The 54,705-nt window shown below is 69.0% G+C and carries 54 protein-coding genes and 1 pseudogene (2 of these 55 cut by a window edge); 22 read left to right on the top strand and 33 right to left on the bottom strand.

The window, feature by feature from the left end; genetic code table 11:
* On the top strand, nucleotides 1–240 hold the 3' portion of the coding sequence (locus ACW174_RS15500) for a cupin domain-containing protein (RefSeq protein WP_492015313.1). It extends 156 nt beyond the left edge of the window; only the last 240 of its 396 coding nucleotides appear in the window; its start codon lies beyond the left edge, outside the window; it ends in the stop codon at nucleotides 238–240.
* A gap of 3 nt (nucleotides 241–243) precedes the next feature.
* Here ACW174_RS15500 and ACW174_RS15495 read toward each other — a convergent pair whose 3' ends face one another.
* The 10 genes from ACW174_RS15495 to dsbD all read right to left on the bottom strand — a co-directional run bounded on the left by ACW174_RS15495 (nucleotide 244) and on the right by dsbD (nucleotide 10,259).
* The gene (locus ACW174_RS15495; protein ID WP_219354425.1) at nucleotides 244–1,737 is read right to left on the bottom strand and encodes a L,D-transpeptidase family protein; all 1,494 of its coding nucleotides are present in this window, start codon (nucleotides 1,735–1,737) and stop codon (nucleotides 244–246) included.
* 35 nt (nucleotides 1,738–1,772) lie between these two features.
* Nucleotides 1,773–2,546: a substrate-binding domain-containing protein gene (locus ACW174_RS15490; protein ID WP_219354424.1), complete on the bottom strand. Its 774-nt coding sequence runs from the start codon at nucleotides 2,544–2,546 to the stop codon at nucleotides 1,773–1,775.
* A complete protein-coding gene (locus ACW174_RS15485) occupies nucleotides 2,546–3,445 on the bottom strand; it encodes an MBL fold metallo-hydrolase (protein WP_219354423.1) in 900 nt (299 codons plus the stop codon). Before ACW174_RS15485 ends, ACW174_RS15490 begins: the two co-directional genes overlap by 1 nt.
* Nucleotides 3,446–3,509: 64 nt before the next feature.
* Nucleotides 3,510–4,160: a peroxiredoxin gene (locus ACW174_RS15480; protein WP_492015312.1), complete on the bottom strand. Its 651-nt coding sequence runs from the start codon at nucleotides 4,158–4,160 to the stop codon at nucleotides 3,510–3,512.
* A 99-nt stretch (nucleotides 4,161–4,259) separates the two neighbouring features.
* Nucleotides 4,260–4,784 (bottom strand): DsrE family protein, encoded by a 525-nt coding sequence (locus tag ACW174_RS15475; RefSeq protein WP_219354421.1) that lies wholly within the window; start codon nucleotides 4,782–4,784, stop codon nucleotides 4,260–4,262.
* 29 nt (nucleotides 4,785–4,813) lie between these two features.
* Entirely contained in the window at nucleotides 4,814–5,431 is a 618-nt protein-coding gene (locus tag ACW174_RS15470; protein ID WP_244999703.1) for a class I SAM-dependent methyltransferase, read from the bottom strand.
* 11 nt (nucleotides 5,432–5,442) lie between these two features.
* Nucleotides 5,443–6,870, bottom strand: coding sequence for a bifunctional metallophosphatase/5'-nucleotidase (locus ACW174_RS15465; RefSeq protein WP_372695197.1), 1,428 nt, complete (start codon nucleotides 6,868–6,870; stop codon nucleotides 5,443–5,445).
* 8 nt (nucleotides 6,871–6,878) lie between these two features.
* The gene (locus tag ACW174_RS15460) at nucleotides 6,879–7,553 is read right to left on the bottom strand and encodes a DsbA family protein (protein ID WP_421731890.1); all 675 of its coding nucleotides are present in this window, start codon (nucleotides 7,551–7,553) and stop codon (nucleotides 6,879–6,881) included.
* A 22-nt stretch (nucleotides 7,554–7,575) separates the two neighbouring features.
* The gene (locus ACW174_RS15455) at nucleotides 7,576–8,370 is read right to left on the bottom strand and encodes a prolipoprotein diacylglyceryl transferase family protein (RefSeq protein ID WP_372694309.1); all 795 of its coding nucleotides are present in this window, start codon (nucleotides 8,368–8,370) and stop codon (nucleotides 7,576–7,578) included.
* Nucleotides 8,367–10,259 carry a protein-disulfide reductase DsbD gene (dsbD, locus tag ACW174_RS15450; protein ID WP_372694311.1) on the bottom strand — a complete coding sequence of 631 codons (1,893 nt, stop codon included), beginning with the start codon at nucleotides 10,257–10,259 and terminating at the stop codon, nucleotides 8,367–8,369. The genes ACW174_RS15455 and dsbD overlap by 4 nt, the downstream gene beginning before the upstream one ends.
* A 62-nt stretch (nucleotides 10,260–10,321) precedes the next feature.
* Here dsbD and ACW174_RS15445 point away from each other — a divergent pair, with 62 nt between their 5' ends.
* Both ACW174_RS15445 and ACW174_RS15440 read left to right on the top strand, forming a co-directional pair.
* Nucleotides 10,322–10,975 carry a response regulator gene (locus ACW174_RS15445; RefSeq protein WP_008264155.1) on the top strand — a complete coding sequence of 218 codons (654 nt, stop codon included), beginning with the start codon at nucleotides 10,322–10,324 and terminating at the stop codon, nucleotides 10,973–10,975.
* Complete coding sequence (locus ACW174_RS15440) at nucleotides 10,972–12,300, top strand: ATP-binding protein (RefSeq protein WP_372694313.1); 1,329 nt, start codon at nucleotides 10,972–10,974, stop codon at nucleotides 12,298–12,300. The genes ACW174_RS15445 and ACW174_RS15440 overlap by 4 nt, the downstream gene beginning before the upstream one ends.
* Nucleotides 12,301–12,700: 400 nt before the next feature.
* Here ACW174_RS15440 and ACW174_RS15435 read toward each other — a convergent pair whose 3' ends face one another.
* The 4 genes from ACW174_RS15435 to ACW174_RS15420 form a co-directional block, all read right to left on the bottom strand.
* On the bottom strand, nucleotides 12,701–12,952 hold the full coding sequence (locus ACW174_RS15435; RefSeq protein ID WP_492015311.1) for a hypothetical protein: 252 nt from the start codon (nucleotides 12,950–12,952) through the stop codon (nucleotides 12,701–12,703).
* Nucleotides 12,953–13,063: 111 nt separating this feature from the next.
* Complete coding sequence (locus ACW174_RS15430) at nucleotides 13,064–15,241, bottom strand: porin family protein (RefSeq protein WP_492015310.1); 2,178 nt, start codon at nucleotides 15,239–15,241, stop codon at nucleotides 13,064–13,066.
* A 171-nt stretch (nucleotides 15,242–15,412) separates the two neighbouring features.
* Nucleotides 15,413–15,880 carry a PraA/PraB family alkane oxidation protein activator gene (locus ACW174_RS15425; RefSeq protein ID WP_492015309.1) on the bottom strand — a complete coding sequence of 156 codons (468 nt, stop codon included), beginning with the start codon at nucleotides 15,878–15,880 and terminating at the stop codon, nucleotides 15,413–15,415.
* 197 nt (nucleotides 15,881–16,077) lie between these two features.
* Entirely contained in the window at nucleotides 16,078–19,062 is a 2,985-nt protein-coding gene (locus ACW174_RS15420; RefSeq protein WP_492015308.1) for a TonB-dependent receptor, read from the bottom strand.
* Between the two features lie 224 nt (nucleotides 19,063–19,286).
* Here ACW174_RS15420 and ACW174_RS15415 point away from each other — a divergent pair, with 224 nt between their 5' ends.
* Nucleotides 19,287–20,963: an FAD-binding dehydrogenase gene (locus ACW174_RS15415; RefSeq protein WP_492015307.1), complete on the top strand. Its 1,677-nt coding sequence runs from the start codon at nucleotides 19,287–19,289 to the stop codon at nucleotides 20,961–20,963.
* 100 nt (nucleotides 20,964–21,063) lie between these two features.
* On the opposite strand, the gene ACW174_RS15410 is transcribed toward ACW174_RS15415, so the two are convergent.
* Nucleotides 21,064–21,501, bottom strand: coding sequence for a DUF2147 domain-containing protein (locus tag ACW174_RS15410; protein ID WP_492015306.1), 438 nt, complete (start codon nucleotides 21,499–21,501; stop codon nucleotides 21,064–21,066).
* Entirely contained in the window at nucleotides 21,498–22,223 is a 726-nt protein-coding gene (locus ACW174_RS15405) for a Coq4 family protein (protein WP_492015305.1), read from the bottom strand. Before ACW174_RS15405 ends, ACW174_RS15410 begins: the two co-directional genes overlap by 4 nt.
* A 124-nt stretch (nucleotides 22,224–22,347) precedes the next feature.
* Here ACW174_RS15405 and ACW174_RS15400 point away from each other — a divergent pair, with 124 nt between their 5' ends.
* Nucleotides 22,348–22,956 carry a TetR/AcrR family transcriptional regulator gene (locus ACW174_RS15400; RefSeq protein WP_492015304.1) on the top strand — a complete coding sequence of 203 codons (609 nt, stop codon included), beginning with the start codon at nucleotides 22,348–22,350 and terminating at the stop codon, nucleotides 22,954–22,956.
* 105 nt (nucleotides 22,957–23,061) lie between these two features.
* Here ACW174_RS15400 and ACW174_RS15395 read toward each other — a convergent pair whose 3' ends face one another.
* Entirely contained in the window at nucleotides 23,062–23,265 is a 204-nt protein-coding gene (locus ACW174_RS15395; RefSeq protein WP_492015303.1) for a YgaP family membrane protein, read from the bottom strand.
* Nucleotides 23,262–24,575, bottom strand: coding sequence for an NAD(P)/FAD-dependent oxidoreductase (locus ACW174_RS15390; protein ID WP_492015302.1), 1,314 nt, complete (start codon nucleotides 24,573–24,575; stop codon nucleotides 23,262–23,264). The genes ACW174_RS15395 and ACW174_RS15390 overlap by 4 nt, the downstream gene beginning before the upstream one ends.
* 163 nt (nucleotides 24,576–24,738) lie before the next feature.
* Between ACW174_RS15390 and ACW174_RS15385 the strand changes: the two genes are divergently transcribed.
* From ACW174_RS15385 to ACW174_RS15370, 4 genes are read left to right on the top strand one after another with little or no spacing between them, the layout of a single operon-like run.
* Nucleotides 24,739–25,770, top strand: coding sequence for an efflux RND transporter periplasmic adaptor subunit (locus tag ACW174_RS15385; RefSeq protein WP_492015301.1), 1,032 nt, complete (start codon nucleotides 24,739–24,741; stop codon nucleotides 25,768–25,770).
* Nucleotides 25,767–28,997 (top strand): efflux RND transporter permease subunit, encoded by a 3,231-nt coding sequence (locus ACW174_RS15380; protein WP_492015300.1) that lies wholly within the window; start codon nucleotides 25,767–25,769, stop codon nucleotides 28,995–28,997. Before ACW174_RS15385 ends, ACW174_RS15380 begins: the two co-directional genes overlap by 4 nt.
* Nucleotides 28,994–29,338: an ArsR/SmtB family transcription factor gene (locus ACW174_RS15375; RefSeq protein WP_492015299.1), complete on the top strand. Its 345-nt coding sequence runs from the start codon at nucleotides 28,994–28,996 to the stop codon at nucleotides 29,336–29,338. Before ACW174_RS15380 ends, ACW174_RS15375 begins: the two co-directional genes overlap by 4 nt.
* Complete coding sequence (locus ACW174_RS15370) at nucleotides 29,335–29,718, top strand: DUF302 domain-containing protein (RefSeq protein ID WP_492015298.1); 384 nt, start codon at nucleotides 29,335–29,337, stop codon at nucleotides 29,716–29,718. Before ACW174_RS15375 ends, ACW174_RS15370 begins: the two co-directional genes overlap by 4 nt.
* 128 nt (nucleotides 29,719–29,846) lie before the next feature.
* Here ACW174_RS15370 and ACW174_RS15365 read toward each other — a convergent pair whose 3' ends face one another.
* From ACW174_RS15365 to ACW174_RS15355, 3 genes are read right to left on the bottom strand one after another with little or no spacing between them, the layout of a single operon-like run.
* The gene (locus tag ACW174_RS15365) at nucleotides 29,847–30,431 is read right to left on the bottom strand and encodes an NAD(P)H-dependent oxidoreductase (protein WP_492015297.1); all 585 of its coding nucleotides are present in this window, start codon (nucleotides 30,429–30,431) and stop codon (nucleotides 29,847–29,849) included.
* Between the two features lie 4 nt (nucleotides 30,432–30,435).
* Nucleotides 30,436–30,813, bottom strand: coding sequence for a hypothetical protein (locus ACW174_RS15360; RefSeq protein WP_492015296.1), 378 nt, complete (start codon nucleotides 30,811–30,813; stop codon nucleotides 30,436–30,438).
* A gap of 16 nt (nucleotides 30,814–30,829) precedes the next feature.
* Entirely contained in the window at nucleotides 30,830–31,660 is an 831-nt protein-coding gene (locus ACW174_RS15355) for a hypothetical protein (protein WP_492015295.1), read from the bottom strand.
* A 139-nt stretch (nucleotides 31,661–31,799) separates the two neighbouring features.
* Between ACW174_RS15355 and ACW174_RS15350 the strand changes: the two genes are divergently transcribed.
* Nucleotides 31,800–32,315 (top strand): pyridoxamine 5'-phosphate oxidase family protein, encoded by a 516-nt coding sequence (locus ACW174_RS15350; protein ID WP_492015294.1) that lies wholly within the window; start codon nucleotides 31,800–31,802, stop codon nucleotides 32,313–32,315.
* 47 nt (nucleotides 32,316–32,362) lie between these two features.
* The gene (locus ACW174_RS15345) at nucleotides 32,363–33,220 is read left to right on the top strand and encodes a hypothetical protein (protein ID WP_492015293.1); all 858 of its coding nucleotides are present in this window, start codon (nucleotides 32,363–32,365) and stop codon (nucleotides 33,218–33,220) included.
* A 92-nt stretch (nucleotides 33,221–33,312) separates the two neighbouring features.
* On the opposite strand, the gene ACW174_RS15340 is transcribed toward ACW174_RS15345, so the two are convergent.
* Complete coding sequence (locus ACW174_RS15340; protein WP_492015292.1) at nucleotides 33,313–33,927, bottom strand: hypothetical protein; 615 nt, start codon at nucleotides 33,925–33,927, stop codon at nucleotides 33,313–33,315.
* Nucleotides 33,928–34,227: 300 nt separating this feature from the next.
* Between ACW174_RS15340 and ACW174_RS15335 the strand changes: the two genes are divergently transcribed.
* A complete protein-coding gene (locus ACW174_RS15335; RefSeq protein WP_492015291.1) occupies nucleotides 34,228–34,866 on the top strand; it encodes an NAD(P)H-dependent oxidoreductase in 639 nt (212 codons plus the stop codon).
* Between the two features lie 13 nt (nucleotides 34,867–34,879).
* Here ACW174_RS15335 and ACW174_RS15330 read toward each other — a convergent pair whose 3' ends face one another.
* The 5 genes from ACW174_RS15330 to ACW174_RS15310 form a co-directional block, all read right to left on the bottom strand.
* The gene (locus ACW174_RS15330; protein ID WP_492015290.1) at nucleotides 34,880–35,647 is read right to left on the bottom strand and encodes an SDR family NAD(P)-dependent oxidoreductase; all 768 of its coding nucleotides are present in this window, start codon (nucleotides 35,645–35,647) and stop codon (nucleotides 34,880–34,882) included.
* A 93-nt stretch (nucleotides 35,648–35,740) separates the two neighbouring features.
* Nucleotides 35,741–36,202, bottom strand: coding sequence for a response regulator (locus ACW174_RS15325; RefSeq protein WP_492015289.1), 462 nt, complete (start codon nucleotides 36,200–36,202; stop codon nucleotides 35,741–35,743).
* 3 nt (nucleotides 36,203–36,205) lie between these two features.
* Nucleotides 36,206–36,808 (bottom strand): response regulator FixJ, encoded by a 603-nt coding sequence (fixJ, locus tag ACW174_RS15320; RefSeq protein WP_492015288.1) that lies wholly within the window; start codon nucleotides 36,806–36,808, stop codon nucleotides 36,206–36,208.
* The gene (locus ACW174_RS15315; protein WP_492015287.1) at nucleotides 36,801–38,255 is read right to left on the bottom strand and encodes a PAS domain S-box protein; all 1,455 of its coding nucleotides are present in this window, start codon (nucleotides 38,253–38,255) and stop codon (nucleotides 36,801–36,803) included. The genes fixJ and ACW174_RS15315 overlap by 8 nt, the downstream gene beginning before the upstream one ends.
* A gap of 136 nt (nucleotides 38,256–38,391) precedes the next feature.
* Nucleotides 38,392–39,051, bottom strand: coding sequence for a helix-turn-helix domain-containing protein (locus tag ACW174_RS15310; RefSeq protein WP_492015286.1), 660 nt, complete (start codon nucleotides 39,049–39,051; stop codon nucleotides 38,392–38,394).
* A gap of 184 nt (nucleotides 39,052–39,235) precedes the next feature.
* On the opposite strand from ACW174_RS15310, the gene ACW174_RS15305 reads away from it, so the two are divergent.
* The 6 genes from ACW174_RS15305 to ACW174_RS15280 all read left to right on the top strand — a co-directional run bounded on the left by ACW174_RS15305 (nucleotide 39,236) and on the right by ACW174_RS15280 (nucleotide 44,728).
* The gene (locus ACW174_RS15305; protein ID WP_492015285.1) at nucleotides 39,236–39,628 is read left to right on the top strand and encodes a c-type cytochrome; all 393 of its coding nucleotides are present in this window, start codon (nucleotides 39,236–39,238) and stop codon (nucleotides 39,626–39,628) included.
* A gap of 14 nt (nucleotides 39,629–39,642) precedes the next feature.
* Nucleotides 39,643–40,743, top strand: coding sequence for a patatin-like phospholipase family protein (locus ACW174_RS15300; protein ID WP_492015284.1), 1,101 nt, complete (start codon nucleotides 39,643–39,645; stop codon nucleotides 40,741–40,743).
* 86 nt (nucleotides 40,744–40,829) lie between these two features.
* Nucleotides 40,830–41,690, top strand: coding sequence for a hypothetical protein (locus ACW174_RS15295; protein WP_492015283.1), 861 nt, complete (start codon nucleotides 40,830–40,832; stop codon nucleotides 41,688–41,690).
* Nucleotide 41,691: 1 nt separating this feature from the next.
* A complete protein-coding gene (locus ACW174_RS15290) occupies nucleotides 41,692–42,501 on the top strand; it encodes a universal stress protein (RefSeq protein ID WP_492015282.1) in 810 nt (269 codons plus the stop codon).
* A 2-nt stretch (nucleotides 42,502–42,503) separates the two neighbouring features.
* Nucleotides 42,504–43,139 carry a LysE family translocator gene (locus ACW174_RS15285; RefSeq protein ID WP_492015281.1) on the top strand — a complete coding sequence of 212 codons (636 nt, stop codon included), beginning with the start codon at nucleotides 42,504–42,506 and terminating at the stop codon, nucleotides 43,137–43,139.
* A gap of 50 nt (nucleotides 43,140–43,189) precedes the next feature.
* Nucleotides 43,190–44,728 carry an MBL fold metallo-hydrolase gene (locus ACW174_RS15280; protein WP_492015280.1) on the top strand — a complete coding sequence of 513 codons (1,539 nt, stop codon included), beginning with the start codon at nucleotides 43,190–43,192 and terminating at the stop codon, nucleotides 44,726–44,728.
* Between the two features lie 168 nt (nucleotides 44,729–44,896).
* Here the strand turns inward: ACW174_RS15280 and ACW174_RS15275 are convergent, their stop codons facing one another.
* From ACW174_RS15275 to ACW174_RS15260, 4 genes are read right to left on the bottom strand one after another with little or no spacing between them, the layout of a single operon-like run.
* Nucleotides 44,897–45,193 carry a hypothetical protein gene (locus tag ACW174_RS15275; RefSeq protein WP_492015279.1) on the bottom strand — a complete coding sequence of 99 codons (297 nt, stop codon included), beginning with the start codon at nucleotides 45,191–45,193 and terminating at the stop codon, nucleotides 44,897–44,899.
* Entirely contained in the window at nucleotides 45,190–47,742 is a 2,553-nt protein-coding gene (locus tag ACW174_RS15270; protein WP_492015278.1) for a cbb3-type cytochrome c oxidase subunit I, read from the bottom strand. The genes ACW174_RS15275 and ACW174_RS15270 overlap by 4 nt, the downstream gene beginning before the upstream one ends.
* A complete protein-coding gene (coxB, locus tag ACW174_RS15265) occupies nucleotides 47,739–48,695 on the bottom strand; it encodes a cytochrome c oxidase subunit II (protein WP_492015277.1) in 957 nt (318 codons plus the stop codon). Before coxB ends, ACW174_RS15270 begins: the two co-directional genes overlap by 4 nt.
* Nucleotides 48,688–49,038: a c-type cytochrome gene (locus ACW174_RS15260; RefSeq protein WP_492015276.1), complete on the bottom strand. Its 351-nt coding sequence runs from the start codon at nucleotides 49,036–49,038 to the stop codon at nucleotides 48,688–48,690. The genes coxB and ACW174_RS15260 overlap by 8 nt, the downstream gene beginning before the upstream one ends.
* A gap of 80 nt (nucleotides 49,039–49,118) precedes the next feature.
* Between ACW174_RS15260 and ACW174_RS15255 the strand changes: the two are divergent.
* Nucleotides 49,119–49,733: pseudogene (locus ACW174_RS15255) on the top strand (c-type cytochrome); the annotation flags it as partial.
* A 19-nt stretch (nucleotides 49,734–49,752) separates the two neighbouring features.
* Here the strand turns inward: ACW174_RS15255 and ACW174_RS15250 are convergent.
* Entirely contained in the window at nucleotides 49,753–50,463 is a 711-nt protein-coding gene (locus tag ACW174_RS15250) for a cytochrome b (protein ID WP_492015275.1), read from the bottom strand.
* Nucleotides 50,460–51,194, bottom strand: coding sequence for a cytochrome c oxidase assembly protein (locus ACW174_RS15245; RefSeq protein ID WP_492015274.1), 735 nt, complete (start codon nucleotides 51,192–51,194; stop codon nucleotides 50,460–50,462). The genes ACW174_RS15250 and ACW174_RS15245 overlap by 4 nt, the downstream gene beginning before the upstream one ends.
* 156 nt (nucleotides 51,195–51,350) lie before the next feature.
* Here ACW174_RS15245 and ACW174_RS15240 point away from each other — a divergent pair, with 156 nt between their 5' ends.
* The 3 genes from ACW174_RS15240 to ACW174_RS15230 form a co-directional block, all read left to right on the top strand.
* A complete protein-coding gene (locus tag ACW174_RS15240) occupies nucleotides 51,351–51,782 on the top strand; it encodes a DUF2231 domain-containing protein (protein ID WP_492015273.1) in 432 nt (143 codons plus the stop codon).
* Nucleotides 51,779–53,077 carry a PQQ-dependent sugar dehydrogenase gene (locus ACW174_RS15235; RefSeq protein ID WP_492015272.1) on the top strand — a complete coding sequence of 433 codons (1,299 nt, stop codon included), beginning with the start codon at nucleotides 51,779–51,781 and terminating at the stop codon, nucleotides 53,075–53,077. The genes ACW174_RS15240 and ACW174_RS15235 overlap by 4 nt, the downstream gene beginning before the upstream one ends.
* A gap of 126 nt (nucleotides 53,078–53,203) precedes the next feature.
* Nucleotides 53,204–54,705 carry the 5' portion of an FAD/NAD(P)-binding protein gene (locus ACW174_RS15230; protein ID WP_492015271.1) on the top strand. Its footprint extends 160 nt past the window's final position, so only the first 1,502 of its 1,662 coding nucleotides appear in the window; the start codon lies at nucleotides 53,204–53,206; its stop codon lies beyond the right edge, outside the window.

The raw sequence follows: 54,705 nt of genomic DNA, 5'->3' as shown, positions 1-54,705 counted from the left end.
TTCCGCATCGAGGCGGGCGAGGGCGAAATCTGGATCGACGGCGTTCGTCACGCCGTGAAGGCGGACGACGGGGTCATCGTCCCTCAGGGCGCCCGGCACAATGTGGTCAGCACGGGGTCCGAGCCGCTTCGGCTCTACACCCTCTATGGCCCGCCGGAGCATCTCGACGGGACGGTTCAAGCCACGGTGGAAGAGGCCTCCGCCGACCACGAGCATTTCGACGGCCGCACGACCGAATAACCGTCAGGGGCCGACGTCGTCAGCATCGGCGCGCCGGTCGTCGGGCCGCGGCAGGTGCAGGGCGATACCCAACGCCTCCGCCAGACGGGTGTCGCGACGATAGATGTCATCGCGAAAGGCGACGCGGCCCTGGCCGTCCAGGAAGGCGGTCCAATACAGCAGACGTACGTCGATCGGCCGACCGGTCGCCACACGGACGGTCTGGCCGCTGTCCAGCGCGGCATCGAAGCGGGCGAGCCTCTCGGGGTCGGGCGCCAGCAGAAGGCGGGCGAAGCCGACGGCGTCCTGCACCCGCACGCAGCCGTGACTGAGATGGCGGAAGCTCTGGTCGAACGCACCCCGCGACGGGGTGTCGTGCAGGAAGATGGCGTAGCTGTCCTGAAGTTCGAACTTGACCTGGCCCAGGGCGGCGTTCGGGCCGGCGCGCTGAACCACCATGCCGTTCTGGATCGTCATGTTGTTCGCCCGCATATAGGCGGCGCCGCGCGGCAGGATCTCGCGCTGGGCGATGGAGGTCGGGACCGTCCAGGGCGGATTGGCGACGACCGAGGCGAAGGGCCGTTCGAGGCTGGGCGTCGCATTGTCGGCGTCACCTGTCACGACCCGCATCGAATGCACGGGCCGACCATCCTTCCAGTAGACCATGATGGAGGCGGCGGTGTTCACCTCGATCCGCTCCGGGGCGACGTCTCTCTTTAGCCAACGGCGGCGTTCCAGATTGAGCGCGATCTGGCGAGCACGGGCCTCGGCCGAAATCGACAGCGCCCGCTGGGTCGCCGGGCCGATGCGGGCGTCCGCCTCCAGACCGTGGCGCACCTGGAACACCCGAACGGCCTCTTGCAGCACCGACCCGTAGTCACCGCCAGACGGGCCGACCATCGCGGCGGCGGCGTCGGTGAGATCGCCTTCCACCCGAAGGCGCGGCAGGAGGGCGGGAAGGCGGGGGTCGGACGCAAACGGTTCGATCGTCGCGCCCAGGGCAAAGGGCGGCCAACCGCCGCGGTCGGCGATGGCGCGATAGCGAAGGAAGCCGTCGCACAAGCCCTGATAGCCGCGGTCCTGGGGAGCGAGGCCCGCCATCGTCTCGGCCAACGTTCCGTCGTCGACCGCCGTCGCCAGCAGCGGCGGCGTATCGACCTGGTTGCGACCCATCTCCCAAAGGGTCTCGACGGATGCCGGGTCGACCCGGCCATGGGCGAGCGCCTCGGCCAGGGTCAGGACGGCCTGGGTCAGTTCGGCTTCACTTAGGGCCAGACCGTCGGGCGCTGATAGACCGTGGCGGTCCGCCAGGGCCAGGGCGTCCATGGCTTGCCGGCGCGCTGGCCCCGCCCAGGCCGGGCGTCCGCCGCGGGCGGCGTAGAAGGCTGCGGTCAGGGCGCTGATGTTCAAGGCGGCGGGCGCCGATGCGGCTCGCGCGGTTGTCGAGAGCCAGAGCGGCGCCGCGGCCGCCGCGAGCAGGTGTCGGCGGTTCAGGGTGAAGGAGCGACGGTTGGCCATGCCGCCGACACCGCGGGGTTCACCTTAAGGCAGGCTTAAGGTTGGCCGGTCCGCCAGCCCCAGCGCGCGAAGATGGCGGCTCCCTCGTCGGACTTCAAAAATTCAAGGAACGGCTGGGCGTCGGCGTCCTGGCGGCCGGTCTCGGTCACAACGGCGCCGGCGTCGCGGTAGATGCGATAGGGCTCTTCGACCTCGACCACATCAGCGAGGTCCGGATTGGCGACCTGCCAGATGCCCCAGATGATCCAGGCGTCGAGCGTCGGGCCGTCGATCCAGGCTTGTCGGGCCTCGGCGCTGTTGCGGGCGTAGACGACGATGTTGCGACGCAGGGCGCGCACCTTGGCGATGTCGCCGGTGCGACCGGCCATATCTTCCCACAGGCCGTTCTGGCCCGCGCCGTTGACGACCAGGACTCGGCGACCCGGCTGGAAGAGATCTTCCAGGCCGCCGATGCCGTTCGGATTTCCCGGGCGAACGAGAATGGAGGCGGTGCGCAGATAGAGCGGCTCGACCGCCTCGGCGCGGATGCGGCCCTCCAGAGCGCTGACGAAGTCGGTCATCATCGTCTCGGAGCCGGAGAAGATCAGGTCGCCGTCCGCCTTGGCCTGGTCCAGCCATTGGGGCGTGGGTCCGGCGACGACGGCCACGGCGCGACCGGTGCGCGCTTCATAGGCCTTCGCCGCTTCGCGCATGGCGGGGGCGGGGCCGCCCGGACCGTAGACATGAAGAGGATCGGCGGGCGTCTGGGCGTGGGCGGCCAGGGCCGTCGTGCTCAAAAGGGCGGCCAGGGCCAGGGTGGAAGGACGCATCAAGAGTTCTCCTGGGGTGGGGCGAAGTGATTGGCGGGGATCTTGAAATAGATGCGGCCGTCCTCGGCGGGTGGCGGCAGCACCCCGCCGCGGATGTTCACCTGAAGCGCGTAGAGCATCAGGTTCGGCAGGGGAAGGGTGGCATCCCGGCCGTCGCGAAGCCGCACGAAATCCGCCTCTCCGCGTCCGCCGCCGACATGGATGTTGTCCGCCTTCTGCTCTCTCACGGTGCTGAAGCAGGCGGGCTCGCGGCCATCGGGACCGTAGTCGTGGCCGACGAAGATGCCGGTCTCATCGGGCAGGGCCAGGATGTCCTGGATGCTTCGGTAGAGGGCCTTGGAATCGCCGCCCGGAAAGTCGGCGCGCGAGGTGCCGGCATAGGGCATCATCAAGGTGTCGTGGACGAAGGCGTTGCCGCCGATCACATAGGTGATGGACGCCAGGGTGTGGCCTGGGGAGAAGATGACCCGCCCCTGCAGGTCGCCGACAGCAAACGTATCTCCGGCCTGGAAGAGACGGTCCCACTGGCGACCGTCGGTCGGGAAGTCGTCGTCCAGGCCGTAGATGTCCTTCCACAGCCTCTGGACGCCGATGACCTTCTCGCCGATGGCGGTCGGCGCACCCAGTCTCTCTTTGAGGTAGGGCGCGGCGGAGAAGTGGTCGGCGTGGGGATGGGTGTCCAGCAGCCATTCGACGGTTAGGCCTTCAGCCTTCACGTAGTCCAGGATGGCGTCGGCGTTGCGGGTCGAGGTCGCCGCCGCCTTCTCGTCGAAATCCCAGACCGGATCGATGATCGCGCATTTGCGGCTGACCGGGTCGGAGACGACATATTGCCAACTGCCGGTCTTCTTGTCGTGGAGCGCCGCGATGCGGGCTCCGCCGTGGTCGATGATCTGCATGAAGGCTCCGTTTGGTTTGCGAAGAACAGGGCCGGACCGCTTGCGCGGTCCGGCCAGCGTCCGATCAGGCGGCTTTCGGGACGTCGGGGAGGTCGCGCGTCGAGAAATACCAGTCGGTGTAGACGTAACCCTCGGAAGCGCGAGCCTCGGCCGCCTCGGCGGTCTTGGGCGGAGGGACGATAGCCGGTTGGCCAGGGCGCCAGTTCTCAGGCGTCGCGACCCCGTTGGCGTCGGACGCCTGGAGCGCGGTGAGCAGCCGAACGAACTCTTCGATGCTGCGGCCATTGCTCATGGGATAGTAGACCATGGCGCGCAGCTTGCCTTCCGGATCGATCAGGAAGGTGGCGCGGACAGCCGAGGTGTCGGCCGCCCCGGGGTGGATCATCCCGTAGGCCTGGGCCACCTCCATCTTCAGATCCTCGATGATGGGGAAGGGGATTTCGACGCCGAACTTCTCCTTGATGTTCCGGGTCCAGGCCAGGTGCGAGAAGATGCTGTCGATCGAGAGCCCCAGGAGCTCGCAGTTCATAGCGGCGAACTCATCCGCGTGCTTGGCGAAGCCGATGAACTCGGTCGTGCATACCGGGGTGAAGTCCGACGGGTGGGAGAAGAGGATCAGCCAATTGCCGCGGTAATCGGCCAGGCTGCGATCCCCGTGCGTGGTGCGGGCGTGAAAGTCGGGGGCGGGTTCGTTGAGGCGGGGCAGTCCGGTCATGTCGATGTCTCCTTCAGACGCCCCATTGAACACTTACATACACACTTACCCAAACTAATAGTTCTTATGGCCAGTGAAGGTTCCGCCTATGCCGAGACGTCAGTTCACAACCAGGGCATATCCGGCCTGTTGAAGGTGGATGACCGTCATCAGGGCGGCGAGATCAACGCTCACGCCCGGTTCGAGGTCGGCTTGCGCGATGCCGTTCCCGGCCATGGCCTGGCCGCACAGCCGAACCTGGACGCCGGCGGCGATGAGGCTGCGGATCAGGGCGCTGTTGGGGTTGGCGTCGCCCTTGCCGCGCGCGGCCCAGGCGGCGTCGGAGAGGACCGCAGGGGTGGCGGCGCCGTGTAGCACAACGACGATCTGACGATGGTCGGCGTCCACGCCGCCCGCCGCCAGCATATTCGCCAGCCGCGCAACGCGATCCAGTCCCTTCAGCGGCCTGTCGTCCGGACCGCCCTGGGACACGTCGAAGATGACCCGATAGACGCGCGACGGATCCGGCTGTTCGCCGGCCTCGGGCAGGGGCTTGAAGCCGCCGAAGCCTGAAACAGCTTGAGCGAAGCTCGGGGAGGCCGCCAGGGAGGCGGCCAGGGACAGGGCGAGGAGGAGGGTTTTCATGGCCGGTTCCGGTGTGCGGGCGCTGGGGGTCAGGGACGGCGGGCGACGAGATCGATCAGGGCGGACCGGCCGCTGTGGCCGGCGCCTTCGGAGACGTCGCTGTCGTGGCTTTTCAGATGCAGGATGTCGAAGTCGGCGAAGGCGTCGCGGAGCAGCGCCTCGGTGTAGAGGTTCTCGACCTGGCCCGGACCGCCCGTTCCATAGGCGATCTGTTCCGGCCGATAGCCCTGCAGCAGGAACAGGCCGCCAGGCTTCACGGCCGCCTTCATACGCTCGAAAAGTCGGTCGCGCAGGGGAGGCGGGGCGAACTGAATGAAGACGGCGACCACGACGTCGAACGCATCCTGCGGCCAGGCCCAGGTCTCGAGGTCCGCCACCTGGGCGTCCAGTGTGACCCTGCGTCGCTCGGCCAGGGCGAGGGCCTTCTCGATCGCGCGCGGGGCGATGTCCGTGGTCGTGACGGTCAGGCCCTGTTCGGCGAGCCAAACGCCGTTTCGTCCCTCGCCGTCGGCGACCGCCAGAGCGGTCATGCCGGGCTGGAGCCGCGCGATCTGAGCGGCCAGGAAGGCGTTGGGCGTCTTGCCGAACAGATAGTCCTGGCGGTCATAGCGGCTATTCCAGAAGTCGCGGGCGGCGACGGAGTCCATAAGGTGTTCCTTCATATGATGAGGACGCTGGCGGGCAGATCGGTCTCGCCGGGCGTATGGTCGGCGAACCAGGATTCAAGCGCGCCCACAGTGTCGATGTCGAGCGTCCGGCGGTCCCGCCCGTAATGTTCGGGCACGCCCTGGGCGGTGACGAAGGCCACCGGATAGTCCGCCTCCGGCTCGAAAGGTCGGTCCCCGACCAGCAGGCGATCAAGGCGCTGCCCCTTGGGATTCTCCAGCTTCACAAAGGCCGTGAGGCCCCGGCAGCGTTTGATGTAGCCGCCCATCTGCTCATACGGGTCGGCGGCGAAGGTGCGCTCAAGATTCTCTTCCAGCATCGCCTTCAACTCGGCTCCGGTCAGCGTCGTGCGCGAGATGGGCGGGTTCATCGGCGCGATATTGTAGAGGTCGCCCAGAGTGACCGGACCCGGCGCGACGGGCGCGCCATACCGCCAGCCGTTCGAGAAGGCGATGTCCACGCCCGCTGCCTGCGCCGCCGCCGCCAGCAGGACGTCGTCCATCGGCGCGCTCGCCATGGCGTAGCGGTGAAGGGGAATGGCCGTGCGGCCGACGACGCGCGCCAGACGCTCCCGCTCGGGCGCCAGGGCCGTCTCCACCAAGCCGGCGACTTGATCGTCTTGGGGGCCAGCGTCCACGGCTATGAGCCGATGGCGGCGCAGGGACACGCGGCCCTCTGCAATCTCGAGGTCCAGCCGGCCGATATAGGCGCCGTGGCAGCCGGACTGGATGATCAGGGTGTCGCCGACGCGGGCCGGCTCGTGCAGGCGGTTATGGGTATGGCCGCTCAGGATCACGTCGATGCCCGGTGTTTCCGCGGCCAACTTCAGATCCTGCGGAAAGCCGAGGTGCGACAGCAGGACGACCAGATCGACCTTCTCCTCGCGGAGCTGGTGCAGTTGCTCGCGGGCTTCGGCCACACCCATTTCAAACCGCACGCCTTCGGAGAAGGCGGGGGGCATGGTCTTGTCGACGATGGGGCAGGCCAGGCCCATCACGCCGATCCTCAGACCGCCGCGCTCGAACACCCATCGCCCGTCGAACACCGGCGCGCCGTCATCCTTGCGAAAGACATTGGCGGCCAGGACGGGATAATCCAGTCGCGCCGCCAACGCCTTGAACCCCGCGGGGCCATAGGCGAACTCCCAGTGCGCCGTCATGGCGTCGATCTTCAGGGCGTTCATGATCGGGACCAAGGCCTCGCCCCGGCTGGCGACGGCGACCCGCGTGCCATGGAAGGTGTCGCCATTGTCCAGGGTCAGGCACGGACCTTCGGCGCGCGCCTCTTCAAAGATGCGGGCGATGCGGGCGACCCCGCCCAGCCGTTCGAACCGCCAGCCGCCTTCGGTGCGCACCAGTTCGGGATGCGGCTCGAGATAGCCGTGCAGGTCGTTCAGCTGGAGCAGGGTCAAGGTGGTCATGGCCGGTCTCAGCGCAGCGGTTGTCCGGAGCGGATACGACCGATCACCGCTTCGAGTTGCGCCTGGGGCATGCCGCCGGGGATCAGATTGCCGTTGATGATAAAGGCGGGCGTGCCCTGCAGGGCCAGGGCCGCCGCTTCTCGGCCGTTTCGGTCGAGCACCGCGTCGATGTCTGCGCGGTGATCGGCCAGGTCCTGATTCAGGCGCGCCATGTCCACGCCGGCCGACTGGACCAGACGCGTGATGTCCGCCTGGTCGCCGATGCGCGACGGCGACAGCATGAAGGCGTTATGGACGGCCTCGTACTTGCCTTGGTAACTGGCGGCGAGGGCGGTCCGGGCGGCGGTCTCCGAGACGTCGCCGAAGATCGGCCAGTCCTTGTACAGGACGCGCACCTTGGGGTCCGCCTTCAGCAGGCCGTCGATCTCCGGCTGCATCTTCTTGCAGTAGGGGCAGTTGTAATCGACGAAGCCGATAATGGTCACATCGGCGTTCTCGGCGCCGATGAAGGGCGCGGCCGGATCCCGAAGCAGGTCGTTGAAACCCACCTGGGCGATGGCGGGCATGTCCTGTCCAGCCGCTGCGGGAGGGCTGGCGGGCGCCGCGCCGTTGTCGGCGTCGGCGGGGCCGCAGGCGGCGAGCGCGAGGACGGCGGCGAGGGCAGGGGCGAAGGTGCGGTTCATGGAAGCTCCGTGAGGCGAGGGGTCAATGCAGACGCGCGATTTCGGTCGCGATCTGTTCGGGGGCGATTTCCCCCATGTGGGCCTTGGCCAGGCGGCCGTCGGCGTGGAGGAACAGGGTCACCGGAATGCCGGCCGTGCCGTAGTGGCGCGGCACCGCCATGGCCTCGTCAAACAGGACATGGTCGAGGGCCAGCCCCTGGCTCTGCAGAAAGGCGCGAACGCCGGCTTCGCCCTCGCCCTGGTTGACGAAGAGGAAGCGCACATTCGGATGGGCTTTTTCGGCCTGGGCCAAAGCCGGCATCTCGCGCCGGCAAGGCGGGCACCAGGTGGCCCAGAGATTGATCACCGTGGGCCGGTCGCCCGGAGCGGAGAGGTTGATGGGCGGGGCGTCCATCGCGGCCAGCGTCAGGGCGGGCGGCGCCATGTGCTGCGTCGCCGAGGCCAACTGATGGGCGGTGGTCCAAACCAGGGCGCTGGCCAGCACAGGCGCAATGGCCCAAGCGCGTTCGCGCGGGGTGCGCAGCAGCAGGAAGGTGGCCAGGATCACGACCGGCGCGACCCAGATCCAGCTGAACCCGCCCTGCCAGACCGCGAACGCCCGCCACGGGTCGGCGCCGAAATACTCCCAATGCGTCGCCACGTGACCGAGGCGGGCGGCTGCCAGACCGCCGAAGACTAGGACGGTGCTCCACAGGTTGAAGCGCGGGCTGACACGGCTGGCCAGCAGTCCGGCGCCGATCATGAAGACGAATATGCCTGCGATGATGGCGAACCGTTCGCCCGACAGGACGAGCGGACCCAGGGTGATGGCGTTCATGCGGCGGCTCCGGCGCTCTGCAGGGCGGAGGCGACGTCTTCGGCCGACATCTCTCCGATCAACCGGCTACCCGGCGCTTCAGTCGCCGAAGGCGACAGGAAAATCATCGTCGGCGGCCCGACCACCCCGTGCCGCTCAAGAAGCGCGCGCGCCTCGGGGGTGCTGCGCGTGACGTCGACCTTGATCAGGTCGGTGTTCGAAAGGCCGGCGATCACGGCGGGGTCCTCGAACACCGTCCGCTCGATCACCTTGCAGCTGACGCACCAGTCGGCGGTGAAATAGACCAGGGCGGGACGTTCGCGGGCGCCGGCATCGGCGACGGCGCGGTCCAGCGCGGCCTGATCGAGCACGACCGCCGCGGTCTCCACCGGCGCGTCGGCTGTGACTCCGGCGGGACGCGCCAGGGGTTCGAGCGGGCGCCACGGGTCGTCCGCCCCGAGACTAAGTCCGACGAGCAGCAACAGGCCCCAGGTCGCGGCCGCCAGGCCGGCGACGCGGGCGACGCCGTTTCTCAGGTTCGGGCTCAGCGGCTGGAACAGGCCGAGGGCCGCCGCCAGACCGAGCGCCAGCGCCGCGCCGAGAGCCAGCGTCGCGTTCGGCGGCAGGATGCGGCTGGCCAGCCACCAGGCCATGCCCAGGAAGATGAAGCCGAACAGCATCTTCACCCGGTCCATCCACGGCCCGGCCTTGGGCAGGAAGCGCGCGCCGACCGTGCCGAACACGATCAAGGGCACCCCCTTGCCCAGGCCCAGGAAGAACAGGGCCGCCGCGCCCAGCCCAACGTCGCCGGTCTGGGCGATGTAGAGCAGGGCGCCCGCCAGGGGCGCGGTGACGCAAGGCCCCACGATGAGGGCCGAGACGAAGCCCAGACCTGCGGCTGAGGGCAGGGAGCGCCGCCCATCGCCGCCGTCGCGGGAGAGGCGGCTGGTCCAGGCCGAGGGCAGCTGCAGCTCGAAGCCGCCGAACATGGACGCGGCGAGGATGACGAAGACGACAGCCAGCGCGCCCACGGCCCAAACCGACTGGAGCGCCATCTGCAGGTTCTGTCCAGACCAGGCGGCCGCGACCCCCAGGAGGGCGAAGGCGATGGAAAGGCCCAGCACATAGGCGACGGAGAGCGTCAGGCCTCGGCGCGTGCCGCGCCCGTCCACGCCGCGTCCGATGACGCCGGCCAGGATCGGGTACATGGGAAAGACGCAGGGCGTGAAGGCCAGCAGCACGCCGAAACCGAAGAAGGCGAGCAGGACCCAGGTCGCCCCGCCCTGCAGCGCCAGGCGATCGACGAAGCCCGGATTGGCGTCCAGAGTGACCGCCGGCGATGACGCGACCGGCGAAGGCGCCGCCGCTCCCTCGTCGTTCTCGGGCGCGGGTGCAGCGCCCGGCGCCTGGATCGCCAGCATAGCCGCGGCCTGTGCGGTCTGCGCATCGGCCTCCCGCGCGGCCACGTCGGACTGCGGCCGGGTCGGCACGTCGATGGTGCGCGTCATCGGCGGGTAGCAGATCGAGTCTTCGAGGCAGCCCTGATAGGTGATGTTGACCGACGTCGGCTCGCCCGCCTGCGTCAACGTCTGCGCCGACAGGGTCGCGCGACCCGCGTCATGCCAGACGTCGACGACGCCGAAGCCCGGATCGTCTTTGGTTTCGCCGGCAGCCAGTTCCAGCGGCAGAGACTCCTTCCCGCCCGGCGTGCTGGCGACGGTGTGGTCACGATAGAGATAATGGCCAGGCGCAATATCCCAGGCAAAGGCTAGGTTGCCGTCAGCCTCACGCGTCACCGTCAGGGCGAAGGCCTTGTCAGGCGAAAGCGGAGCCTGACCCAAGGCCGAACCCGGCAGGGCGAAGGACAGAAGAGCGAGAGCGGCGGGCAGCAGTCGGCGGAAAAACCTCATGGCCATCTCGTGGGCAAGCGAGCTTAAGTCAGGCTTAAGCCGGAGCTTGCACGTCACAACGCATGAGATTGCTCGCCATAGAAGACGATCCCGTTCTCGCTGACGGCCTCCAGGTCGGGCTCAGCGCCTGTGGCTGGACGGTCGAGGTCGTCGGGCGGGTCGAGGACGCCCTCGCGGCGCTGGAAAGCTCGGCGTTCGATGCGGTCGTGCTGGACCTGGGTCTTCCTGACGGCGACGGCCTTTCGGTGCTGCGTTTCGTTCGAGAGCGCGACATGGATGTCGGCGTGGTGGTCTTGTCGGCGCGCGATGACAGTCGGGACCGCATAGTGGGTCTGGACGCCGGCGCGGACGATTATGTCGGCAAACCGTTCGATCTCGACGAGCTGGCCGCGCGATTGCGCGCGGTGCGGCGTCGCCTGCTCGGACGTTCGACCCCCGCCTTGCGCCACGGCGGGGTGACCATCGATCCCAAGTCGCGTCTGGCTTGGCGTGAAGAGGGGGACCTGCCCCTTTCGAGACGTGAGTTCGCTATCCTGGAGGCCCTGATGGAACGGCCCGCACAGGTCCTCTCGCGCAGTCAGCTGGAAGAACGCCTGTACGGCTGGCAGGAGGAGATCGGCTCCAACGCCGTGGAAGTGCACATCCACTATCTGCGGGCCAAGTTGGGAGCCGGCTTCATCCGCACCGTCCGCGGCGTGGGATACACCCTGCAATGAGCTCGATCCGCTTGCGTCTGTTCGTCACTCTCGCGCTCGTGACCGCCCTGGTCTGGGGCGGCGCGGTCGTCTGGGTTGAAATCCAAACCCGAGCCGAAGTGCAACGGGTGCTGGACCGGCGCCTGATGGAGTCGGCCCGCATGGTTTCGTCCCTGATGCAGGCCGGCAGCGTGCGCCCGGCGATCCAGGCTCCGGACACCGGGGCCGCGGATGTCTATGACCGTCAGCTCTCCTGCCAGATCTGGTCGCTGGAAGGCGATCTGATTGGTCGGTCCCAAAGCGCGCCTGCGGAGCGATTGTCGGAAGGGGGCGACGGATTTTCTGAGCGCACGATCCGGGGCGAGCGCTGGCGGGTCTATACGGTGCATGATCGTGACGCCGGTTTCCGGGTCATGGTCGGGGACAATCTGGCCGTTCGCGAACACCTGGTCGGCAATGTCGTCACCGCCTTGATCGGTCCGGCGGTCCTCGGCCTGCTGGCGCTGGGCGTGCTGATCTGGTGGTCGGTTGGGCGGGGGCTGGCCCCTATTCGACAAATGACCCGCAGCCTTGCGGTACGGGATGCGGAAGATCTGACGGCGTTGGACGTATCGCCGGACGCCCGCGAACTCCGTCCCTTCGCCCTGGCGCTGAACGACCTGATGTCACGCCTTGGCGCAGCGCGGCGTCGCGAGGCCGAGTTCACGGCCGCCGCCGCGCACGAGTTGCGCACGCCTCTGGCAGGGCTGCGTGTCCAGGCGCAGATTGCGGCGTCGTCTTCGGATCCTGCCGTTCGAAGCCGCGCGCTGGAGCAGATTCAGACCTCTGTCGATCGCACCGCCCGCCTCGTCACGGGGCTTCTCGCCCTGGCGCGCGAGGACGAGATGCCGGTTAGCGACGAAGATCGCCGCTGGGTGACGCTCCGATCACTGTTTGCGGGAGCGGAAGGCGATTCCCGGGTGTCGATCGTCGAAGGTGACGCCCTGCTGAATGTGGATCCGGATCGCTTCGGGGCAGCGGCCGCCAATCTCCTTGCCAACGCACAGGCGCACGCAGAGTCTTCAATCCTGATCAGCTACGACCCGACTTCCGGACGCTTGATCGTCGAGGACGACGGACCGGGCGTGGCCTTCTCGGATCTGCATCGTTTGGGAGGGCGTTTTTTCCGCGCGTCGAATGCCCCTTCCGGAGGGAGCGGTCTGGGCCTCTCTATCGTCCTCGCCACTGTGAAGGCCCATGGGGGACAGGTGCAGTTCTTGCGCTCACCAGGAGGCGGTCTTCGTGTCGAGGTGACAATTCCGGAGCAGGCGTCGGAGTCTTTGAACAACTCGACCAAGCGAGACTGACGGTATCAACCGGCTTCGGTGGCGTCTGTTGTCGGTACGATGATACGGTATAGTCCTATTGCCTAGTCGCCTGTCATAGCGGTGCTGGTTGGGCTTGAAGCAGAGTTGCCTGCCGATAGATGGCGACATCACTAGAATTTTATTACGTCGAATTTCACCAATGAATTCAACAGCACTGTTCAACTGACGGTAGCTCGCGCGGTATGGTGCGTGGATGAGAGAAAAGGCGCTGATAAATCAGCGCCTTCTGGTCTCTTGAAGGATCGAGTGGGAATAGTCCACGCCGCCCGGAGACTTGCGGCGTGACGTCCGAGGGCCTGATCGGCTGCCGGACCGGCCAGCCTGTTCACACCCGGTCGGCTGCGGGGCGTGGCGGGCGGTCCGCGGTGTTTGAGGCCGCCTAGACGCTCTCGTCCCAGGGCGGCGGCAGACGTCCGGCCTTGAACAGGATGGTCGGGTTTTCATCATAGTCGCCCATCTCGGTATCAGCGGAGATCGAGAAGGCGATCACGCCGAGACGCAGGGGCGCGAGTCGCTCGGCCTTGCGACGGGCGTCCTCGGCGGTCTTGCAGCCGACCTGGGGTTCGGCCTTCAGGCCCTGGCCCCGACCCTGAACATAGGCCTGGACGATGTGGACGGTTTCGATGCTCATCGCAGACCAAGGCGCGTCCCGCGGGCGCGGGTCAAGGGTTGGCGCGCCGTTCGGGGCCGACCGGAGCGCCTGGCGTCACCGCCTTCATCCGGGCCCGGGCAGGCGGGCTCCCTAGAAGCGGCGGGTCAGGGTGAGGCGCACGACCCGGCCGAGCGGATCCTGGTCGTCACGGCCGTAGCCCGGCGCAATGGCGTGGCCGATGAAGGCCCGGGGGCGGGCGTCGAACAGATTGTCGATCTCGAGGCCCAGCCGCGGGCCGGGGTCCCGGCGTTCGCCGTCGACGATGGTGTCGGGGGCTCTCTCCACACGGTAGTTGACCTTCAGGTCCACGGAGGCGAACGGCTCCAGGCGCAGGTCCGCCGGGCTGTCGATCCCGAGGTCGCGACGGCTGCGTGAGCCGCTGCGCCAGTTGGCGATCGCGCTCACGCCCCAGGTCCGGTAGCGGCCGTCCAGTCGCAGGTTGAGTTGGCGTCGCGGGATGCCGCCGCCGTCCCCGGCCAGACGGTCCAGCGCCGGCAGGTCGGGGCGAAGGGTGACCAGATTGGCGCGCTGCCAGCTGTGACTGAGCGCGACCTGGAGGGCGCCGACCCGGGCTGCGTCGCCGGCGCCGACCCGGATGGGGATGTTGAGCACCACTCCGGAGGACACGGTCTCCACCCGGGTCGCGTCGAGATTGATCGGTCGCTGGTCGATGCTGATCAGGCGGCCGTCGACGTCGCGCACGAAGCGGTCCGGAAAGGCGGCCTCCGTGGCCGGGGTGAGTCCGGGCAGGGCGCCGATGCCATTGGTGGCGACGTCGCGGTGCAGGCCCAGGTTGGCGCGCAAGCCCCACGCCCCGAACGGGCCCAGGGTGATGGAGACGTCGGCGCTTTCCGTGTTCTGGGCGAGAAGGTCGGGATTGCCCCCGGACAGAAGCAGCACATCGACGGATTGTCCGGTCCGGAAGTCGTAGACCGTGCGGGGCGGCCCGTAGAGGATGGGGTCCAGCCTCTGCTCCCGCGTGGGGCCGTCGCTGGCCCGTGACCATTGCGCGCTGACCCGGACACGGGGATCGGGCCCCCAGGACAGGCCCGCGTTGATCGCGCCGCTGCCGGCGGCGGCGGTGTCGAGCGCGCGGATTCGTCCGCCGAGGCTGAGGGAGAGATCGCCGACGGTCCGGCCCGCGCCGTCCTCGCCGTCGGCCTGGAACAGCGGCGCGGTCAGGCTGCCGTTCAGGTCGAGGGCGCGCGCCGACTGTCGGGTGGTCAGGGTTGCGGTCTCGGCGACGGTCCGGGACTGCAGATACTGTCCCGACACCGCCGCCTGCAGGGGACCGGCGGGAAGGTCGAGCAGGCTCCGGTCCGCCGTCAGACTGCCGATCATGGACAGGGTCCGCGCCCGGAGCGGCGCCGGCCCGTCCTGTTCCGTCCGCGAGGCTGCCCCGTCCAGGCCCAGTCGCACGGACCAGCCCAGGGCCTGACCGCCCGCGCCGGCGTTGACGGCGAGATCGAGGGCGGTCTGGGTCGTCCGGTCCGCGCGGCCGGCGACCAGGGCGGTGAACCGCGTGCGTTGCGCCTGGCCGTTCAGCCCGAAGGCGCCGGTCCAGTCGCCGATCGCGCCGGTCCGGGCCAGGTTGATGGTCAGCGCGTCCACCGCAGGCCGCAGGGTGGCGGCGTCCCGGCCGGGATGATCGCGTCGGTAGGCGGCCCGTTCGTCGCCGCGAAGGGCCGTGGTCCGCGAGACCTGCGCGCCGACCTGCACCGTGTCCATCTCCTGAATGCCGGATTGCCGGCCGTCGAGCAGCAGGCTGGACCGGCCGCCGGCGGTGGGCCGCGCCGCATCGATCCGACCGTCCCGGCTTCTGAATTCCGGCTGCAGGACGATATTCAGGACGCGTCTGGATGGATCGCCGCCGTAGATCGCTCCGGCTTCGGGCGGCAGGGCCTCGATCCGGATCATGGCGTCCGGGGGAAAGCCGAGGAAGTTGCGGGGGTCCACCGTCCGCCGCCCGTTGATGAGCAGCACCGGCGGGGCGTCCAGGCCGAGGGTTTCGCTGATCCGGCCCACCGCCTCGCCGATGTCCCAGGCGGCCAGGCCGTCGATGTCCCCGGCGCTCCATTCCTGGTCCGGAGCGAGGTCGGCGGCGCCGCGCCGGCGGGCGACGATGACGTCCTCGAGGGTGGTCGCGCCGGGATCGACCCCGGGAGGCGACGGGGGGCTCTGCGCCCCGGCCGGGGGCGCGGAGGGCGGCCTCTCCTGGGCGGTGGCCGGCCCGCCCGCCAGGATGCAGAGCAGGGACAGCCACGACATCAGGCGACGCCTTGCGGGCGTGGTGCGCGGGCCGCGAGCGGAGGCGCGTCGGGAGCGCCGCGGCGCCGTCCCGATTGTGGTCGGGTCAGCGCGGTCACGGCCGTCGCTGACGAAAAGGCCGGGCGCCCGAAGGCGCCCGGCGAGTCGAAGGGACCAAGACGGGTTGGCCCCCTAGAGGATCGACAGGGTAGGCAGGGTGATCGACCCGCTCAGGATGGTGCAGGACGGGTGGGCCGGGTTCACCGGGGGCAGGACGTTGTTGTTGAACGTCGCCTTGTGGGTGGTGTTGTCCCAAGCGACGGTCACCGTGCCGTAACAGGGCTGTCCCGCCACGGTGTTGGCGCCGATCGTCAGGTTGATCGAGGTGGTCGAGCCCGGCACGACCGCGGCCGACCAGGCGCCGTAGGGCGCCACGGCGATGCAGAGGAAGTCGCCGGCGGTGATGCTGCGGGTCGGGATCGGGGCTGAGCCGGGGCTCAGCGGCGAGGCCGTGACCGAGACGTTGCAGTTGACCGTGGTGGTCTGGCGCAGCCGGACCGTGCCGGACCCGCTGGCGCTGCCGGAGCTCGGCGAGAACGACTGGGCGAACGAAGGCGAGGCGAGGGCGAGAGCGGCGATGGCCGCAGCGGCGAATGTCATCTTCCGGATCATGGGTAGTCCTCCCTTACTGGTTGCTGTCCCACGCGGGACGCCTATTTACAGCTGTATAAGTAACAGGGAGTCAAGTGATATAATTCAGTAAAAACAATGGTATAGCGACGATCAGGGCGGCCGTCCCGGCCGCTGTCGCGGCCGGGGGCTCCTTGGCGGTGAAGGGCCGTCCGACGTTGCAGGCGTCAGAAGGTCTTGGTCAGGCGCACGGCGATCAGACGGGGATCGAGCGTGAAGACATTGGTGGTCAGTCCGGTGTCGTCGCTGTTGGTGAAGGCGTCCACGATCGGCGCATTGTCGAACACGTTCTTCACATAGGCCTGCACGACCAGGCCGCGGTCGGTGTCCTCGAGCGAGACCGAGAAGTTGACGTTGTCCCAGCCCTCGAGGCGGTCGTATTCGGTGTTGTAGATGCGGAAGAAGCTCTCGCCCTGCCGGTAGTAGTCGCCGCGGACCGTCAGGTCCCAATCCCCCACAAACCATTTGTACTGGGCGCCGATATTGGCGGTCCAATGGGGCGAGTTGGGCAGTTCGTTGCCGCCGAGATCGGCCTCGAACCCGCGGCCGGCATTGGGCGCCTCGGTGAGGGGATCATAGGTGAAGCCGTAGAAGGCCCACAGCGGCAGCACCGAGTTGAACGCCGGGTTGAAGGTGCCGAAGCGGGCCGAGCCGGAGCAGAGCGCGCTCAGCGCGAAGGTGGTCAGCTCGGGCCCGAGGTCGCGGTTGAAGATGGTCTCCACATGGCGGGTCGGGGCGATGCAGTTGGACGGCACCTGGATCCAGGGCCGCAGCACCGTCCATTCGTCGTCGCCCTGGGTGCGGTTCATCACGTCGATGGACGACTCGCCGTCGGCGATGCGCGTGTTCAGATAGCCGAAATTGCCGTCGATCTGGAACTGCGGCGTCGGCCTGTAGACGGCCTCGAGCTCGACGCCCCAGATACGGGCGTCGAAATTCTCGTTCAGCGAGATGCGGTCGACAATCTGGGAGACCTGGTAGTCGCTGTAGGCGTAAAAGAAGCCCGTCGCATTGAGCCGAAGAGTCCCGTCGAGCAGGGTGTTCTTGGTCCCGATCTCGAGCGCGGTCACATATTCGGGCTCGAACGTGCTGGCCAGCGGCAGGTATTCAACGACCCCGGGATTCAGGTCGAGGCGGGGCGGATTGGTGCCGCCGCCCTTGTAGCCCCGCGACAGCGAGGCATAGACGAGGGTTTCGTCGGTGAAGGACAGAACCGGCGACCAGTCCAGGACGAGGCGGCCGGTAAGGGCCTCCCACTTCTGCTCGATATCGGGAAGGGCGTAGTAGCCACGGCGCACATAGCCGCCCGAGGAGGTCCCCGGATCGCCGTTCGCGGCCGCGCCCAGCAGCAGCTGGCTGGGGTAGGGGGTGGTGACCTTCCGATCCTCGGTGTAGCGGGCGCCGAGCGTCAGGCGGAGGTCCGGCGTCAGGTCCCAGTAGCCCTCGCCGAACACGGCCCAGGACCGGGTGTGGATCACATTCTTGCTGCGGAAATAGTTGTGTCCCTCCCCGTTGATCGCGTTCAGGGGATTGGGATCGACATAGACGCATTCCTGCGGCCGGTTGTCGTCGCAGACCTCGGGGCGGACGGGGCCCAGGAAGTCCAGATCCTGATTGTACCAGTATTCGGCGATCAGGGTGAAAAGGTTGTTGAAGACGTAGTAGTCGTCCTGGGATTTGAAATCGAGGTAGTTGGCGCCGAGGCTGAAGTTGAAGCCGTCGCCCCCCTCGGACTGTAGCCGGAACTCCTGGTACCATTGCCGATTGTCGCTCTGGCTGATGTCCACCGACAGGATCCGGTCGGAGGCGCCAAGCTGGGGATCGACATAGATTCCGCCGGGGGTGGCCGGGGACGGGAAGGGCGTGCCGTCGAAGTCGAAGACCTGCGAACTGTCGACGAAGGTCGGGTTGGAGACGTAGCGGCCATAATCCTGCGAGGCGTAGTAGTCGTCGCTGGCGTAGGCGGTTTGCGAGAACAGGGTCAGGCGGTCCGACAGGGCGAATTCCAGATTGAGCTGGACCACGTCGTTGCGGGCCCGGAAGACCGGATCGAAGCTGGTGGCGATTTCCCGCAGATCGCGCGACTGCACCACCCCCTCATAGGGATCGCCGCCGCGCGGCACGATGTTCACCAGATTGCCGCCGGCGTCATAGCCGATGCTGAAGGCGGTCGACAGGAAGCGTACGGGGCCGAACGATCCCCCGTTCGGAGCGCCGAAGGCGGCGTCGTCATAGAGGGAGCCGGGCAGGCAGCCCTGGCTCATCTGGTCCTGCAGATAGCCGGTCGGAATCGGGACGGCGTTCAGGGCGGTGGCGGTGGGGCCGGGGTCTCGGGTGCAAAGTTGCTTGCCCGTTCGCGACCGGTTGTCGTCTTCCTCGAAATGCTCCCAGATCAGATTGGCGCGAAACCGCTCTGTCGGCGCCCACAGGGCCGAGAGCCGGGTGCTGAACAGGTCGCGGTCATTGACCCTCGTGTCGTTGAAACTGTTGTAATCGAAGCCGTCGCGCTTGGTGAATGAGCCCGCGGCGCGCAGGGCGAAGGTGTCGCCCAGCGGCAGGTTGATCATGGCCTGGCCGCGGCGGGAATCGTAGTCGCCGATCTCCCCGGTGACGAAGGCCTCGCGGTCGAAGACGGGCAGGTTCGGGAACATGTTGACCACCCCGCCCGTGGCGTTGCGGCCGTAGAGGGTGCCCTGGGGGCCGCGCAGCACCTCGACCCGGTTCACGTCGAGGTATTCCTGCTCGAAGAGCCGGTTGCGGATCAGGGGGGTGTTGTTGAAGCTCACCGCCACCGCCGGATCGCTGGACGCCGACACCGCCTTGGTCCCGATCCCGCGGATCGAGAAATTGTACATGCTGAAATTGGATTTGGAGAAGCTGACGTTCGGGACCGCCCGAAGCAGTTCCGAACCGCCTTCGATGTGCAGCGAGTCCAGCATTTCGGCCGAAAGCGCCGTCACCGCGATCGGCACGTCCTGAACCGACTGTTCGCGCTTCTGGGCCGTGACGATGATGTCGCCGATGACCGTGGGTGACGGATCAACCTGCGGTTCGGTTGTCTGCGCCAGGACGGGCGCGGCCGTCGCGAGCAGGAGGGCCGAGGCCGAGGCGGACAGCGCCAGGCGCGCGCGAATACAGGCCGTTAGAGCCATGAAATCCCTCCTGAATCACCGTTCCCCAACGGCGTGTGAACTGCGTTTCCTCCCGCCTGATTTCATCCGTTCAGCGGGGCGGGGCCACCGACGGTTGTTCGCAGCTTCGCACTACTCACGCCCGTGTCAATACTTATTGACAATGATGTGCGTGAGCGGGGCTTCCGCCTTGACTATTGACATGAATGTCAGTTCTGCTCGGTTCCGGACACGGAGACGGATTGATGACCTGGGACGCCATCATCATCGGCGCGGGCCTCGCGGGCCTGGTCGCGGCGGACGAACTCGTCCGGGCGGGCCGGCGAGTCGCCGTGCTGGATCAGGAGACGCCCGCCAACCTGGGCGGCCAGGCCTGGTGGTCCTTCGGCGGTCTCTTTCTCGTCGACAGTCCCGAGCAGCGCCGTCTGGGCGTGCGCGACAGCTTCGATCTGGCCTGGTCGGACTGGCGCGGCAGCGCCGGCTGGGATCGGCTGGACGGCGCCTTGGGCGAGGATGTCTGGGCCGAGCGATGGGGGCGGGAATATGTGGCGTTCGCCGCCGGCGAAAAGCGCGACTGGCTGCGTCGGCGCGGCGTCAGGCTCACCCCGATGGTCGGATGGGCGGAGCGGGGCGACGGGCGGGCGGACGGTCACGGCAATTCGGCGCCCCGTTTCCACGTCGCCTGGGGCTGCGGCCTCGGGGTCGTCGATCCCTTCGCGGCCCGCGCCCTGGCGGCGGCGCAGGCCGGCCGTCTGACCTTTCATTACCGACACCGGGTGGACGCCCTGATCGTCGAGGGCGGACGTGTCTCGGGCGTCTCCGGCGCCGTGCTGGCCCCGGACGACGCGCCGCGCGGGGCGGCCACGAACCGGACGGCCACCGCCGCCTTCAGCCTGCGGGCGCCGACCGTGCTGGTCGCGACGGGCGGCATCGGCGGCGATCCGGACAAGGTGCGCCGCTGGTGGCCGGAGCGGCTGGGGCGGGCGCCGCGCGAGATGATCGCCGGCACGCCGGCCTATGTGGACGGACGCATGCTCGACATCGCCCGGGCGGCGGGCGCGCGGATCGTGAACCGGGACCGCATGTGGCACTATGTGGAGGGGGTGCGGAACTGGGATCCGGTCTGGCCGAAACACGGCATCCGTATCCTGCCTGGACCGTCATCGGTCTGGCTGGACGCCCTCGGTCGACGGCTGACCGCGCCGGCCCTGCCGGGCTACGACACCCTGTCCACCCTCAGACATCTGCGCACCACGACGGACCTGGCCGCCCACGACCATTCCTGGTTCATTCTCACCCAGGCCATCCTCGAGAAGGAGTTCGCCCTGTCCGGATCGGAGCAGAACGGCGACATCGTCTCGGGCCGGTGGGGGCGGGTGCTGAGCACGCGTCTGGGGAAGGGGGCCTCGCCCGAGGTCGAGGCCTTCAAGCGCCAGGGCGCGGACTTCGTCGTCGCCGACGATCTGGAGACCCTGGTCGGGCGGATGAACGCCCTGACCGGCGAGGCGCTTCTCGATCCCGACCGGGTCCGCGCCCAGATCGAGGCCCGGGACGCCCAGATGGCCAATCCCTTTTCCAAGGACCTGCAGGTGCAGGGGATCCACAACGCCCGCCGCTACCTCGGCGACCGGCTGGCGCGCGTGGCCCGCCCGCACCGGATCCTGGACCCGGCCGCCGGCCCCTTGATCGGCGTCAGGCTGCATGTGCTGACCCGCAAGAGCCTGGGCGGGCTGCAGACCGACCTGTCCAGCCGGGTGCTGGGTGAGGACGGAGCGCCGGTGGAGGGGCTCTACGCCGCGGGGGAGGCGGCCGGGTTCGGCGGCGGCGGCCTGCACGGCTACAACGCCTTGGAGGGGACCTTCCTCGGCGGCTGCCTCTTCTCGGGCCGGGTCGCGGGCCGGGCCATGGCCGGCGCGGTCTGACGCGCGGACGGCGCTCACCGCGCCTGGGGGGCAGGCGTTGAGCGGGGAGACGCGGAGCCTGTCCCTGATCCGGTCGAGCGGTCGAACCGACCGCCGGCCGTCACCGTGGCGCCGGGTCCGCCCGTCGCCAGGTCTGGGTCCGGCACAGGACGCGCGCGATACAGCCGCGCACGGACAGCCGGTCCGCGCTGACGAGGGTCAGGGAGCCGCGATCGGCGGTCTGGCCGCTGTCGGGATCGTAGAGGGGGCCGCCCCGCCATTCCGACGGACCGCCGGTGAACTGCCGCAACACGGGCAGACCGCGGAGCGGCCGCTGTCGCTGGGCGGCGTCCCGGTTTCGCACGTCCCGCTGGTCGGGGTCGCGTCGCAGCGGGGCGGCGTCCACCAGCCGGCCGCACAGGGCGGCGCCGCAGCGGTGGATCTCCACGACGCCGTCCTCGGCAGGGGTGCGCCAGCGACCGAGGATCGACGCCTCCTGGGCGCCGGCGGGATCGGCGGCGGCCAGGAGGAGAACGGCGGCGGCGACGGCCCGGATCATCCAGCCGCGCCGTGGTAGGCGTTGCGCAACGCGACCGGGACGCGGTCGTACAGGGTCGGGGGAGACAGGCGCAGGCGCGCCCGCGCCGCCTCAAGCGGTTCGGCCAGCAGGGCCTCATAGTCGAGGCCGGGCAGCCAGGCCGCGCGGCGGCCCCGCGCCCAGGCCTGCAATACGGCGCGCGCGCACGGATAGCCGGTGCGGGCGCGGGCGAACTGGACCGCCACACCGGCGGCGATCAGGCCGAAGCCGAGGCTGCGCGTCTGGGGCAGGGAGAAGGCGACGACGCAGGCCTCGCCCAGGGCGTCGGTGCGGTAGCCGGTCAGGACGTGCCAGATGTCGTGGACGTCGCGCAGGCGCCGCGCATACCAGGCATGGGGGTGGGCGGCGTCGATCTCGCTGTCCGCGACCTTGCGGCTTTCGCTCGCCAGACCATAGGCCGACAGGTTCCGTTCGCCGATGAAGTCGAGATAGGCGCGGCCGACGCTGTCGGCGGGCAGGCTGGTCAGCCAGGCCGTGTCCTGCAGCCGGTCGGCCAGCTCCGTCATCAGATAGGCCTGATGTCCGCCCTCGACCTGATCAAGCAGGCGCTGGTAGCCGCGGCGGACCGAGCCGCCGGCGAGGGCGTTCATGATCTCGAAGACCTGGGTGGTGTCCTCCTTGTCGGCGATCAGCCGACGCAGGGCGCGCAGGGCCCGGATCGGCTGAACCCGTCGCGGGCGCACCCCGGCGGCGGCTCGAGGGGAGGAAAAGGCGGGGCCGCCATCAACCAATAGTTCCGCAGTCACTTGCTCTCTCCGGGCGCTGAGCTTAACCAAACGACTATCTACATGGATGTAACTTACATAGATGTCAATAACTCCCGCCCGCCGCCGCCGCCGCACGCCCGAGGAGGCGCGCCTGGAAGCCCTGGCCTTCGCCCGGGAGCGTCTGCTGAGCGGCGGTCCTGACGCTGTCACGCTCAAGGCGGTGGCCGAGGGGCTGGGCGTGACCCACACCAATCTGATCCACCATTTCGGCTCGGCGGCGGGCCTGCAGTCCGCCCTGATGGCGTCGATGGTGGCGGACCTGTCCCAAGCCCTGGACGCGGCCGTCGTGCGCCTTCGCACCGATGAGGGCGCCCCTCTGGAACTGGTCAATGCGGTCTTCGACGCCTTCGCGGAAGGCGGCGCGGGCAAGCTGGCGGCCTGGATCGTGCTGAGGGGCGACCTGTCCCACCTCGAGCCGGTTCGGGATGCCGTCACCGGCCTGGTCCACGCCATCCAGGACAAGCTCGGCGACCCCGACGGTCAGGCCCATCCCCATATCCCGTCGGCGGTGCTGTTCATCGCCCTCAGCGCGTTCGGGGAGGCCCTGATCGGGGCCCCCCTGCGCGGAATGCTGGATCAGGATGAGGGCGCCAGCCGGCAGGTCATCGCCGGTCTGCTGCCCCATCTTCTGGTCAAGCCGGTCGCCTGACCGTCGCGGGCCAGGTGTCCCGCCCTTGGCGGGCGTGGCCCCCAAACTGACGGGCGTCGCTTGATGGCCGGACCGGGAACGCGGCGGACTCGAGGCCGCAGGCGCTTACCGGAACGCCGATCCCGGCTTGACGCCCAGCCGCTTGAACAGGAGGGCGGCCGGGCAGAAGCCGGTAATCGACGCCTGAAACAGGTTCAGCCCCACAAAGACCGCCAGCCATAGCCAGGCCGGATGCGCCCAGTGGGCCAGCGCCAGGCTGACAAGCAGCACGAGGGCGGCGAACATCATGACCGCGCGGTCGAGGTTCATGCTTCCGACTCCTTCCCGGAGGCGGACCGGACCGTGCGGCGCAGCTTGTGGGCGCCGATAAGATCGAGAGCCAGTTTTTCGTAGAGGGGCTCGGCCTGGCCCTTGCGGACCTTGTGCAGGAAATAGCCCTCGAAGGCGACCTTGGCGGCGTGCACCCAGCGGCCGCTGGCCGACCAGTTGATGTTGCGCGGCGGGATCTGCGGCTGGGCCATGAAGGCCACGCCGCCGTCACCGAAATCCGCCAGGCAGATGGCGTTCCAGCTGGCCTCGTTGGTCGGCGGCTCGCCGTCGAGGATCTGTTTGAGATTGGCCGCGATGGCCGTGACCATGCTTTCGATCATGAAGCCGGTCTTGGGCACCCCGACGGGCACCGGCGTGGGGCCGGTCGGCGGGATGGCGATACAGACGCCGAGCGCGAAGATGTCCGGCCAGGTGGGATTGCGCTGGTGTTTGTCGACGAGGATGAAGCCGCGCGGATTGGTCAGGCCCTCGATCCCGCGCACGGCCTCGACCCCGCGGAAGGCCGGCAGCATCATGGAGTAGGAGAAGGGCAGGTCGTGGTTCGCCTTCACGGCCCCGTCCTCGTCCACCTCCTCGACGTGCATCAGTCCGGCGTCGACGCTCTTCACCTTCGCATTGGTGATCCATTTGATATGCCGCTGGCGCATCTCGCTTTCCAGCAGCCCCTTGGTGTCGCCGACGCCGTCGAGCCCGAGGTGGCCGATGTAGGGCTCGGAGGTGACGAAGGTCATCGGCACCTTGTCCCGCAGCTTGCGGCGGCGCAGTTCGGTGTCGAGGATCATGGCGAATTCATAGGCGGGACCGAAGCAGGAGGCGCCCTGCACCGCCCCGACCACGATCGGGCCTGGGTTCTCGACAAAGCGGTCAAACGCCGCCGCCGCGTCGACCGCATGGTCGACATGGCAGATCGAAGCCGTATGGCCGTCCGGGCCAAGCCCCGCAATCTCGTCGAAAGCCAGATCCGGACCGGTGGCGATGACGAGGTAGTCATAAGGCAGGGCCCGCCCATCGGCGAGGTCGATGCGCTTTTCGGCGGGTCGCACATGGCCGGCGCCGACGTTGATGAACTCCACCCCCTTGCGCTTCATGACCTCGGGCAGGCGGACTTCGATGGCCTCGCGCTTGCGCCAGTTCACCGCCACCCAAGGGTTGGACGGGGTGAAATGGAAGATATCGCCCTTCGACACCATGACGATGCGTGCGCGGTCGCCCAGGACGTGGCGCAGTTCATAGGCGGCGATGGCGCCGCCGAGGCCTGCGCCCAATACGACGATGGTGGGCCGATCCATGGCGGTCTCCTTCAGCGTTCCCTGATGCCCGATCCTGCGCCGCCGGCGCCGCCGCGCCTTGATCCTCATCAAGGCGGGGGGCGCCGTCGGGAGCATGGTGCTCAGGCTTGCATTCATATTAGCATGATCTAATATTAGAGCAACCTTACATAAGGATTCTCTGATGAAGACGCCCCCGGTCTCGTTCGCCGCCTTCGCCGCCGCCCTTCTGCTGGGCGGACTGTCGGCCTGCGGCGGAGCGCCCGAGGCCGCCCCGCCAGCGCCCGCGCGGGGTGAGCGTCTGACCGTGGCCGAGGCCCTGATCGACGCGGTAAAGCCGGCCTCGGCCGTGGTGGCCTCGCGCGATCTCGGCGAGGCGCGAGCTCGTATTCCGGGCACGCTGACGCAGTTGAGCGTGCGCGAGGGCGACACGGTGCGTGAAGGACAGGTCATCGGCCTGGTGGTGGACAATCGAGTCGGTCTCGAGACGGCGGCCTATGGCGCCCAGGTCGCGGCCGCCCAGGCCGAGGCCGCGCGGGCCCGGGCCGACCTGTCCCGCATCCAGACCCTGTTCGACAAGGGCATCTACGCCCAAGCCCGGCTGGACCAGTCCATCGCCGCCTCGCGGGCGGCCGACGCCCAGGTCCGGGCCGCGCGCGCCGTGCGTTCCGCCAGCGCCGAGACCGGGGCCCAGGGCCGGATCCTGGCCCCCACCTCCGGCCGCGTGCTCGCCGCCGACGTGCCCGCCGGCTCGGTGGTCAGCGCCGGACAGTCGGTCGCGACGATCACCGCCGGCCCGCTGGTCCTGCGCCTCGAACTGCCCGAGGCCCAGGGCCGCAACCTGCGGGTCGGTCAAAGCGTCATCGTGTCGTCCGATGACCTGCCCGGCGTCACCTCCGGAACCATCGCCCAGGTCTATCCGGCCGCGACCGGCGGCCAGACCACCGCCGACATCTCGGTCGCCGGCCTGACCAGCGACCGGGTCGGCCAGCGGGTCACCGTCCTGATTCCCGTGGGCCAGCGGCGTGCGCTGGTCGTTCCCCGCCGCATCGTCTCCACCCGGTACGGCATTGATTTCGTCCGGACCGTCGATCGCGCCGGCCGCGTCAGCGAGGCGCCGGTCCAACTGGGCGGGCCCGCCGGCGACGACCGGGTCGAGGTGCTCTCAGGTCTCGCCGCCGGCGATGTCGTTCTGGCGCCGGAGACGGCCCGATGAACCTCGGCCTGTCCGGACGGCTCACCAGGGCCACGCTGCATTCGCCCCTGACCCCGCTGATGCTGCTGGCGGCGATCGCCGTCGGCCTGATGGCCGTGCTGTCCATCCCCCGCGAGGAGGAGCCCCAGATCAGCGTGCCCATGGTCGACATCATGGTTGCGGCCCCGGGGCTGAGCGCCTCCGACGCCACGGAACTCGCGGCCAAGCCGCTGGAAGCCATCGTCCGCAGCATCGACGGCGTCGAACACGTCTACACCCAGGTGCAGGATGACCAGGTCATGGTCACGGCCCGCTTCATGGTCGGCTCGGATCCCGACGACGCCGCGGTCCGCGTGCACGAGAAGGTGCGCGCCAACTACGGCTCTATTCCCGTCGGGGTGTCCGAGCCGCAGATCGTCACCCGGGGAATCAACGACGTGCCCGCGGTGGTCCTGACCCTGACGCCGCGCGCCGACGCCGCCGGGCGCTGGACCGACCAGGCCCTTTACGACGTCGCCGCCCGCCTGCGCACCGAGATCGGCAAGGTCGAGGACGTCGGCCTGACCTTCATCGTCGGCGGGCGACCGTCCGAGATCCGGGTCGCGCCCGATCCGGCCCGCATGGCCGCGCGCGGCGTGGCCCTGTCCTCGGTGCTGGAGACCATCGCCCAGGCCAATCGTAGCTTCCCCGCCGGCGCCTTCCGCGACCAGGGCCGGGCCGTCGCCCTGCGCTCGGGCGAGCGGCTGTCGACGCCCGACGACGCGTCCCTGCTGACCGTCCGTTCGATGTCGGGCGAGGCCGTCTATCTGCGCGACGTGGCGACGGTGGTGCAGGCCCCGCGCGAGGATCAGGCCCGCGCCGCCCACTACGCCCGCGCCGGCGACGGCTGGAGCCGCACCCCCGCCGTCAGCCTGGCCATCGCCAAGCGTCAGGGCGCCAACGCGGTCGTCGTCTCCCACGGGGTGATGCAGCGGGTCGAGGCGCTGAAAGGCACGCTGATCCCCGACGGCCTCGAGGTCGTGGTCACCCGCGACTACGGCGAGACGGCCAATGAAAAGGCCAATGAGCTGCTGATGCACCTCGGCCTGGCGACGATCTCCATCGTCATCCTGATCGGCTTCGCCATCGGCTGGCGCGAGGCGGGCGTCACGGCCGTGGTCATTCCGACGACCATCCTGCTGACCCTCTTCGCCTCCAACCTGATGGGCTACACCATTAACCGGGTCAGCCTGTTCGCCCTGATCTTCTCGATCGGCATCCTCGTCGACGACGCCATCGTCATGATCGAGAACATCGCCCGCCACTGGGCCATGAACGACGGTCGTAGCCGCGCCCAGGCGACCGTCGAGGCCGTGGCCGAGGTGGGCAATCCGACCGTGGTCGCCACCCTGACCGTCGTCGCCGCCCTGCTGCCCATGCTGTTCGTCTCGGGCCTGATGGGCCCCTACATGGCCCCGATCCCGATCAACGCCTCGGCGGCCATGATCTTCTCGTTCTTCGTCGCCGTGGTCATCGCGCCGTGGCTGATGATCCGCCTGGCCCGCAAGTCCCTGGCGGGCGGCCACGGGCACGACGTCGGGGAGGGGAGGCTGGGCCGACTCTATCGCAAGGTCGCCACGCCGGTGATCCGCTCGCGCCGCAGCGCCTGGACCTTCCTGATCGTCATCGGCCTCGCCACCCTGCTGGCCATGTCCATGTTCGGCTTCCGCGCCGTGCCGGTGAAGCTGCTGCCGTTCGACAACAAGTCCGAGCTGCAGATCGTGCTGGATATGCCCGAGGGAACCAGCCTCGAAACCACCGAACGCACCCTGTCCGGCGCCGCGGCCGTGGCCGGCAGCCTGTCCGAGGTGGAATCGCTGGAGAGCTACGCCGGGACCGCCGCGCCGTTCAACTTCAACGGCCTGGTGCGTCACTACTTCCTGCGCGCCGGCGCCGAGCAGGGCGATCTGGCGGTCAGGCTGGCCCCCAAGGGCGAGCGCGACCGCAGCAGCCACGCCATCGCCCTCGACCTGCGCCGGCGTCTGGCCGACCTGCCGTTGCCGGCCGGATCCTCGCTCAAGGTGGTCGAGGCGCCGCCGGGGCCCCCGGTGCTGGCGACCCTGCTGGCCGAGGTCTACGGCCCGGACCCGGCGACGCGCCGCGCCGTGGCCGCCGAGCTGGAGACCCTGTTCCGCGCCGAGCCCTCGGTGGTTGACGTCGACAACAGCTACGGCGTGCGTCGCCCGGTCCTGCGCCTGATCCCGGACCGGGAGAAGATCGAACGCTTCGGCCTGTCCGAGCGCGAGGTCCAGGACTCCATCGCCGCCGTGATGAGCGGCCAGGTGCTCGGCTACGCCGCGCGCGACGACGAGCGCACCCCGGTCGAGATCGCCGTGCGCCTGCCGCAGTCGGCCCGGACGTGGAACGAACAGATGGCGGTCATGCCGGTGGCCGTGACCACGATCGACGGGGGGCGGCGGCTGGTCGAACTGGGCGAGGTGGTCGAGGCCCGTCAGGAGCTGGCCGGCTGGCCCGTCTACCGCCGCGACGGCCGCGCCGCCGAGATGGTCACCGCCGAACTGGCCGGCCAGTTCGAGGCCCCGATCTACGGCATCCTCGCCATCGACGCCGCCATCAAGGCGCACGACTGGAAGGACCTGCCGCGTCCCGAGGTCCGGCTCAATGGCCAACCGACAGACGAGACCCGGCCCACGGTGCTGTGGGACGGTGAGTGGGAGATCACCTGGGTGACCTTCCGCGACATGGGCGCCGCCTTCGGGGTGGCCCTGCTGGGGATCTATGTTCTGGTCGTCGCCCAGTTCAGGGATTTCCGCATTCCGCTGGTGATCCTGACGCCCATCCCCCTGACCCTGATCGGCATCGTCATCGGTCACATGCTGTTCGGCGCGCCCTTCACGGCCACCTCGATGATCGGCTTCATCGCCTTGGCGGGGATCATCGTGCGAAACTCGATCCTGCTGGTCGACTTCATCCGCCACGCGCGAACGCCGGGACGGTCCCTGCGCGAGGTGCTGCTGGAGGCCGGGGCCATCCGCTTCAAGCCCATCCTGCTGACGGCCCTGGCGGCCATGATCGGGGCGGCGGTGATCCTGTTCGATCCGATCTTCCAGGGCCTGGCCATCTCGCTGCTGTTCGGCCTGATCTCCTCGACGATTCTGACGGTGCTGGTGATCCCGGCCATCTATATCGCATTGAAGGATGACGGCCGCCCCCTGGCCGCGCCCGGACCCGCGGAAGAGACGCCATGACCGACGCCCTGCCCAAGCCCAACGCGGCCGCCCTCGCCGAACTCGAGGCCAGCGCCGCCCCGGCCGCGCGGCTGATGCGGCTGTTCGCCAATGAACAGCGGCTGATGCTGATGTGCCGGCTCAGCGAGGGCGACTGCGCCGTCGGCGATCTGGCCGGCTATGTCGGCCTGTCGCAGTCGGCCTGTTCGCAGCACCTGGCCCGGCTGCGCGACGCCGGGGTCATCGCCCCACGCCGTGACGCCCAGACCGTCTACTACGGCATCGTCGACCCGGCCGCCGCCCGGGTCATCGCCCTGCTGTGCGACATCTACCGCGACAAACCCAAGGACCGGACCTCATGACCTACTACACAGCCCGCACCGTCGAGGGCGATTTCGACGCCGTCGTCGAACGCACGCGCGCCGCGTTGCAGAAGCACGGCTTCGGCGTCCTCACCGAGATCGACGTCCAGGCGACGCTGAAGGCGAAGATCGGCGAGGACTTCCGCCCCTATCGCATCCTCGGCGCCTGCAATCCCGTCATGGCGCATGAGGCCCTGAAGATGGAGCCGCATGTCGGCGTCATGCTGCCCTGCAATGTCGTCGTCCAGCAGACCGAAGGCGGCGTCGAGGTCTTCGCCGTCGACCCGGCGGCCTCGATGCGCGCCATCGATAACGCCGCCTTGCTCCGCCACGCCCGGACCGTCGGCGAGCATCTCGGCGAGGCGCTCGCGGACGTCTGACCTGCTGACCCATGGGCCAAGGCCGACGCCTGCGGTCAGGTCGCAGGGCGCGTCGACGGCGATAGATCAGAAGCGTTCCGGGGATAAGCGATCGGTGCGGGTGAAGAGCGCGCCGGCCGAAGGGACGCCTAGCGCCCTTCGCGTCCGCAATCCCGCAGGCGATCAAGCCACCGCTGGCGCGCCGGAACGGTCAGATCCTCGACCCCGCCGATGACCGTGCTGGCGGTCGGGCCGATGCCGACGAAGGCGAGGATGTTGCGCTTCAGGGTCTCCAGCGACCGGGAGCCGAACCAGAGGCGGTAGACCAGGGCCGGCATGCCCATGGTGACCACCACGCGCGCCGTGCGCCCCTTGAGATGGCCGCCGCTGAACGGTTTGTCCGTGGCGGAGAAGGCGAAGCCCGGCCGCAACGCCTGTTCCAGGAAGGCCTTGAGCAGGGCCGGGGGTTCGCCGAGCCACAGCGGATAGAGGATGACGATATGGTGGGCCCAGGCGATGTCGCCCTGGGCGTCGGCCACGGCGGGTGGAACGGCGCCGCCTTCCCAATCGGCGCGGGTGCGCAGGATCGGGATGTCCTTGTCCGCCAGACGGATCAGCCGGGTCTCATGGCCCGCCGCGATCGCGCCGGACGCGTAGGCGGCCGCCAGCGCATGGCAGAAGCGGGCCGGATCCGGGTCCGGGTGGGCGTCGATGATGGTGATGCGGCGGGTCATGGGATCAGCTTTCGACCGGCGCCAGCTGAGCCACGACGTAGGTGTGCTGACCTCCGTCCTGTGCGGTCAGGCTGACATAGGCGCCGGGGTGGAAGACGGCGTCGTCGAACCGGAAACCGGTCTGGTCATCCGTCTCTCCCGGCTCGAGGTCGAGGACCCAGCGATGATGGCCGGCGTGGCGCAGCCGGCCTGTGGCCATGGTTTCGCCGGCCTGAAAGCGTCGGACGCGGCATTTGTCGCCCGCCGCCTTGCAGCCGGCGGCGTCGAGTCGTCCGTCGGGATCGACCGCCGCCACCAGATCGTAGCCGGTCCCGGGGTCGCCGTCGGGATGGCCGGGCTCGCGGGCTAGCGTCAGTCGGATGTGTGAGAGGGTAGGGGACACGAGATAATCCTCAGGGTCAGTGGGTCAAAAGGAGGCAGACGGGGCATTCCGCGATCAGGGCCTTCGTCACCCCGCCGAGGGCCCATTCCCTCAGTCGGGCATGGCCGTAGCCGCCGGCGACGATGAGACCGGCTCTCGCCACCTGCGCGAACTCCAGGATCTGCGCGGCGGTGGAGCGCGGTTTGCGCGCCCTGGCCGCAGCCGTCGCCGAGACGCCGTGGCGTTCCAGGTAGCCGACCACATCGTCCACCCCGGCGGTGGCTTCAGCGAGGTTGTCCGGTTCGCAGAGTTCAAGCACATGGACTGCGCTCGCCGAGCGCAGGAAGGGGAGGGCGGCGACGACGGCGCGCTGCGCCTCGGGCGTGTTTTTCCAGGCGATGATCGCGGGCGCGTCCGCCGGCGCGTGCGCCGGTTGCGGCGGCGTCACCAGCACCGGCCGGCCCACCGACATCAGGGCGTCGGCGGGGTCGAGATTGTGCCACGGCGCGCCGGCGTGGGTCCGTCCGACGATCACCAGGTCGGCGGCGCGGGCGGCGCGGGCCACCAACTCGGCCGGATAGCCGACCTGACCGCGCCACTCCGTGCGCTCGGCGCAGAAGTCTGTCAGCTCCGCGAAGCGGGCGCGGGCCTCCTTCACGTCCGTCTCGGCGCAATCGCGCAGCAGGGTCAGGCTTTCGCCCAGCATGGCGCCGCCCATATAGGGGTCGCCCAGCCCCGGCTCAGGCGCGCTGCCGGAAATGCCGATGAGCCTGGCGTCGAGGCGGCAGGCCAGTTCGCAAGCCAGAGCCACCCGCTGGTCGCTCTCCAGACCCCGGTCGACGTAGACGAGCAGGCTTCGGTAGGTCATGGCCGCATCTCCATTTCGGAGCGCACCAGAGCGTGGCCGGCGCCGTCGCGCCTTGATCGAGGTCAAGGCGTCGTCGACGGGTCGATCTAGGCTTTGGCTCGAAGATCCGCGGGAGGCGGGTCACGCAGAGGAAGCGCCGATGTCCGATCATTCGCCCTTGCCCGCCGGCGCCGCGGCCGCGGTGGTCGCCCTGCTGGACTCCCAGCGGCTGATGAGTCTGGCGGTGAACCGCCCGGACGGCTGGCCGCAGGTGACGACGGTCGGCTATGTGAACGAGGGGTTGGACCTGTATTTCATGGTTGGACGCGAAAGCCAGAAGCACGCCAATATCGCGCGCGATCCCCGCGTCTCGATCGCGGTCCGCAGCGAGAGCGACCACGGCGACGCCGTCGGCGTCTCCCTCGCGGGCCGGGCCGTCGAGGTTCTGGATCCGGCGCGCGTCGAGTCCCTCAACAGGATGGTGACCGCCCGCTACCCGGGCGTCAGCCTCTATGCGCCCGGCGGGAACTCCGTCGCCCTCTACCATGTCGGGCCGCGCATCGTTTCGCCGGTGTCGGTCCTGGGCGGGCGCTCCAAAGCCCAGACCTATGAATTTGGTGAGGCCCTGCCGGCGCACGAATTCACGCCGCACGGGGAGGTCTCTCACCTGCTTTGATCGGCGCTCCGCAAGGAGTCCGACCGTCCTGGTCCATGGAGACGACGATGCGCTATAACCTCATACTCGCCTGCGCGGACGGCGTGGACGACGCCCGGACCCTGGCCGTGGCGGCCGACCTCGCCGCTCGCCATCGGGCCGTCGTTCGTGTCGTTCCGACCGGCGCCGACGTGGCGGTCGATCTGGTCGCCTTCGGCCTGGCCCTGGGGCCTGCCCTGACGGGGGCCTCGGCCCAGGCCGTGGCAGAAGACGAACAGGCCTCCCATCTCCGCATCGAAGCCGCCGCGCGCGCGGCGGCCGAAGCGAGCGGCATGTCCTTCGGCCCGGGCGCTGGAGGCGGGAGGATGCTTTTGCTGCCCCACGACCGGCAGCCCGGTCTTGCTCTGGGCCGCGAAACGGCGCTCGCCGACCTGATGGTCGTGAGCCAGGCCTTTCTCAAGGCCTCGCCACCGATCGATGACGTCGTCGGCCGGGCGCTGCTGGAACGACGTCTACCGGTGCTGGTGTCCCGCCGGGCGGCGCGAGCGCCCGTGGGCGCGGCTGTCATCGCCTGGGACGGGAGCCCGCCGGCGGGACGCGCGGTCCGGGCCGCCCTGCCGCTGCTGGCGATGGCTTCGCAGGTCACGATCCTGCAGTGTCGCGCGGGACTGGACACCGTGGCCGCCGACGCCGACCCCCGCCGATTGAAAGACTATCTGGCGGTGGCGGGGATCGACGCCGGAGTCTCGGTGATCAAGGGGCGCCGGGAAGGGGAGGCGATCCTCGCCGCCGCCTGCACCCGGTCCGCCGATCTTCTGGTCGCCGGCGCCTATAGCCGCCCCCGCCTGGCCGAGGCCGTCCTGGGCGGTGCGACCCGGGACTTTCTCGGCGCGGAGGACGGCCCCAGCCTGCTGCTGGCGCACTGACTCCGCAGGCCCGCCGGGACGTGGGGGCCAAGGCGTCAAAACCGGCCGGCCGCGTCCTGCGATCGGTCGGGCCTGCCGCACTCGTTTGTGGTCTAGCGCCGTCGCCGACGGCCCATGGGGGCATAGCCTTCGGCCACAAGGCGGGCGCGGATCGTCGACATGGCTGTCTGGCGCATGCGGCGGGTCTTGATCGCAGCGGTGGCCGCCTCAAGCAACTCGGGCCGGATCTGGTCGCAGTAGCGGCGCTGGTCGTCGAGCATGCCGTCGATCCGGTCCAGGTCCCGCGCGAAATGCTTGCGGGCCGAAGATCCGTCAGGATGAACGGCGGACAGGCTCAGAACCAGGGTGCGCCGTTCGACGCGGCCCCTCGGCGGTTTCGCGGGCATCGTCACGGCCCAGAGATCGAAATAGTCGGCGGGCCCCAGGAACGGCACATGGAGCTCGGTCGTCACCCCCGGGCGCAGCTCGATGTGGCCGAAGGCGTCTTCAACCTCGACCGGTTCCTCAAAGACGCGAAAACGGATTGCCTCGCGGAGCAGAACCGGCGGATGAGGCGCACAGGCGTCTGTCACAGCGTCGGCGAAGACGGCCGGTGTGCCGAGGCGCGAGAGCGACGCGCCCTCGACCGCGGCGAGGATCGCGGCCTCGGCCTCACTGCGCTTGCCGGCGATCGGCGCTTTCGAGAACAGGGGTTCCGGGCGGGTCATGGCCGGGACTGCTCCGGTTCGGCGCTGGGCGAGAGGGTGTCGCCACCGCGCAGGCGATCCGACTGACTGTCGGGGATCGTGTGCCCCCGGAGGTGCAGCCGCGTGTCGCCGATCTGATCCCCGGCGGCGCGGACAGGGCTTGGGCCATCTAAGGTTCGGGACGACATGACGGACACCTCCTCGGTCGATGCAGATTAGCGCCGGCCGCGGCCGCGCCATTTGATCTGGATCAGGTCGGCAGCGCCCGGGGCTTGACGGAGGTCAAGGCGGTCCGGCCGTCGGGGGCGCAGGCTTTGGACCATGACCCACCCAGATCCCGTCTTCACCGCCGCCCTGATCATCGCTCATCCGCGCGCGCGAAGCTTTTCCGGCGCCATGGCCGACGCCTTCGCCCGAGGCGTGGGTCAGGCCGGCGGTCAGGTCGTGATCCGCGACCTCTACCGCATGGGCTTCGATCCCTGCCTGCACGCAGGCGAGATGCCCGATCATTCCGGCTTCAAGCCGCGCCAGGACGTCCTCGAGGAAAGGCGCGTGCTTGCCGACGTTGACCTTTTCGCCTTCTTCTATCCGCTTTGGTACAACGCCCCGCCGGCCATGCTGAAGGGGTATGTCGACCGCGTCTTCGGCATGGGCTTCGCCTATTCGCCGGTCACGCATGGCGGAAACCAGCCGCTGCTGGCGGGACGCAAGCTGATCAGCTTCACAACCTCCGGCGCTCCCCAATCCTGGGTGGAGCGCACGGGCGCCTGGGCGGCCATGCAGAAACATTTCGACGAACATTTCGCGGCGGTGACGGGGCTGGAGACGCTGGCCCATCACAACATCGGCGGTATCGGACCCGGCATGACCGCGGAACAGGTCGCCTCGCATCAGGCGGATGCCGAGCAGCACGGCTGGCGCGCGGTGCAGATGTACGGCCGCCGCGACCCGCGTCACTGAGCGGCCGTCAGGTTCAGCGGGCGGTGTAGCCACCGTCGATGACCAGCTCCGAGCCGGTCACGAACGCCGCCTCGTCCCACGCCAGATAGACCGCGCCCCAGGCGATATCGTCGGGCTGGCCCATATGGCCGAGCGGGTGCAGGGCGGCGGTGGCGCGGCGACCGGCCTCCAGTTCGCCCTGGCCCTCGAGGTGATGCTCGACCATCGGCGTCCAGATGAAGCCCGGGTGGATTGAGTTCACCCGGATCCGGTCCGCAGCATAGAGCAGGGCGTCGGTCTTGGTCATCAGGCGGACCGCGCCTTTGGACGCGTGATAGGCGGGCACGTCGGGCGCCCCGACCAGGCCGTAGATCGACGACAGGTTGATAATGCTGCCAGCGCCCGCCTTGCGCATCAGCGGCACGGCGTGTTTGACGCCGAAGAACACCCCCTTGACGTTGACCGCCTGGACAGCGTCCCACTCTGCTTCGGTCAGTTCATGGGTCGGCTTGTTCGCGCCTGCGATTCCGGCGTTGTTGACCAGGATGTCGAGGCGGCCGAAGCGGGCGGCGGTTTCCGCGAGGGCATTCCGGACCTCCGCCTCGCGCGCGACGTCGCAAGGCCAGAAGGCGGCCTTGAGGCCGCGGTCAGAGAGTGATCGGGCCAGGGCTTCGCCGAGCACGGCGTCGCGATCCAGCAGGGCCACCGCCGCGCCTTCCTCGGCCATGCGGATGGCGATGGCGGCGCCGAGGCCTTGGGCGGCGCCGGTGACGGCGGCGACCTTGTTGTTCAAGCGATGCATCGTCCGGTCCTCTGTTGGGAAGGGAGGAGCATGCGCGCGTCCGGCCTCAGCGCCGTTGATCCTGGTCAAGCGGGGAAGCGCATGCCGGCCGTTTCAGACGCGACGTGCGGAGACCAGGGACCTTACGCAATCGAACAGGGTTTCACCGATCAGAGGCTTCTCGACGATCGGCACCCCGAGCGCCGCCGCGGCGCGTCGGACGGGGCCGGGAGGATCGGAGGTGATCAGCACGGCGGGCACCCGGGATCCGGCGGATCTCAGGCGCTGCAACATCGTCAGGCCGAACTCGTCGGGCAGCCGTTGATCGACGATCAGACAGGCCGCGGCGTCCAGATCGCCCGCTCTGGCGGCGTCGCGCGCCCGTGCGAAGGGCCGGACCGAAAAGCCGTCGGCTTCGAGCGCGAAGACGATGCCGGACAGCACGGCCGGGTCGTCCTCAATGACGAAAACAAGAGGAGCGGGTTCTGGGAAAGAGGTCAACGGGATGTCCGGACGCCCGCGCGGCGAAACCCCATTCTGGATCAGTCCGGACCTCTGCCGATTGATCTGGCGCAAAGGCTAGAGACCGGCGGCCAGGGCGAGGCGCATGAGGTCGGCCATCGTCCGGGCGCCGGTCTTGGCCATCAGGTTGGCGCGGTAGACATCGACGGTGCGCGGGCTGATCTCCAGCTCGAAGGCGATGACCTTGTTGAGCTTGCCGGCCACCACCCCCTCCAGAACATCCCGCTCCCGCGGCGAGAGGGTGCTCAACCGGGCTTCGGCCACGCGCCGCGTTTCGCCGACCTCGATCTCCGGCTGGATCGAGGCGAAGGCGTTCCGAAGCGCCGCGACCAGAACGTCGTCGGAGAACGGCTTTTCGATGAAGTCCACCACGCCCGCCTTCATCGCCTCGACCGCGAGGGCGACGTCGCCGTGTCCGGTCATGATCACCACCGGCGACCGGCGACCGTCTTCCCGAAGTCGGCGCACAAGGTCGAGACCCGTCATCTCCGGCATGCGGACGTCCGTCAGCACGCAGTCGGTGTCGGCGGTCGGAGCGTCCAGAAAGGCTGCGGCGGACTCATGCAGCCGGGCGTCGAAGCCGTTGACGTCCAGCAGGAAGGCGAGCGAGTCCCGCATGGCGGCGTCGTCGTCGATCACATGCACGATCAACCTAGTCATCCGCCAACTCCGCCAGCGGCAGGGTGAACAGGAAGACCGCGCCCCCGCCGGTGTTCGGTTCATGCCAGATCCGGCCGCCGTGCGCCTCAATGATCGTCCGGCTGATGGACAGCCCGACGCCCATGCCTTGCGGCTTCGTGGTGAAGAAGGGCTGGAACAGGCGTTCGGCGATCGCCGGATCGACGCCGGGACCGGTATCGGACACGCTGATCCGGACCTCGCCCTCATCGCCGGGCGCGACAGCGATACTGAGTTCGCGTCGGTCGGACTGCGCCATGGCGTCGACGGCGTTGCGGATGAGGTTCAGCGCGACCTGCTGGACCTGAACCTTGTCCACCACGACCTTTCCGATCCCCCGGGCGAAGCGGAGATCCACTCGCAGGCCGCGATCCTTGGCCCCGACGAGGGCCAGCGCGCTCGCTTCCTCGGCCAGGGCCGCCGGATCCTCGAGCGTGTGCGCGGTCTCGCCCTTGGCGACGAACTCACGAAGCCGCTTGATGATGTCCCCGGCGCGCAAGGCCTGTTCGGCCGCCCGATCCAGGGCGTCACGCAACCGCTTCGGATCAGCCTTGCCGCTGTCCAGCAGGGTGACGGACCCCTTCATGTAGCTGGTGATCGCCGACAGGGGCTGGTTCAGCTCGTGGGCCAGGGAGGACGCCATCTCGCCCATGGCGGTCAATCGCGAGACATGCATCAGCTCTGACTGGAGTTCCTGGAACCGTCGCTCCTGGTCGCGACGCTCGGTCAGGTCCCGGACGAAGCCAGTGAAATAGCGCGCTTGGCCGACCTTGGCCTCGCCGACCGCCAACTCCATGGGGAAGGTCGATCCGTCCTTGCGCTGCCCGACGACGATACGCCCGATCCCGATGATCCGCCGCTCGCCCGTCGCGTCGTATCGCTGCAGATAACTGTCGTGCTCCCGATGGTAGGGCTCGGGCATCAGAAGCCTGACATTGCGGCCGATGGCTTCCTCGGCCGTCCAGCCGAAAAGGCGTTGGGCCGTGGCGCTGAAGGATCGCATGACCCCTGTCGCATCGATGACGATCATGCCCTCGGGGACGGTGTCGAGAATGGACTGCAGATGCGCCTGACGGCTCAGCGCTTCAAGCGACTGCTTACGCAGGCGTTCGCCGACCACGGCGATGACCGCGCCCAGAAGGAGGAACACGGTCGTGTTGATCAGATTGGCCGGTTCGCTGACCAGGGCGCCGCGCAGGAAGAGCGCCGAAACCGCGACGCACAGCAGGGTCGCCAGCACGGTCGGTCCGCGCCCCCCCAGGGCGGCGACTCCCAGCAGCAGAGGCACATAGAGGAGGTAGAAGCCGCGATCGTAGAAATAGGGGGCGATAAGATACTGTAGCGACAGCACCAGCAGGGCGCCGCTGACCGCGACCGCATAGGCGGCGACGGGCGCGCGCTCCGGCGATCGGGTGGTCAGAAAGGTCATCCTGAAGTCTCGCAACGCGCCGGTCGGACCCCAGCGTCGGATGTCTAGCACAGGCAAGCTCCAACCGTTGCGCTTCAACCCGCCGCCGCCGACGGGGCCGCCAGGGAGGCCCGCAGCACCGTGCGATCCGTGCGGATCAGGCGACGGCCAGCCGCGACAGGGCGATATGCTGGCGGACGCGGAAATGGCGGCACCCGGCGAACTCCACGATTCCGTCCGCCTGCAGGCGGCCCAGCATCCGGGACACGGTCTCGATGGTCAGACCCAGGTAGTCGCCCATGTCCTGGCGCGTCATCGGCAGGGTCGCCGTCTCGGCCCTGTCGCGGCCGACGACATGCAGCAGGAAGGAAGCCACTTTCTCGATCGCCGTGGTGCGCGACAGCAGCATCATATGCTCCTGGGCGCGATGAAGCTCGGTCGTCGTTCCGGCCCAGACGGCGCGTTCGAAACGGTCCCGATCCGCGCCGGTCCGCGAGGGGGAGACCCGCTTCACCATCAGCACCTCGCAGGCGCCGAGGGCCTCCGCGGAGAAGCGGTGCCGGTCGCCTGACTCCAGACCGAAGAGGTCGCCGGGATAGTAGAACTCCCCGACCTGACGACGGCCGTCCGACAGCAGCCGTGTGGTCCGCACGGCGCCGTCGATCAGGCGGTAGACGTAGTCGGCGTCCTCGTCCTGGGCGCAGATCTCCTCGCCCGGCGCGAAATGCATCCGCACGCCGACGAGACCGAGGCTGTCACTCATCTCAACGACGGGACGGGCGAACGGGGACGGGGCGGCAAGGGGCTGCATGGTCATCGGACATCTCCAGGACGATGGCCGAAGGTTAGGCGCGTCGCCCGGACGCAGACATTCGGGAGCGCCGCTTAGGGGTCGGCGCCTAGGTAGCGCTACGGAGGTGACGTCCGATGCCGGCCTTGACCCAGGTCAAGGGGCCGCGGGGCGGTCCGGGTCAGAATGGCCGCCCCTGGGAGAATTTCCGATGATGTTTCGTCTTCTAACGATGTCGGCCCTGGCAGCCTGCAGCGCTCCGGCGGCGTCGGCCCCGATGCTCCCGATGGACCCGCGTGTGACGGCGATCCCGATCCGCCAGGACCTTGAAGGGGAGGCGGCGGCTCGGGGCCGCGCCCTGGCGCTCGCCAGCTGCGCCGGCTGCCATGCGGTCGGACGCTCGGGAGCCAGCCCGCTGCCGGCGGCGCCGCCCTTCCGCGCGATCGTCCGCCGCCGTTCAATCGACAGCCTGGCGAACAGCTTCGCCGAAGGTCTGGTCACCGACCACGGCCCGATGCCCGCCTACACCTTCCGCGCCAGCGAGATCGACGATCTCACGGCCTATCTTGAAGCTCTCCAGGCGCCTGCCCGCAGGCCCCGCTGATCGCGGCGGCGCGCGTGCCTGTTCCGACCCGCCCGCCCGGGCGTCATGTCCGGCCGCTGGCGCGCGAGCCGGGCCAGCCCGTGGGCTTTGTCGACGTCCGGCTCACCCTGCCTCGATCGCCCCGCGTCCTGGCCGCGACAGTGAGCCGCCTGATCCCACGCGCGGGGCGTTGGTCATTCAGGCCGCGCCACATCCTGGCGATTTCCGGCGGGGCCGCCGGCGGCGCCTACGGCGCCGGCTTCCTCGCAGGCCTGAGCAGGGCTGGACGCCGGCCGTCGTTCGACCTGGTGACCGGCGTCAGCACGGGCGCGCTGATTGCGCCCTTCGCTTTTCTCGGTGCGAACTGGGACGATCGGCTGGAGGACGCCTACGCGAGCGGTCGCGCGGGGCGGGCGATCAGGCAGGGACGCGCCCTGCCGGGACTGGAACACAGTCTTCTCGGCGCCGCTGTTCTCGATGCGCTGATCACCCCCTTTGTCGACGACGCGCTCCTGCGGGCCATCGCGGCGGCTCACGCCGAGGGCCGACGCCTGTTCGTGACCACCACCGATCTCGACCGACAGAGAGCCTGCGTCTGGGACATGGGCGCCATCGCCTCGCAATCCGGTCCCGACGACGACGGCCGGGCCCTGGCGCTGTTTCGCAGCGTGCTGGCCGCGTCGGCCAGCCTTCCCGGCATCTTCCCGCCGCGGATGATCTCCTGTGCGTCGGGCGCGAGGATCTACGAGGAGATGCATGTCGACGGCGGCGTCTCGGCCCCGCTCTTCATCCTGCCGGAGCCGCTCCTCGGCCGGCGCGACGTCGGTCAGAGGCTCAGGGGGAGCCATGTGCATATGATCGTCAATACGGTTCTGGATCCTGTTCCGCAGGCGACGGCGGCGAGCCTGCCCGTCATCCTGCTTCGCAGCTTCGACACCATGTTGCGCCAGTCCTATCAGCAGGCGATCGGCACGGCCGCCGCCTTCTGCGCGGGGGCGGGACTGTCCCTCAGCCTCGCCTCGATCCCGTCGGCCCCGGAGCCGTCCGCGATGATGAATTTCGATACGCCGGGCATGCGTCGGCTGTTCGAGGCCGGTCGGCGCAGGGCGACCGGGGTCGACCCCTGGAGCGGTTAGCCCGCAATGCCTCCCTCGGAAGGTTGATATCGATCAAGGCCGTCACCCCCGCCGCAGCGCAGTCTTGCGCGCATCGGAGAGCGCACATGAGCCTGAAACACACCCTCGCCATCGCGGCAGGCACGGACGCCGACGCGGTCCCCCTGGCATTCGCTGCGGAGATCGCCGCCGTCCACAAGGGCGTCGCCGAGATTCTTCCGGCCTATCCCGACAGCGCCGCCGACATGATCGCCCTGGGCATGAGCCTCGGCGCGCGTCTGTCCCAGGAGACGATGGAGGAACTGGCGGGAGCCGAACGCCTGCTTCAGGAGCGGATCGAAACCGAGGCGCGGCGCGCGGCCAATCGGGCTGATCTTGTGTTCGGCGCGGGGGAGGGCGGCCCGCGCATGGTCCTTTCGACGCGGGGACTGCGGCCTGCCCTCGCCCTGTCACGACAGGCGGCCCTGGCCGACCTGATCGTCTTCGGCCAGGGGCATCTGGCCCAAGGCGGGGGCGGCGACCTGTTCAGCCAGACCCTGCTCGGGCGTCAGGCGCCGGTGCTGCTGGCGCGCGGCGATCCAGCCAGCCTTTCCGGGCCGATGGCGATCGCCTGGGACGGCAGCGCGCAGGCGGGGCGAGCGGTCAAGGCGGCGCTCCCGCTCCTCGCCATGGCCAGCGCGATCCATATCCTGCAGTGCGTCTCCACCCTTGATCAGGATTGCTGCGATCCCGACATCGGCCGGCTCAACGCCTATCTGGCGCTGCATGGCGTCGGGACGGGCGTCGCCGAGTTGGCGGAGGGGGGCGATGAAGGCGCGGCGCTTCTCGCCTTGGCCCAGTCGAAGTCGACTGGCCTGCTGGTCGCCGGCGCCTGGGGGCACGCGCGGATGAGGGAAGCCGTCTTTGGAGGCGCAACCCGCGCCTTCCTGCGTCAGACCGACGGCCCCAGCCTGTTGCTGGCGCACTGAGATGGCCCTGCACGACATCCTCGTTCATCTGGACGACGTGGACGCCCTGGACGGTTTCCTGCCGGCGGTTCTGGCCCTCGCGCAGGCGCGCGGCGTCAGGGCTGTGACCCTGGCGGCCGTCGCCGCGGTGAGGGCGCCCGTGACCGGGGCGTCGCTGACCCTCTCACTGATGCGTGCCCGGGAACGGGAGGCGCTGGACCTGCTCGATCTCATGCGCGAGCGTGCGGTTCCCGCCGCCGCGGCCTGCCGGGTGGAATGGCGCAGCGCGGCCGTTCCGGATCCCACGCCGCTGCTGGCCGACTGGGGCGTGCGGAGCGACCTGCTGGTTCTTCGCGAACCGCTCACCCGCCCGGGCCCCCTGGGGGGCGTGGATGTCGGAGAGGTGGTGCTTTCGGCCGGTCGGCCCGTGCTCGTCGTGCCGAGGGCGACGACCAGGCTTCGGTTCGACCGGGTCCTGATCGGCTTCAAGCCGACCCGCGAAGGCCGGCTGGCCCTGGCCGCCGCGGCTCCACTCCTCGCCGGGGGCGGCCACGCCATGATCGTCGCCGTCGGGGACGGCGTCACGCATCGCCAACTGGCTGACGCGGCCGCCTACCTTGAGGGGCGCGGGGTTCCGGTCGACACCCGGCGTCTCGACGAGGAAACCGACCGCGATGCCGGTCGGGTCCTGCTTCAGGTCGCCGCCGAGGAAGGCGCCGATCTGCTGGTTCTCGGCGCCTATGGCCGCGGCCGGGGCCGGGAGTTCGTCTTTGGGGGCGCGACCCGGACCGTCCTCAGCCAAGCGCGTCTGCCCTGTCTGATGGTTCACTGAACATGGCCTGGATCGTCGACCCGACGCTTCTGCCGGCCTTCGTGCTGGCCATGGCCTTGGTCGAACTGACACCCGGTCCAAACCTCGCCTACCTGGCGCTCCTGTCGGCGTCTCACGGCCGGCGCGCCGGCCTGCAGGCGGTCGCGGGAATCACGCTCGGGCTGGCGGCCTATCTCGGCCTCGCCCTGTTCGGGCTGAACTGGGCGCCCCTGCAATCCGCCATCTGGCTCGAGGTCCTGCGCTGGGCGGGCGCCGCCTATCTGCTGTGGCTGGCCGGAGAGGCCGTTCGGGTTTCGCCGACAACGGCGCCGCCGCCCGATCTGGTCCACAGCCCGTTTCTGCGCGGGCTCATGTCAAACCTGCTGAATCCGAAGGCGGCGATCTTCTATCTCGCCCTCTTGCCGACCTTCATCCGGCCGGGATACGCGCCGGTTGTGGTGCAGGGCCTCGCGCTGGGCCTCGTCCATATCGGGATCAGCGTCGCCATCCATTCCGCGGCGGTGTTCGGCTCGGCCGGCCTCGCGGGTCGTCTCAGCCGGCGGGCCGCGTTCTGGTTCCGGGGTGTGCTGGCGGTCGGCCTTGTCGCCACGGTGATCTGGCTTCTCACGATTCCACTGTCCCCGGGACCCGCCACATGACCCCCACATTGACGTTTCACGGGGCCGCAGGCTGTGTGACGGGCTCCTGCATGCTGCTGGACACCGGGCAGGGCCGCGTGCTGATCGACTGTGGTATGTTTCAGGGGCCAAAGACCCTGAAGGCGCTCAACTACGAGCCGTTTCCATTCGATGTCGCCTCGATCGACGCCGTCCTCCTCACCCACGCGCATATCGATCACTCCGGACTGTTGCCCAAGTTGGTCCGTGCCGGCTTCCGGGGACCGATCCACGCCACGCGCGGGACGCGTGACCTGTGCGAGGTGATGCTGGCGGACGCCGCTGGCATTCAGGAAAGCGAAGTCCGGCACCTGAATCGTCGTAACGCCGAACGCGGCCTGAAGGCCGTCGAGCCGATCTACACGTCGGCGGACGTCGACCAGACGATGCGCCTGTTCGAGACGACGAAGTTCCGCGCTCCGGTGCGGGTGTCAGACCACCTCCAGGCCACCTGGTGGCCCGCCGGCCACCTCCTCGGCGCGGCCTCCATCGAGGTTCACGCGGGCAAGGGCGATCAGGCGGTCAGGGTCCTGTTCTCCGGCGATCTCGGCTCCGGCCGGCAGCCCTTCCTGCCGGCGCCCGACGGGCCGGTGAACCTTCACCATGTGATCATGGAGAGCACTTACGGCGATCGGGAACGGATCGATCCCGCCCTGGCCGCGCGTCGACGCCTTCTGGCCGAGGAGCTGAAGTCGGCCAAGGCGGCCGGGGGACCGCTGCTGATGCCCACCTTCGCGGTGGGGCGGGCGCAGGAACTGATCCTCGACCTGCTCGCGATAATGGACGAGGAGCCGGGTCTGGCCACGGACATCTTTCTGGACTCGCCTCTGGCGATCGAGGCCACCGAGGTCTTTCTGCGCCGGGGCTGGAACCCCGATACCGAGGCCAATCCGTTCGAACCGCTTCGTCATGCGAGCCGTCTGCACCACCTCCTGCGCCCACAGGAAAGCGATCAACTCGAGCGCCTCAGAGGCTGGTATGTGGTTCTGGCGGGAAGCGGGATGTGCGATGCCGGGCGGATCCGTCGGCACCTGAAGCGCCTGCTGTGGCGCAAGGAGACGACCGTCCTGATCAGCGGCTTCCAGGCCGCCGGGACGCTGGGCCGGTTGCTGGTCGAAGGCCGGTCCGTGGTGCGGATCCAGGGCGAGGAAATCCACGTCGCGGCGCGCATCCGCAGCCTCGACTGCTACTCCGGCCACGGCGATGCGACCGATCTGGTCGCATGGCTGAAGGCGCGAGGGGATGTTGGAGGCGCCGTCATTCTGGACCATGGCGAACCCGATGCGCTCTCCGCGCTCTCGGAGCGACTGGTCGGCGCAGGCTATCGTTGCCTGACCGCGAACCTGGACGGGACCTATGCGCTTGGGGCCGCGTCGGCCGAGCCCATCCGGCAGGGTGCGCCGCGGCTGGCGCTGGGTCAGGCGACGCAGGCCGATTGGCACAACGACAGGGCGGCCTTTCTCATCGCGCTCAATGAAGCGATCCAGCGCCAGGGCACGGATAGCGAACGCGCGGCCCTCATCGACCGGCTCGCTGCCGTGCTGCGGCCGGCGCAGACGGCGGGGGTCTGATGTCCCGGAACGCCCCGGGATGGCGCTGAAGTTTGCGGGAGCCGGCTATCAGGGCCGGGGAAGCGTCCTTCGGCGGGAGCGCGTGCGGGGCGGGCGTTCCCGCCAGCGATCGGGCAGGCCGATGACAGCACGCGACGCTGCGCTCCCGGCATATGACGGGTTGTCTGCCTAGAACCCGATCAGGGTCGGCAGACTTTGCCAGATGATTGCGATCGATGCCGTGCCGGCGCCGAATGCGGCGAGTTGGTCGGCAAAGCGGCGGCTCTCCCGGAGCCGGCGGAGCGCTGCCGCCAGAAGCAGGCCGGTGATCAGGACGCACGCGCCGCCGAAGGCCAGCCCCGCCATGCGCCAGGCCGGGTCGTCCGCCGTGCTCACGACGTCGGCGACGCTGGAGATCATGTAGACGCCGATGAAATGGACGCTCCACACGATCAGCCCGCCCAGCATCCAGGCCCACGTCTTCATGGCGCGCCCGGGAACAGGGCGGTGAGGGCGGCGGAGAAGGCGCCCTGTCCGGCGGAATAGGCCATGAACAGGGCGATCAGCTGGAAGGTCGAGGGCCGGCGCGCCTCGACGTGGCCGAACACCAGCCGCAGCAGGGCGTACAGCGCCATCAGGGCGATGATCCCCATGAAGAAACCGTGCCATGACAGCAGGGCGAAGACCGTGGCGCCCTGACCGGTCGCGGACGCCTTCAGGCCCGCGTCGATCCAGCCGTTCAGATCAATCCACCAAGCCCCTCCGATCGCGGCGGCGGCGAGGATCATCAGCAGGGTGGCGATCACCGGACTGCGGGACCGATCCAGCGTCAGCACCTTGCAGGACAACCAGGCCAGACCGACGCCCAGGACGTTTCCGGCCAGGGTCAGGGCCAGATCGGTCACGGGCGGCGGCGCGATCCAGTCTTGCGGATTGCGGCTCCAGAGGAAGACGTAGCTGAACCCGGCCAGCAGGGCGATCATGCCCGCCACGATCAAGGTGATGACCATGGCCCACCAGCCGTGGCTGGATGGCCCGCTGACATAGGTCGGCACCCGGATGCCGCCGCCGACATCGACCGTCTCCGCGATCCGGGGCCGGTCCAGCATCCAGCACCAGTGCATCACGCACCACACCGCCAGTACGCCGCTGATGGCCGAGGCGACGTAGGCCTGAACGGTCAGCAGCAGGAAGAGGCCCGCGGTGAACACCGCCGCCCAGACGTGCCAGGCCGACGGCATCGGCATGCGCTGAAGGTATTGCGGCTCGGCGTTGAGGGTGGAGGTGACCAGGGTCTCGCGACCACCGGTCGGCGCGTCGGGAAGGAAGTAGCGACCCGCTTCGACGTCCCGCGTCAGACCCTTCTGCTCCCACAGCGGATAGAGGCTCTTCACCACGGGCACGGAGCGCACGGAATAGAGGCCGGTCGGCAGCCATTCCAGGCCCGGGGCGTCATGGATGTTGCCCGCGTCCCGGTCGCCGAACGGACGGAAGTTGCGGGCCATGTCGATGATCCAGATCAGCACGCCGACGACGGTGATCGCCGTCCCGATGCTCGAGATCAGGTTGGGCAGCTCCAGCCCGCGCCCGGGCAGGTAGGTAAACACCCGGCGCGGCATGGCCATCAGCCCGCTCAGGTGCATGGGCAGGAAGGTCACGTGCATGCCCGTGAACATGAGCCAGAAGGCCCATTTGCCCAGCCGCTCGCTGAGCGGGCGGGTCGAGGACATGGGCAGCCAGTAGTAGATGGCGGCGAAGAAGGGGAAGACCATCCCGCCGATCAGGACGTAGTGCAGGTGGGCGACGATGAAATAGCTGTCGTGCGCCTGCCAGTCGAATGGGACCATGGCGACCATGACCCCGGTCAGTCCGCCCATGACGAAGGTGATGATGGCGCCGATGACGAACAGGCCCGCTGTCGTGAAGCGCATCTTTCCGGCCGCTATCGTGGCGATCCAGGCGAAGACCTGGATGCCCGCGGGCACAGACACCGCCATCGACGCCGCCGAGAAATAGCTGGTCGAGATGGTCGGCATGCCGGTGGTGAACATGTGGTGGGCCCACACGCCGAAACTGATGAAGCCGGTCGCCAGCATGGCCAGGACCACGGCGTTGTGGCCGACCAGCGGCGTCCGCGCGATGCCCGGGATCATGGTCGACATGGCCCCGGCGGCGGGCAGGAAGATGATGTAGACCTCGGGGTGGCCGAAGAACCAGAACAGGTGCTGCCACAGCATGGGGTCGCCGCCCTTCACAGGGTCGAAGAAGGGCCAGCCGAAAACCCGCTCCAGCTCCATCAGGGTGGTGGCCAGGATCACCGACGGGAAGGCGATGATGATCATCCCCGCGAAGATCAGCATGGCCCAGGCGAAGATCGGCAGCTTGTCCAGCGTCATGCCCGGCGCGCGGTTGCGCAGGACGCCGACGATGATCTCGATGGCTCCGGCGATGGCCGAAATCTCGATGAAGCCGATGCCCAGAAGCCAGAAGTCGGCGTTGATGCCGGGCGAGAAGGCGGTCGAGCTGAGCGGCGGATACATGAACCAGCCGCCATCGGGCGCCAGACCGAAGAACAGGGAGCAGAAGAAGGCCAGACCGCCGATCAGATAGGCCCAGAAGGCATAGGCCGACAGGCGCGGGAAGGGCAGGTCGCGCGCGCCCAGCATCTGGGGCAGCAGCAGCACCGCCAGCGCCTCGACCGCGGGCACGGCGAACAGGAACATCATCATCGTGCCGTGCACGGTGAACAGCTGGTTGTAGGTCTCGGCGGGCAGCACGCCCGCCATGGGCAGAGCCAGCTGGGTCCGCATCAGGACCGCCAGTGCGCCCGCCAGCACGAAGAACAGCATGGCCGCGCCGACGTAATAGACGCCGACGAAATTGTTGTTGATGGCGGTGATCCACTGCCAGCCCTTGGGGCGACACCAGATCTCCTCCAGCTGTTCGACCTCGCCCTTCGGTCTTGCGCCGGCGGTGGGGAAGCGCTCGTACAGGGCGGGGTCGAACCCGGTTTCCTTCTCGAACGGCGCGCTCACTTCAGGCTCTCGAGCCAGCCGGACACGTCTCGCAGTTCCTGCCCGGTCAGGACCGGATAGGCGGGCATCCGATTGCCCGGCTTGATGGACTGGCTGTCCGAAATCCAGCCTGCCATCGTGCCCTGATTGTTCGCCAGTATGCCCGCGCCCAGCGTGCGCCGCGATCCGACATGGCTCAGGTCCGGCCCGGCCTGGCCGTTGAAGGCCGTGCCCGCCACCGTGTGGCAGGCGCCGCATCCGGCGCGCGCGAAGACGGCGGAGCCCGCCGTCGGCTGGAAAGCGGCGGGGGAGGGGGCGGACTGTCGCGCCAGCCAGGCGGCATAGTCCGCCGGCTCATGGGCCACGACGACAAAGCCCATCAGGGCGTGCGGTCCGCCACAGTATTCCGCGCACTGGCCGCCATAGGCGCCGGGCGCATCGGCCTGGATGCGGATCAGGTTGCGACGGCCGGGGATCATATCGACCTTGCCGGACAGGCGCGGCACCCAGAAGCTGTGGATCACGTCGGCCGAGTCCAGCTCGATCACCACCGGCCGGCCGGTCGGGATGTGCATTTCGTTGGCGTCCTGCACCGCCTCGCGGCCCTGATCGTCCAGATAGGCGACGCGCCACCACCACATTTCGCCGGTGACGCGCACGCGCATCTCGCCCTCGCCGGGCTCCTGCGTCAGGTGGCTGGTCAGACCCAGGCCGTAGATCAGAAGCGCGCTCAGCACCACGACCGGGAAGGCGAAGCCGCCGATCCAGACCAGCTTCTGTCCGCCCAGCCGGGTGCGCCAGCGGCGCGGTCCGAACAGGGCGATGACCAGGGCGACCACCACGATCAGCAGCACGGCCCCGCCCATGGCGAACAGCACCCACGACAGGGTGTTCAGCGGCCCGGCGAACGGTCCGGCGGGATCGAGCGCGGGCGGCGGCCAGGCCGCGGTTCCGTCAGCGGCGGGACTAGTCATGGAGCGTATACAGGTAGGCGGCCACGTCGCGGGCCTCGGCATCGGTGAGGGGCATGGGGGGCATGGCGGTGGCGGGCGCCATCGACGGCGCGTCCTTCAGGAAGGCGATCAGCAGGTCGGGCCGGTTGGGGAACTGGCCCGCGATCATCGGACTGTCCGCGAATCCTTCCAGCGACGGTCCGGCCAGTCCTTTGGGCCAACTGACCCCGGGCGTCGCATGACAGGCCGCGCAGCCGACCCGGTCGATGATCTCCAGCCCGCGTGCGGCGTCCGCGCCCATGACCGCCCGTGGCGGGTCGCTCTTGTCCGCGCAGGCGCACAGAAGCGCGGCGAGGCCGAGCACGCCCCACCTCACGCCGGTCCCTGCTGGGTCTGCCGTCCCGTCATCACGCCCCTTCGCCATTGCCGATCAAACCCGCCCCCATGGTCAAGGTTCCCCGGCGGGCAAGCGGAACCGTGAGCCGCAGGCGGTGTTCGGTCGGTGTGCGCTCCTTGCTGCTTTTCCCTCTTCTGGCCCTCGCGGCCTGTTCGCCCGCGACCAATGACACCGGCGCGGCCTTTACGCAGACCGGTCAGATCATCGCCATGGGCGGTGGCGAGGGCGGGGCGGCCAACGCCTGTTTCAGCTGTCATGGCCTCGACGGCATGGGCGACGGCGTCAGCGTGCCCCGTCTGGCCGGACTGGACGCGGGTTATCTGCAGAAGCAGATGGAGGATTACGCCGGGGACGTCCGGCAGGATGTGGTGATGCGCGAGGTCGCCCGCTGGCTGGACGACGGCGACCGCCGGGCCGTGGCCCAGTGGTACGCCGCCATGCCGGCTCCCGCTGCGAAGGGGGGCGCCGGTCCGGCGCCGGCGATCTACCTGCGCGGCGATCCGTCGCGGGGCGTCCCGGCCTGCGCGTCGTGCCACGGGGCCGACGGACTGGGCGTCGGGTCGGGCAATCCGGCGATCGCGGCCCAGCCCGCCGCCTATACGGTCGACCAGTTGCATCGGTGGCAACTGGCCAAGCGGCGCAATGATCCGCGCGGGGTGATGATCGATGCGGTAAAGAGCCTCACCGACGCCGAGATAGCCCAAATCGCCGCCTGGCTAGAGCGCGCACCCGCTGCTCCACCGCCCGATACCGACGTTGCCAACGCGTCCGCCGCCGCGTCGGCTGCGGCACGACCGGAAGCATCCCGTGGAGTACGTCGTCCCGATCGATGATCTGGTGCTTCAGCGCCGCCCCGACGTGCAGGGGGATCATCAGCAGCAGGGTAATGACCAGGCCCCAGTGCATCCATTCGCTCATCGCCTCGATCCGCCAGCGGGTGACATTGTCGAGGTCCTGCAGCGGCATCAGCGGCCAGGCCGTCAGCCCCAGCAAGGTCAGGTCCTGGGTCCGCTCGGTGGCGGACACCATGGCCCAGCCGGTCAGCGGAAGGCCGAACAGGCAGGTGTAGAAGATGTAGTGGGTGATGCTGGCTGTTGTACTTTCCCAGCCCGGCTTGTCGGCGTCATTGATCGGGCCCGGCGCCAGCAACCGCCAGCTGCCGCGTCCCATGGCCAAGACCAGCATCAGCACGCCAATGGCGTAGTGCAGATTGTGCGCCGCCACCTTGTCGCCCCCGACCGGAAGACGACCCATCCACCAGCCCCAGAACAGCTGGAAGCTGACCAGCGCGGCCATGGTCCAGTGGAAGACGATGGCGACAGGCGAGTAGCGGCCTTCATCGTGGTGCCCGGCGGCCCACTCCAGAACCCGGCCGATCAGCTTGTCGATCACGCTGCGGAATCCACGCGGGTGACCGCCCGATCGGGGCCGATCCAGCGGCCCAGCACCAGAAGCGCGGCCGCCAGATAGACCGCCGCGGCCGGCGCCCACATGATCAGGCCCGCGGCCTGCTGGTCCTCCAGCGGGGTGAAGCCCCAGGCCTGGGTCGTCATCAGGTGCGGCGCATAGACGGCCTGTTCGGCGAAGGTCAGCAGGGCGCCGAGCAATCCCATCGCCACCATGGCGACCAGCAGGTGCCCCACGGCCGAGGGCGCGGCGGCGCGGCGGACACCGGCCCAGAACCAGACCGCGCTGGCCAGCAGGCTGGCCTGCATGGCCCAGTAGATCAGATCGTGCGACAGGGCCGCGCCATAGGCGGCGGGGGCATGCCAGCTCCAGAAGATCACCGCCTGCGCCGCCGTCGCCAGCGTCAGCGAGCCGACCGGACGCCGGGGCAGGGCCCAGGCGATCAGGGGCGCGGCGACCGTGACCAGAAGCACGTGATGCACCGTCCGCACCGAGAACAGCGCCGAACTGATCGCGCACAGGGGGGAGACGAAGACAATGGCCAGCATCGCCATGGCCGCCAAGCCCAGCGCGCGCGCCCGTCCCCGGCAGCGCCAGACCAGCAGCACCGTCGCCGCGGCCAGGACGAACAGGAGCGCCGGATCGAGATTCCAGCGCCAGTCGCCCGGCGTCGGCGCGGGGCCGCAATAGGGGATCCAACCCGCTGCGGGCGTCATGCGACGATCTCGATCGATAGACAGGTGATGGCGCGTCCCCTCGGCAGCTTCACCGTGAGAAGGGTCCGGGGCGCGGGGTGGTTCCCCGAAACACCGCAACGAAACGGCTCCCGACGGGTTGGCCCCTGCAACAGGCTGAACAGGAACGACGCAAGAATGGCATTGAACGGACTGGCCGCGCGGCCTCTCGATACGACACGCTCCATCCTCCTCGGATTCCCGGCGGCCCTGTTCACCGGCGGCCTGCTGAGCGACATCGCCTATCTGCGGACGGAGGTGATCCAGTGGACCAACTTCTCCCAGTGGCTGATCCTCGGGGGCGAGGTGTTCACGGGCCTTCTGCTGGCCTGGGCCCTGATCGCCCTGATCTTCCAGTGGAAGACGCCCGCCCGGGCGGCGACGCTGTGGCTGTCGGTCTTGCTGGCCGTCACCTTCCTGTTCGGCCTCGTCAACAATTTCCAGCACAGCCGCGACGGCTGGAGCTCGGTCGGCACGACCGGCCTGCTGTTGTCCATCGGCTCCACCCTGTTCGCCTTCGCCGCCGCCTGGGTCGGTACGGCCTCCACCCAACGGGAGGACGCCCGATGATCCGCCGCCTGCTCGCCACCTCCGCCCTGACCCTCGTCGTCGCCGTTTCCGCCTGCGGCCGTCCGGCGGAGAACCTCAAACAGACAGGACCGGGACCGACCCTGCCGGGGCAGAACGAAACCCTGATCCCGCCGATGAAGATCGCCACCCCGACCGGCTGGGACGGCCAGCTGCCGACCGTGCCCGCCGGCTTTACGGTCACGGCCTTCGCCGGTGATCTGAAGATCCCGCGTCAGATGCTGGTCCTGCCCAATGGCGACATCCTCGTCGCCGAAGGCGCGGGCGGGAAGGCGCCCAAGGTCCGGCCCAAGGATGTCATCGCCGGCGTCATCAAGGCGCGCGGCAAGTCGTCGGTGAAGGGCGGCAATCGCATCACCCTGTTGCGCGACGCCGATGGCGACGGCACGCCCGAGGTCCGCACCGTCTTTATCGAGAATCTGGATGCGCCCTACGGGCTCGCCTTCGTCGACGGCAATCTCTACGTCGCCAATCAGGACGCCCTGCTGCGCTTCGCCTATCAGCCGGGCCAGACGCGGATCACCACCCCGGGCGAGGTCGTCACCCGGCTGCCGTCCGAGATCAACCACCACTGGACCAAGTCGCTGACCGCCAGCGCCGACGGCACGAAGCTTTATGTGGGCGTCGGCTCCAACAGCAATGTCGGCGAGCGCGGCATGTCGGTTGAGGAAGATCGGGCCGTGGTCCTGGAGATCGACCGCCTGACCGGCGCGCGTCGCACCCTCGCCACCGGCATCCGCAACCCGACCGCCCTGGCCATCGAGCCGACCTCGAACCAGCTCTGGGCCGTGGTCAACGAGCGGGACGAGCTGGGGGCGGAGCTGGTGCCGGACTACCTGACCTCGGTGCGCGACGGGGCCTTCTACGGCTGGCCCTACAGCTACTGGGGCCAGAACGTTGATCCGCGCGTGCGCCCGGCCAATGAAGGCCAGGTCCGCAGCGCCATCGCCCCCGACTACGCCCTGGGCTCCCACGTCGCGGCGCTGGGCCTGAGCTTCGCCACCAACGGCGGCTTCGGCGGCGCCTTCACCCAAGGCGCCTTCATCGGCGAGCACGGCAGCTGGAATCGCCAGGACCTGTCCGGATACAAGGTCGTCTGGGTGCCGTTCGCGAACGGTCGGCCCGCCGGCCAGCCGGTCGACTTCCTGACCGGCTTCATCGCCGACGGAAAGGCGCGCGGACGTCCGGTCGGGGTCACCTTCGATCCCCAGCGACGCATCCTGCTGGTCGCCGACGATCTGTCCAACACCATCTGGCGGATCGCCCCGGCGCGCTGACGGATGCCGCCTTCGCCGGGCGGCGATGAGGCCCGGCACAGGCGGATGGCGCAGACCAAGGCGTGGCGCGCGGAGTCCGATCCCCGACATTGGATCGGGTTTCGCCGCCACGCATTCTGTCGCGGCATGTCACAGATCGCTTTTGTCGGCGCAGGGCCGACCACACTCTACGCGTTGAACGCCTTGCTGGCGCACCCTGTGCGCGGCACGCGCGTCACCGTGTTCGAGGCCCAGGCCAAGGCGGGGGTCGGCAGCCCCTACCGCCAGGGGTGGAATGATCCGGCCATGCTGTCGAACATCGCCAGCGCCGAAATCCCGCCTCTGACCGAGACCCTTCTGGGCTGGCTGCAGTCCCGATCCACGCCGGAGCTCGAGGCGATGGATCTGGACGTCGCCGGAATTGACGATCGCGCCTTCGTACCCCGGGTCGTCCTCGGCCGATATTTTGAAAGCCAGTTCAGTCTCCTGCTCGAAAAAGCGCGGATGTCCGGCGTGACGGTCGAGGTGCGCACCGGCTGTCGCGTGGTCGATGCGGCCAATCTTCCCGGCGGCATGGCCCTGACGCTCTCCGCGTCTCCGCACGGTGAGACGACGACGGAGCTGTTCGATCACGTGGTGCTGGCGACCGGCCACCAGTGGCCGTCGAGACAGGAAGTCCGCCCCGGGTATTTCCTGAGCCCTTGGCCGGCGACGGCGCTTGCCGCCCTGCCGCCTGTAAAGGTCGGTCTGCGCGGATCCTCGCTGACGGCCATTGATGCGGCGGTGGCCTTGGCCGGGAGCCACGGGGCCTTCATCCGGGACGACGACGGGCTTCACTATGAGCCTGCGCCGCAAACCGACGGCTTCAGCATCACGATGATGTCGCGCAAGGGTTTGCTGCCCGAGGCCGACTACTACTTCCCGCTGCCGCATGCGCCGCTGACGATCTGCACGCCTCAGGCGATCCGGGGTCTCATCGGGGAGGGGGGCGGGGGGCTGCTCGACCGCGTGTTTGATCTGTTCCGGCGTGAACTGCAGGCGGTGGACCCGGCCTATGCCGAGGCGACCCGGCTGAGCGAGGCCACGGTCGAGGCGTTCGGCGAGGCCTATTTTGCGCAACGGGTCGCGTCTGATCCCTTCGCTTGGGCGGCCGCCAACCTTGTCGAGGCGCGCGCCGACCATGACGCGCGGCGCACCGTGCCATGGCGGGACGCGATCCTGCGGATGCACGAGGTCGTGGCCGCGATCGTTCCCCATCTGGACAGCGCCGGGTTCGCGCGTTTCAGCCGTCACTTCAAACCCGTCTTCGTGGACGCCTACGGCGCCGTGCCGCACGAGTCCGTCGAGCGAATGCTGGCCCTGCATCGCGCCGGCAAGCTGGACGTGATCGCGCTCGGCGAACGGTACAGTATCGACACCCATTGCCCGGACGGCGGGGCCGTACTTGTCCAGGCGAACCGGCGGCGACACTATCCGGTCTTCATCGAGGCGACGGGTCAGCGCCCCCTGGGCGCGGTGCAGTTCCCGCTGTTGTCCCTGCTTGAGCAGGGGATCGTGCGCGATGAATCCTCTGGCGACGCCGATGAGGCGTCGAGGGGGATCGTGATTGACGACCTGTTCCGCCCGGTCGCTGACGGCCTGTCGCCAGA

The organism is Brevundimonas sp. AVps31, from assembly GCF_058681355.1.
The sequence above is the reverse complement of the archived record's forward strand: the minus strand, read 5'-3'. Positions and strand labels throughout refer to the sequence as shown.

Excerpts from the sequence above, each read along its gene's own strand:
- ACW174_RS15495 (WP_219354425.1), bottom strand. The coding sequence starts at position 1,737 with ATGGCCAACCGTCGCTCCTTCACCCTGAACCGCCGACACCTGCTCGCG.
- ACW174_RS15490 (WP_219354424.1), bottom strand. The coding sequence starts at position 2,546 with ATGCGTCCTTCCACCCTGGCCCTGGCCGCCCTTTTGAGCACGACGGCC.
- ACW174_RS15485 (WP_219354423.1), bottom strand. The coding sequence starts at position 3,445 with ATGCAGATCATCGACCACGGCGGAGCCCGCATCGCGGCGCTCCACGAC.
- ACW174_RS15480 (WP_492015312.1), bottom strand. The coding sequence starts at position 4,160 with ATGACCGGACTGCCCCGCCTCAACGAACCCGCCCCCGACTTTCACGCC.
- ACW174_RS15475 (WP_219354421.1), bottom strand. The coding sequence starts at position 4,784 with ATGAAAACCCTCCTCCTCGCCCTGTCCCTGGCCGCCTCCCTGGCGGCC.
- ACW174_RS15470 (WP_244999703.1), bottom strand. The coding sequence starts at position 5,431 with ATGGACTCCGTCGCCGCCCGCGACTTCTGGAATAGCCGCTATGACCGC.
- ACW174_RS15465 (WP_372695197.1), bottom strand. The coding sequence starts at position 6,870 with ATGACCACCTTGACCCTGCTCCAGCTGAACGACCTGCACGGCTATCTC.
- ACW174_RS15460 (WP_421731890.1), bottom strand. The coding sequence starts at position 7,553 with ATGAACCGCACCTTCGCCCCTGCCCTCGCCGCCGTCCTCGCGCTCGCC.
- ACW174_RS15455 (WP_372694309.1), bottom strand. The coding sequence starts at position 8,370 with ATGAACGCCATCACCCTGGGTCCGCTCGTCCTGTCGGGCGAACGGTTC.
- dsbD (WP_372694311.1), bottom strand. The coding sequence starts at position 10,259 with ATGAGGTTTTTCCGCCGACTGCTGCCCGCCGCTCTCGCTCTTCTGTCC.
- ACW174_RS15445 (WP_008264155.1), top strand. The coding sequence starts at position 10,322 with ATGAGATTGCTCGCCATAGAAGACGATCCCGTTCTCGCTGACGGCCTC.
- ACW174_RS15440 (WP_372694313.1), top strand. The coding sequence starts at position 10,972 with ATGAGCTCGATCCGCTTGCGTCTGTTCGTCACTCTCGCGCTCGTGACC.
- ACW174_RS15435 (WP_492015311.1), bottom strand. The coding sequence starts at position 12,952 with ATGAGCATCGAAACCGTCCACATCGTCCAGGCCTATGTTCAGGGTCGG.
- ACW174_RS15430 (WP_492015310.1), bottom strand. The coding sequence starts at position 15,241 with ATGTCGTGGCTGTCCCTGCTCTGCATCCTGGCGGGCGGGCCGGCCACC.
- ACW174_RS15425 (WP_492015309.1), bottom strand. The coding sequence starts at position 15,880 with ATGACATTCGCCGCTGCGGCCATCGCCGCTCTCGCCCTCGCCTCGCCT.
- ACW174_RS15420 (WP_492015308.1), bottom strand. The coding sequence starts at position 19,062 with ATGGCTCTAACGGCCTGTATTCGCGCGCGCCTGGCGCTGTCCGCCTCG.
- ACW174_RS15415 (WP_492015307.1), top strand. The coding sequence starts at position 19,287 with ATGACCTGGGACGCCATCATCATCGGCGCGGGCCTCGCGGGCCTGGTC.
- ACW174_RS15410 (WP_492015306.1), bottom strand. The coding sequence starts at position 21,501 with ATGATCCGGGCCGTCGCCGCCGCCGTTCTCCTCCTGGCCGCCGCCGAT.
- ACW174_RS15400 (WP_492015304.1), top strand. The coding sequence starts at position 22,348 with ATGTCAATAACTCCCGCCCGCCGCCGCCGCCGCACGCCCGAGGAGGCG.
- ACW174_RS15395 (WP_492015303.1), bottom strand. The coding sequence starts at position 23,265 with ATGAACCTCGACCGCGCGGTCATGATGTTCGCCGCCCTCGTGCTGCTT.
- ACW174_RS15390 (WP_492015302.1), bottom strand. The coding sequence starts at position 24,575 with ATGGATCGGCCCACCATCGTCGTATTGGGCGCAGGCCTCGGCGGCGCC.
- ACW174_RS15385 (WP_492015301.1), top strand. The coding sequence starts at position 24,739 with ATGAAGACGCCCCCGGTCTCGTTCGCCGCCTTCGCCGCCGCCCTTCTG.
- ACW174_RS15380 (WP_492015300.1), top strand. The coding sequence starts at position 25,767 with ATGAACCTCGGCCTGTCCGGACGGCTCACCAGGGCCACGCTGCATTCG.
- ACW174_RS15375 (WP_492015299.1), top strand. The coding sequence starts at position 28,994 with ATGACCGACGCCCTGCCCAAGCCCAACGCGGCCGCCCTCGCCGAACTC.
- ACW174_RS15370 (WP_492015298.1), top strand. The coding sequence starts at position 29,335 with ATGACCTACTACACAGCCCGCACCGTCGAGGGCGATTTCGACGCCGTC.
- ACW174_RS15365 (WP_492015297.1), bottom strand. The coding sequence starts at position 30,431 with ATGACCCGCCGCATCACCATCATCGACGCCCACCCGGACCCGGATCCG.
- ACW174_RS15355 (WP_492015295.1), bottom strand. The coding sequence starts at position 31,660 with ATGACCTACCGAAGCCTGCTCGTCTACGTCGACCGGGGTCTGGAGAGC.
- ACW174_RS15350 (WP_492015294.1), top strand. The coding sequence starts at position 31,800 with ATGTCCGATCATTCGCCCTTGCCCGCCGGCGCCGCGGCCGCGGTGGTC.
- ACW174_RS15345 (WP_492015293.1), top strand. The coding sequence starts at position 32,363 with ATGCGCTATAACCTCATACTCGCCTGCGCGGACGGCGTGGACGACGCC.
- ACW174_RS15340 (WP_492015292.1), bottom strand. The coding sequence starts at position 33,927 with ATGACCCGCCCGGAACCCCTGTTCTCGAAAGCGCCGATCGCCGGCAAG.
- ACW174_RS15335 (WP_492015291.1), top strand. The coding sequence starts at position 34,228 with ATGACCCACCCAGATCCCGTCTTCACCGCCGCCCTGATCATCGCTCAT.
- ACW174_RS15330 (WP_492015290.1), bottom strand. The coding sequence starts at position 35,647 with ATGCATCGCTTGAACAACAAGGTCGCCGCCGTCACCGGCGCCGCCCAA.
- fixJ (WP_492015288.1), bottom strand. The coding sequence starts at position 36,808 with ATGACTAGGTTGATCGTGCATGTGATCGACGACGACGCCGCCATGCGG.
- ACW174_RS15315 (WP_492015287.1), bottom strand. The coding sequence starts at position 38,255 with ATGACCTTTCTGACCACCCGATCGCCGGAGCGCGCGCCCGTCGCCGCC.
- ACW174_RS15310 (WP_492015286.1), bottom strand. The coding sequence starts at position 39,051 with ATGACCATGCAGCCCCTTGCCGCCCCGTCCCCGTTCGCCCGTCCCGTC.
- ACW174_RS15305 (WP_492015285.1), top strand. The coding sequence starts at position 39,236 with ATGATGTTTCGTCTTCTAACGATGTCGGCCCTGGCAGCCTGCAGCGCT.
- ACW174_RS15295 (WP_492015283.1), top strand. The coding sequence starts at position 40,830 with ATGAGCCTGAAACACACCCTCGCCATCGCGGCAGGCACGGACGCCGAC.
- ACW174_RS15290 (WP_492015282.1), top strand. The coding sequence starts at position 41,692 with ATGGCCCTGCACGACATCCTCGTTCATCTGGACGACGTGGACGCCCTG.
- ACW174_RS15285 (WP_492015281.1), top strand. The coding sequence starts at position 42,504 with ATGGCCTGGATCGTCGACCCGACGCTTCTGCCGGCCTTCGTGCTGGCC.
- ACW174_RS15280 (WP_492015280.1), top strand. The coding sequence starts at position 43,190 with ATGCTGCTGGACACCGGGCAGGGCCGCGTGCTGATCGACTGTGGTATG.
- ACW174_RS15275 (WP_492015279.1), bottom strand. The coding sequence starts at position 45,193 with ATGAAGACGTGGGCCTGGATGCTGGGCGGGCTGATCGTGTGGAGCGTC.
- coxB (WP_492015277.1), bottom strand. The coding sequence starts at position 48,695 with ATGACTAGTCCCGCCGCTGACGGAACCGCGGCCTGGCCGCCGCCCGCG.
- ACW174_RS15245 (WP_492015274.1), bottom strand. The coding sequence starts at position 51,194 with ATGACGCCCGCAGCGGGTTGGATCCCCTATTGCGGCCCCGCGCCGACG.
- ACW174_RS15240 (WP_492015273.1), top strand. The coding sequence starts at position 51,351 with ATGGCATTGAACGGACTGGCCGCGCGGCCTCTCGATACGACACGCTCC.
- ACW174_RS15235 (WP_492015272.1), top strand. The coding sequence starts at position 51,779 with ATGATCCGCCGCCTGCTCGCCACCTCCGCCCTGACCCTCGTCGTCGCC.